Annotated in this window: 42 protein-coding genes and 1 tRNA gene (1 of these 43 running past the window's edge); 23 read left to right on the top strand and 20 right to left on the bottom strand. The window is 43.3% G+C overall.

Features of this window, described 5'->3' with window-relative positions:
- Positions 1 to 1,275, top strand: the 3' portion of a protein-coding gene (locus tag L2755_RS06165; RefSeq protein WP_248979861.1) for an SUMF1/EgtB/PvdO family nonheme iron enzyme. The gene continues 381 nt to the left of window position 1, outside the view; the window shows 1,275 of its 1,656 coding nt (coding positions 382-1,656); its start codon lies beyond the left edge, outside the window; its stop codon occupies positions 1,273 to 1,275.
- Positions 1,276 to 1,322: 47 nt separating this feature from the next.
- Here L2755_RS06165 and L2755_RS06160 read toward each other — a convergent pair whose 3' ends face one another.
- Positions 1,323 to 3,194, bottom strand: a complete 1,872-nt coding sequence (locus L2755_RS06160; RefSeq protein WP_248979860.1) for a winged helix-turn-helix domain-containing protein — start codon at positions 3,192 to 3,194, stop codon at positions 1,323 to 1,325.
- 858 nt (positions 3,195 to 4,052) lie between these two features.
- On the opposite strand from L2755_RS06160, the gene L2755_RS06155 reads away from it, so the two are divergent.
- From L2755_RS06155 to L2755_RS06120, 8 genes are all read left to right on the top strand, one after another.
- A complete protein-coding gene (locus L2755_RS06155) occupies positions 4,053 to 5,114 on the top strand; it encodes an efflux RND transporter periplasmic adaptor subunit (protein ID WP_248979859.1) in 1,062 nt (353 codons plus the stop codon).
- A 16-nt stretch (positions 5,115 to 5,130) separates the two neighbouring features.
- Positions 5,131 to 8,400 carry an efflux RND transporter permease subunit gene (locus L2755_RS06150; protein WP_248979858.1) on the top strand — a complete coding sequence of 1,090 codons (3,270 nt, stop codon included), beginning with the start codon at positions 5,131 to 5,133 and terminating at the stop codon, positions 8,398 to 8,400.
- Entirely contained in the window at positions 8,397 to 11,471 is a 3,075-nt protein-coding gene (locus L2755_RS06145) for an efflux RND transporter permease subunit (protein WP_248979857.1), read from the top strand. Before L2755_RS06150 ends, L2755_RS06145 begins: the two co-directional genes overlap by 4 nt.
- 203 nt (positions 11,472 to 11,674) lie before the next feature.
- Positions 11,675 to 12,547 carry an MBL fold metallo-hydrolase gene (locus L2755_RS06140; RefSeq protein WP_248979856.1) on the top strand — a complete coding sequence of 291 codons (873 nt, stop codon included), beginning with the start codon at positions 11,675 to 11,677 and terminating at the stop codon, positions 12,545 to 12,547.
- Between the two features lie 129 nt (positions 12,548 to 12,676).
- Entirely contained in the window at positions 12,677 to 14,128 is a 1,452-nt protein-coding gene (locus L2755_RS06135; protein ID WP_248979855.1) for a hypothetical protein, read from the top strand.
- A gap of 522 nt (positions 14,129 to 14,650) precedes the next feature.
- Positions 14,651 to 16,021 (top strand): sigma-54 dependent transcriptional regulator, encoded by a 1,371-nt coding sequence (locus L2755_RS06130; RefSeq protein ID WP_248979854.1) that lies wholly within the window; start codon positions 14,651 to 14,653, stop codon positions 16,019 to 16,021.
- Positions 16,022 to 16,064: 43 nt separating this feature from the next.
- Positions 16,065 to 16,856 carry a DsbA family protein gene (locus L2755_RS06125; RefSeq protein WP_248979853.1) on the top strand — a complete coding sequence of 264 codons (792 nt, stop codon included), beginning with the start codon at positions 16,065 to 16,067 and terminating at the stop codon, positions 16,854 to 16,856.
- Between the two features lie 655 nt (positions 16,857 to 17,511).
- Positions 17,512 to 19,878, top strand: coding sequence for a hypothetical protein (locus L2755_RS06120; protein ID WP_248979852.1), 2,367 nt, complete (start codon positions 17,512 to 17,514; stop codon positions 19,876 to 19,878).
- A gap of 127 nt (positions 19,879 to 20,005) precedes the next feature.
- Here L2755_RS06120 and L2755_RS06115 read toward each other — a convergent pair whose 3' ends face one another.
- The 5 genes from L2755_RS06115 to L2755_RS06095 form a co-directional block, all read right to left on the bottom strand.
- Positions 20,006 to 23,086, bottom strand: coding sequence for an Ig-like domain-containing protein (locus tag L2755_RS06115; protein WP_248979851.1), 3,081 nt, complete (start codon positions 23,084 to 23,086; stop codon positions 20,006 to 20,008).
- Between the two features lie 718 nt (positions 23,087 to 23,804).
- On the bottom strand, positions 23,805 to 23,981 hold the full coding sequence (locus L2755_RS06110; RefSeq protein WP_202289273.1) for a Trm112 family protein: 177 nt from the start codon (positions 23,979 to 23,981) through the stop codon (positions 23,805 to 23,807).
- 4 nt (positions 23,982 to 23,985) lie between these two features.
- The gene (lpxK, locus tag L2755_RS06105) at positions 23,986 to 24,984 is read right to left on the bottom strand and encodes a tetraacyldisaccharide 4'-kinase (protein WP_248979850.1); all 999 of its coding nucleotides are present in this window, start codon (positions 24,982 to 24,984) and stop codon (positions 23,986 to 23,988) included.
- Positions 24,985 to 26,799 (bottom strand): lipid A export permease/ATP-binding protein MsbA, encoded by a 1,815-nt coding sequence (gene msbA, locus L2755_RS06100; RefSeq protein WP_248979849.1) that lies wholly within the window; start codon positions 26,797 to 26,799, stop codon positions 24,985 to 24,987.
- A gap of 33 nt (positions 26,800 to 26,832) precedes the next feature.
- Positions 26,833 to 29,091, bottom strand: coding sequence for a DNA internalization-related competence protein ComEC/Rec2 (locus tag L2755_RS06095; RefSeq protein ID WP_248979848.1), 2,259 nt, complete (start codon positions 29,089 to 29,091; stop codon positions 26,833 to 26,835).
- 140 nt (positions 29,092 to 29,231) lie between these two features.
- Here L2755_RS06095 and L2755_RS06090 point away from each other — a divergent pair, with 140 nt between their 5' ends.
- Entirely contained in the window at positions 29,232 to 29,738 is a 507-nt protein-coding gene (locus L2755_RS06090) for a DUF2062 domain-containing protein (protein ID WP_248979847.1), read from the top strand.
- Between the two features lie 112 nt (positions 29,739 to 29,850).
- Here L2755_RS06090 and L2755_RS06085 read toward each other — a convergent pair whose 3' ends face one another.
- The 3 genes from L2755_RS06085 to yejK form a co-directional block, all read right to left on the bottom strand.
- Positions 29,851 to 30,651 (bottom strand): M23 family metallopeptidase, encoded by an 801-nt coding sequence (locus L2755_RS06085; RefSeq protein ID WP_248979909.1) that lies wholly within the window; start codon positions 30,649 to 30,651, stop codon positions 29,851 to 29,853.
- A 59-nt stretch (positions 30,652 to 30,710) separates the two neighbouring features.
- Entirely contained in the window at positions 30,711 to 31,592 is an 882-nt protein-coding gene (locus tag L2755_RS06080) for a 6-carboxytetrahydropterin synthase (RefSeq protein WP_248979846.1), read from the bottom strand.
- Between the two features lie 242 nt (positions 31,593 to 31,834).
- Positions 31,835 to 32,863, bottom strand: coding sequence for a nucleoid-associated protein YejK (gene yejK / locus L2755_RS06075; protein ID WP_248979845.1), 1,029 nt, complete (start codon positions 32,861 to 32,863; stop codon positions 31,835 to 31,837).
- Positions 32,864 to 33,285: 422 nt separating this feature from the next.
- Here yejK and L2755_RS06070 point away from each other — a divergent pair, with 422 nt between their 5' ends.
- From L2755_RS06070 to L2755_RS06060, 3 genes are all read left to right on the top strand, one after another.
- The gene (locus tag L2755_RS06070; protein WP_248979844.1) at positions 33,286 to 33,504 is read left to right on the top strand and encodes a YejL family protein; all 219 of its coding nucleotides are present in this window, start codon (positions 33,286 to 33,288) and stop codon (positions 33,502 to 33,504) included.
- An 84-nt stretch (positions 33,505 to 33,588) separates the two neighbouring features.
- Positions 33,589 to 35,373 (top strand): DUF3413 domain-containing protein, encoded by a 1,785-nt coding sequence (locus L2755_RS06065; RefSeq protein ID WP_248979843.1) that lies wholly within the window; start codon positions 33,589 to 33,591, stop codon positions 35,371 to 35,373.
- A 134-nt stretch (positions 35,374 to 35,507) separates the two neighbouring features.
- A tRNA-Pro gene (locus L2755_RS06060) sits at positions 35,508 to 35,584 on the top strand.
- A 66-nt stretch (positions 35,585 to 35,650) separates the two neighbouring features.
- Here the strand turns inward: L2755_RS06060 and L2755_RS06055 are convergent.
- Positions 35,651 to 35,875, bottom strand: a complete 225-nt coding sequence (locus tag L2755_RS06055; RefSeq protein ID WP_248979842.1) for a cytochrome c3 family protein — start codon at positions 35,873 to 35,875, stop codon at positions 35,651 to 35,653.
- Between the two features lie 453 nt (positions 35,876 to 36,328).
- On the opposite strand from L2755_RS06055, the gene L2755_RS06050 reads away from it, so the two are divergent.
- Positions 36,329 to 38,518 carry a diguanylate cyclase gene (locus L2755_RS06050; RefSeq protein ID WP_248979841.1) on the top strand — a complete coding sequence of 730 codons (2,190 nt, stop codon included), beginning with the start codon at positions 36,329 to 36,331 and terminating at the stop codon, positions 38,516 to 38,518.
- Here the strand turns inward: L2755_RS06050 and L2755_RS06045 are convergent.
- Positions 38,508 to 39,947 (bottom strand): alpha/beta hydrolase, encoded by a 1,440-nt coding sequence (locus L2755_RS06045; RefSeq protein ID WP_248979908.1) that lies wholly within the window; start codon positions 39,945 to 39,947, stop codon positions 38,508 to 38,510. The two genes, L2755_RS06050 and L2755_RS06045, sit on opposite strands and share 11 nt — an antisense overlap.
- A gap of 112 nt (positions 39,948 to 40,059) precedes the next feature.
- On the opposite strand from L2755_RS06045, the gene L2755_RS06040 reads away from it, so the two are divergent.
- Positions 40,060 to 40,524 (top strand): DUF6942 family protein, encoded by a 465-nt coding sequence (locus L2755_RS06040; protein WP_428847777.1) that lies wholly within the window; start codon positions 40,060 to 40,062, stop codon positions 40,522 to 40,524.
- A gap of 82 nt (positions 40,525 to 40,606) precedes the next feature.
- On the opposite strand, the gene nadE is transcribed toward L2755_RS06040, so the two are convergent.
- A complete protein-coding gene (gene nadE, locus L2755_RS06035; RefSeq protein ID WP_248979839.1) occupies positions 40,607 to 41,437 on the bottom strand; it encodes an NAD(+) synthase in 831 nt (276 codons plus the stop codon).
- A gap of 250 nt (positions 41,438 to 41,687) precedes the next feature.
- On the opposite strand from nadE, the gene L2755_RS06030 reads away from it, so the two are divergent.
- Entirely contained in the window at positions 41,688 to 42,326 is a 639-nt protein-coding gene (locus L2755_RS06030; RefSeq protein ID WP_248979838.1) for a LysE family translocator, read from the top strand.
- Positions 42,327 to 42,411: 85 nt separating this feature from the next.
- Here the strand turns inward: L2755_RS06030 and L2755_RS06025 are convergent, their stop codons facing one another.
- Entirely contained in the window at positions 42,412 to 43,764 is a 1,353-nt protein-coding gene (locus tag L2755_RS06025) for a sigma-54-dependent transcriptional regulator (protein WP_248979837.1), read from the bottom strand.
- A complete protein-coding gene (locus tag L2755_RS06020; RefSeq protein WP_248979836.1) occupies positions 43,764 to 45,335 on the bottom strand; it encodes a sensor histidine kinase in 1,572 nt (523 codons plus the stop codon). Before L2755_RS06020 ends, L2755_RS06025 begins: the two co-directional genes overlap by 1 nt.
- 408 nt (positions 45,336 to 45,743) lie before the next feature.
- On the opposite strand from L2755_RS06020, the gene L2755_RS06015 reads away from it, so the two are divergent.
- Both L2755_RS06015 and L2755_RS06010 read left to right on the top strand, forming a co-directional pair.
- Entirely contained in the window at positions 45,744 to 46,475 is a 732-nt protein-coding gene (locus tag L2755_RS06015) for a hypothetical protein (protein WP_248979835.1), read from the top strand.
- Positions 46,476 to 46,685: 210 nt separating this feature from the next.
- The gene (locus L2755_RS06010) at positions 46,686 to 47,030 is read left to right on the top strand and encodes a hypothetical protein (RefSeq protein WP_248979834.1); all 345 of its coding nucleotides are present in this window, start codon (positions 46,686 to 46,688) and stop codon (positions 47,028 to 47,030) included.
- 88 nt (positions 47,031 to 47,118) lie between these two features.
- Here L2755_RS06010 and L2755_RS06005 read toward each other — a convergent pair whose 3' ends face one another.
- From L2755_RS06005 to L2755_RS05995, 3 genes are read right to left on the bottom strand one after another with little or no spacing between them, the layout of a single operon-like run.
- Positions 47,119 to 48,624: a PhnE/PtxC family ABC transporter permease gene (locus L2755_RS06005; protein ID WP_248979907.1), complete on the bottom strand. Its 1,506-nt coding sequence runs from the start codon at positions 48,622 to 48,624 to the stop codon at positions 47,119 to 47,121.
- Positions 48,625 to 48,634: 10 nt separating this feature from the next.
- On the bottom strand, positions 48,635 to 49,330 hold the full coding sequence (locus L2755_RS06000; RefSeq protein WP_248979833.1) for an ATP-binding cassette domain-containing protein: 696 nt from the start codon (positions 49,328 to 49,330) through the stop codon (positions 48,635 to 48,637).
- Between the two features lie 3 nt (positions 49,331 to 49,333).
- Positions 49,334 to 50,188 carry a putative selenate ABC transporter substrate-binding protein gene (locus L2755_RS05995; protein ID WP_248979832.1) on the bottom strand — a complete coding sequence of 285 codons (855 nt, stop codon included), beginning with the start codon at positions 50,186 to 50,188 and terminating at the stop codon, positions 49,334 to 49,336.
- A 295-nt stretch (positions 50,189 to 50,483) separates the two neighbouring features.
- Between L2755_RS05995 and L2755_RS05990 the strand changes: the two genes are divergently transcribed.
- Both L2755_RS05990 and L2755_RS05985 read left to right on the top strand, forming a co-directional pair.
- The gene (locus L2755_RS05990) at positions 50,484 to 51,158 is read left to right on the top strand and encodes a response regulator (protein ID WP_248979831.1); all 675 of its coding nucleotides are present in this window, start codon (positions 50,484 to 50,486) and stop codon (positions 51,156 to 51,158) included.
- Positions 51,149 to 52,501 (top strand): ATP-binding protein, encoded by a 1,353-nt coding sequence (locus L2755_RS05985; protein ID WP_248979830.1) that lies wholly within the window; start codon positions 51,149 to 51,151, stop codon positions 52,499 to 52,501. Before L2755_RS05990 ends, L2755_RS05985 begins: the two co-directional genes overlap by 10 nt.
- Here the strand turns inward: L2755_RS05985 and L2755_RS05980 are convergent.
- Positions 52,498 to 53,187, bottom strand: coding sequence for a 2OG-Fe(II) oxygenase (locus L2755_RS05980; protein ID WP_248979829.1), 690 nt, complete (start codon positions 53,185 to 53,187; stop codon positions 52,498 to 52,500). The two genes, L2755_RS05985 and L2755_RS05980, sit on opposite strands and share 4 nt — an antisense overlap.
- 115 nt (positions 53,188 to 53,302) lie before the next feature.
- Here L2755_RS05980 and L2755_RS05975 point away from each other — a divergent pair, with 115 nt between their 5' ends.
- On the top strand, positions 53,303 to 54,562 hold the full coding sequence (locus L2755_RS05975; RefSeq protein ID WP_248979828.1) for an HD-GYP domain-containing protein: 1,260 nt from the start codon (positions 53,303 to 53,305) through the stop codon (positions 54,560 to 54,562).
- An 89-nt stretch (positions 54,563 to 54,651) separates the two neighbouring features.
- The gene (locus L2755_RS05970; RefSeq protein WP_248979827.1) at positions 54,652 to 54,990 is read left to right on the top strand and encodes a DUF3135 domain-containing protein; all 339 of its coding nucleotides are present in this window, start codon (positions 54,652 to 54,654) and stop codon (positions 54,988 to 54,990) included.
- Between the two features lie 101 nt (positions 54,991 to 55,091).
- On the opposite strand, the gene corA is transcribed toward L2755_RS05970, so the two are convergent.
- Positions 55,092 to 56,039 (bottom strand): magnesium/cobalt transporter CorA, encoded by a 948-nt coding sequence (gene corA / locus L2755_RS05965; RefSeq protein WP_248979826.1) that lies wholly within the window; start codon positions 56,037 to 56,039, stop codon positions 55,092 to 55,094.
- A gap of 108 nt (positions 56,040 to 56,147) precedes the next feature.
- Positions 56,148 to 56,513 (bottom strand): hypothetical protein, encoded by a 366-nt coding sequence (locus L2755_RS05960; RefSeq protein WP_248979825.1) that lies wholly within the window; start codon positions 56,511 to 56,513, stop codon positions 56,148 to 56,150.
- Positions 56,514 to 56,681: 168 nt separating this feature from the next.
- On the opposite strand from L2755_RS05960, the gene L2755_RS05955 reads away from it, so the two are divergent.
- Positions 56,682 to 57,335: a YccT family protein gene (locus L2755_RS05955; RefSeq protein WP_248979824.1), complete on the top strand. Its 654-nt coding sequence runs from the start codon at positions 56,682 to 56,684 to the stop codon at positions 57,333 to 57,335.
- Positions 57,336 to 57,671: the final 336 nt, after the last annotated feature.

Below are 57,671 nucleotides of genomic sequence, written 5' to 3'. Positions count from 1 at the left end.
GATTGGCTTTCAGCTAAAACGGGAAAGCATTACCGATTACCTTCAGAAGCTGAATGGGAATATGTTGCTAAAGCAGGGCAACATACCAAGTACCGTTACAGTGACTTACCCAATGACCCCCGTATTTGTGAATATGCCAACATTGCAGATAAAACAGCTGAACAAAAAGCACAACAAGATTTTGGTGCCAGTTATATTGGCACAATAGGCTTGACCCCGTGTGATGATTCCTCAGGTTACTCCAGTATCGTAGGAATGTATGAGCCTAACAGTTTAGGGATCTATGATTTAATTGGTAACGTACAAGAATATGTACTCGATTGTGATAACGCCAACTATAACGATGCTCCAACTGATGGTAGCGCCTGGTTGTCAGGAAGTTGTGATAAAAATGGCTTGCGTGGTGGCGCTTGGCACTGGTACGAGTTCTCGCCAACACAAAGATCTTCAATTCCTTCAGATTTTACTGGTGTGCTTGAGGGATTTAGATTGGCTCTAGATATCGAATCAAATCACGATAACGCAGAGATTATTTCAGCCGTCTCATTTGAAAAGTCATTAAAGCAAGCACAAAGAACTGAAAGAAAAGTTCGGCTAAATTTGCTTCCTTACCCTCGTAAACCAAAAGCACTCAGTCTAAAAATAAATGAGGTTAATGATGAGGTCAGTTTGTCTTGGGCAAATAACACTGATGGATATACTGAAAGCTATAACGTCTACAGTACACAAGCTTTTGGAGGGCAGTATAGAAAAATCGCTTCAGATATTAAAACTCCTCATTACATAGTATCAAAGCCATTCCCTCGTAAACATAGTTACACTGTTGCCGCTGCCAATAGCGATAGGTTCAGTGAATACAGCGAACCGGTAACAACTGAAGATACGATATGGCCCATTCCAGGTAAAATTCAAGCAGAAGATTACAACTCAATGTCAGGCATGCTTGTCGAGAAAACCAAAGATACGGCAGGCGGGCTACTTCTTACAGGATGGGGCTTCATTAGGCAGGGGAATTGGGCACTATACCAAGTAAATATTAAAGAAGACGGCCTTTATCGTTTAACCTATAGAGTAGCGAGTTCAGTCAATAGTGCTGGATTTGACATGTCTATAAATGGTCAAACTTCGGCAAGCTTTAAGGTGCCAGATACCGGAGGTTTAGGCCTGTGGCAATCAGTAAAAGGCAAAGAGATTTTTCTGCAAAAAGGTACCCATTCATTAAGAATTACCGCATTAGCAGATCAATGGAAGCTTAATTGGCTATCTTTTAATTAGCATACTTCCCGCAATTGAGCAGCATATCCACGCTGCTCCTATATTATTCAAAAGGTGATCCGATTAGAAAGTCCAGCTTGAGACAATGCGTCACGGTTTATTTCTGCCCACAATTTCGTTGATTTGTCGGAAATATATTTTCTATATCGAGCTTGCTCCAATTGGTTGCCCATCTCGCTATGAACTGTAAAGAGCAATAATGCAGCATTGAGAGATGCTAGTTGGTCCCCTGCCATGGTTGATTTTTCAAAGGATTGGGCAGCATAAATCGCGGCTTGAGACATCCGTTCTTGAGCTAGGAGGATCGTTGCGACTAAATAGCTTTCGGTAATGGTGAATGAATCATGATCAATAAAAAGGCTATTTGCTTCTTGCCAACGTTGTTGTTCGATTAGGAGTTCGACTAGCAGTGTTTGTGCAGAACTTACTAACCAATTTTCTTGTTTCGGGCTGTATAGCGCTAAAAGTTCACGAGAATATTGTTCTTTATCATTAACATTGTCTGCGCTTATAGCTTTATGTAGGTATATCTGAGAATAATGCACTTGAGGTAAACCTGAGCCGTACAATATCAACTCAGCCTCTTCTAGCAATGACAAGGCTTTGGTTTTATTCCCTAATTTGTAGTTGAATATATATAAATAATTTAATGCTGAGAGCTCTCGAACAGGATCTTCAGCCTTACGGGCAAAGTACATCGCACGTCGCAAATATTTTGATATCGCGTGATAGTTTTGTCGGTTACGGCCAACTAAAGATAGTGACTTCGCGATGTCACTTTGTAATTGGAAATGGCCGAGTTGTGCAGATAAACTTTGCGCTGCAGATAAGTGAAGCTCAGCGCTATCCGATAAGCCCTGTTCAACTAAAATATTGCCAAGAAGTAGCTCTGCTCTAGCATGATGCAAAAGGTCATTCCGGGTCAAACTTTTAAGCTTTTCTGCCAGTATTAGCGCCTTATTTAAATTCCCACTGTTTTGAAGTGAAACAATAAAACGTTCAAAGATAATCACATCGGCAGGGAATCGACGGTGTAACAACTCAAGTTCCAAATGATTTACATCATGGCGCTTATCATTAACCAATAGTGAAGGAGTACTAGCCACACGTTCCAGATGAATGGCCAATTGCTGTAAGACACCTTCAATACTAGGGGATTGAAACTCTCCCGACCATTTATCACTTATCCCATGCAACTCATAACGTAAGAAATAGGCCTCACCACGCTTACTTATATTGGAAGAGAGGACCAAAGTCGTATTACCCTTCCCCACTAATTGGCTGAAGTACTGATCAGGTGTATTGGTATAATCCATAAATAAAACATCAACAGCAGCTAACGTCACTTCAATGTACCGACTAGATGAAAGTATGCTTTTAAGCTGAAAAGCTAGTTCATCATTTATAACCACTGCTGATTGAGAATCACTTTCTAGCGAAAAAGGAAGTAACTTGATATCGACGCCTAACTGCTCATTATCAAGGTGCTCTACGTTGTTAATGATAAAGAGTGACACAAGCAATGAAATAAAAATACCACCGAGTACAGCTACCACAGCCTGTCTTTTGCGAAATGTAGTATTCACCTGACGCAAGTCACCACACTTCACATTTTTAGATGCAGTTTCAGTTTGTGCAGTTAATTGCCATTGATAACCTTTACCTGAAAATGTTTTGATTGCATGCTCACCAAAGATTACACGTAAGCTGCTAATGTTCTGAAATACAGCTTGTTCGGAGACAACCTTGCCTGACCATACTGTATCCAAAATCTTTGTCTTCGAAACTATTTCACCTGTAGAGCTGAGCAACAACGAGAGTAACCGAGCCTCATTACTCCGAATCTGGATAGATACTTTGTCTTTATATAAACAAAGATTAGTACTATTAAACTTATAATTACTAAAATAATAGTTCATTATGTTTTAACCTTCATAAGCGTGTTCAACAAGCGTACTCTCTTAGTGCAACTCTATTTACAAATTGCCATAAAGCTGTAAATAAAAGATACCTAGTTGCTGAATTAGTTAATGTTTTCACTAAAAACGTAACTATAACAAAAGATGAACAACAATTATTAAATGAGTAGGAGCCCGAGCAGAATTAAACCTTAGATCCCAAGGATAACCGACACACTTTGGCAGAGATAATAGTGGATAAAGGGGGGCGGAGCGAATAAGGTAAAACTACCTCAAGTTTCACTCGTAATTAACACGCTTTGGGCTAAATAAGTTACAGCATGCTAGCAATTAAGCTCAAATTGAAGAGACCCCACTCTTGTAGAACGGCCAGTGTAGATGCAGCTGCGAGCTTCCAAAACAGGGAAGTTTTGGTAGAGCCCACAGGGACTGTGCTTGCGGCGTTTCGCAGCAGTATCTGCACATGCCTCGCAGGCCAGACGAAAGATAACTATGAAGGAACGATCTTCAAACACACTCTCCAATATCAACTCAGCCAGAAGCTAAATCAGAAAATGTAATCAGTCTTCATTCGAAGGCTATCAAGGTTTGGGGCAAAAGAGAGTTGCTTTAAGCAAAAGAGGTTCCAATTACCTGAATCAAGCGTTTGTGTAAATACAGTTGAAACTCGCTAGAAGTAAATCTCGCCACTCATTGTTAAAAACCGCAACAATTAAACTATCCCGCTACATTGTTTATCAAAACCACCAACAAACCAAACCGCGCTCAACCTAAGTCATTGTATATAAACAGATACTACTATTGGCACACATAATGCTTATTAAGCGTTAATGAAATAACTTAAATGGGTTTATCGACATGGAAGCACTCAACAACAAGAAAATCATCCTACCTATACTACTTGTAGCGCTATTAAGCGCCTGTGGCGCAGAAGAAGAGGTTAAAGAGGAGGAGAAATATGCCGTCCCAGTGGAGACAACCACGGTGATCCAAGGTGATGTATCCTCATTTTATAGCACCACCGCTACTCTCGAAGCGCCAGAGGAAGCGAAAGTGGTTACCCGTGTTGCCGGACTTATCCAATCAATCAATGTTGAAGAGGGTGATCGCGTCACTAAAGGTCAGCTCCTTGCCATCATCGATTCAAAACGACAGAAATTTGATTTAGACCGTTCACAAGCTGAAGTCGAGATTATTCAGCAAGAGCTTAATCGTCTGAAAAAGATCAACAACAAGCAGTTTTTTAGTGCCGATTCAATGGCTAAACTCGAATATAACCTGCAAGCAGCAATGGCTAAGCGTGACTTAGCTGCACTATATGTACAAGAGAGCATGATCCGCTCACCGATTGAAGGCGTTGTCGCAACTCGTTTTGTTAAGTCAGGCAACATGGCGAAAGAGTTCGACGAACTGTTTTATATCGTTAATCAAGACGAACTCTACGGCATAGTCCACCTCCCAGAGCAGCAGCTACAACATCTTCGCTTAGGACAAGATGCGCAGATTTTTGCCAATAAGCATACTCAAAATACCACTCACGCGACGGTGTTACGGATAAGCCCTATTGTTGATGCTCAAAGCGGTACCTTTAAAGTGACACTGTCAGTGCCAAACCAAAAGGCCACCTTAAAAGCAGGTATGTTTACCCGAGTAGAGCTTAGATACGACACCCATAATGATGTCATCACTGTTCCTTATAACGCTCTGGTTAATCAAGATAATGAATTTGCCCTGTATGTCATTGATGGAACCAAGGCTAATCGCCGCACAGTAACACTGGGTTATCGCGAAGCAGACACGGTAGAAGTCGTTGCTGGTATCGAGTCTGGCGAGCAAATCGTTATTCGCGGTCATCAAAATCTAAAAGACCAATCACTCGTTGAAGTGATTAGCTCTTTAGATATTGCATCAGCCAAGTAGACCGGGAGCAAGCACTATGTCAATAATAAAAACCTCGGTAAACCGACCCGTTACAGTGTGGATGTTCATGTTTGCCGTCATCCTTTTCGGCATGGTTGGATTTTCACGCTTAGCAGTAAAACTACTGCCAGATTTAAGCTATCCAACCATTACCATACGCACCCAATATGTCGGCGCGGCACCAGTTGAAGTTGAGCAACTGGTATCAAAACCGATTGAAGAAGCCGCTGGTATTGTTAAGGGCTTACGTAAAATTAATTCGATTTCTCGTTCAGGAATGTCAGATGTGGTCCTCGAGTTTGAATGGGGTACCGATATGGATATGGCCAGCCTTGATGTACGAGAAAAACTCGACACCATTGAATTGCCATTGGATGTGAAAAAGCCCTTACTGCTGCGGTTTAATCCAAATTTAGACCCTATAGTTCGTCTCGCGTTATCGATTCCAAGTACCAGCGCTGATGTGGCGAGTTCTGCAAGCGAAAATGATCTCAAGCAGATGCGAACTTATGCAGAAGAGGAGTTGAAGCGCCAACTTGAATCATTGTCGGGCGTCGCGGCGGTTCGTCTTTCAGGCGGGCTACAGCAGGAGGTGCATATTGAACTCAATCAACAAATGCTCACTCAGCTGAATCTCAGCGCCGACCTTATTCGGGCACGTATAAGCGAAGAGAACATTAACCTCTCCGCCGGTAAAGTCATTCAGGGCGACAAAGAGTATTTAGTGAGAACGCTGAACCAGTTCAGCTCACTTGAAGAACTCGGCCAAATTGTTATCTACCGAGATGGACAAACTTTAGTCAGATTATTTGAAGTTGCTAATATTGTTGATGCCCATAAAGAGCGTAACGATATCACTCGTATCGGCGATAGAGAGTCTATTGAGCTCGCCATTTATAAAGAGGGTGATGCCAATACTGTCGCTGTGGCGCGTAAAGTCACAGCTGAGATTAATAATCTTAATAAAAACAGCCCAAAAGCTGAACTAAAAGTGATTTATGACCAGTCAGAGTTTATCGAAAGTGCGGTTAATGAAGTCACATCAGCCGCATTAATCGGTAGTTTATTGTCAATGTTGGTTATCTATCTCTTTCTAAGAGACATTATTCCAACACTAATTATCTCAATCTCAATCCCCTTCTCTGTTATCGCCACTTTCAACATGATGTATTTTGCCGGCATTAGCCTCAACATCATGTCACTGGGGGGTATAGCATTAGCCGTAGGCCTACTCGTTGATAACGCGATTGTGGTGCTGGAAAATATCGACCGCTGTAAATCACTCGGCATGAGTAAACTAGAGGCTGCAGTGACGGGAACTAAAGAGGTTTCAGGCGCAATTTTTGCTTCAACGCTAACGACACTCGCGGTATTTGTGCCGCTAGTATTTGTTGATGGTGTTGCAGGTGCGCTATTTTCGGACCAAGCACTTACCGTTGCTTTTGCACTGCTGGCATCGCTATTTGTGGCTCTTACCACCATTCCGATGTTGGCTTCACGTGAGGGTTTCAAAACACTGCCGCCACTATTAGCTAAGACTGAGAAAGCAAAACCAGCAACAAAACTCGGAAAACTTAAGCACTACAGCGCGACGGTATTTTCTTTTCCTTTCGTACTGTTATTCAACTACATACCCAGTGCGTTATTGGCATTTACGTTAATTTTAGGTCGCACACTTTCGTGGGTCGTTGGCCTGGTTATGCGCCCTTTAAGTGCTGCATTTAACTGGATATATAGTTTGCTTGAACGTGGCTACCATCGCCTATTGGCTGCCGCATTAAAATTTAAGGTATTAACGTTATCGATAGCAATTGCTATTACCGCGGGCGCTGCCCTGCTGGTGCCAAGCCTAGGAATGGAGCTTATTCCGCCAATGAACCAAGGTGAGTTCTACGTTGAAGTACTACTTCCGCCAGGAACGGAAGTCTCAGAAACTGACAGAGTACTGCGCACTCTCGCACTCTCGATTAAAGATAGAGCGGATGTTAAGCACGCTTACAGTCAGGCGGGTAGCGGCGGCTTAATGACGTCTGATACGTCCCGCGGTGGAGAAAATTGGGGACGCTTACAAGTGGTACTTAGCGACCATGATGCTTTTGCTGCCGTGACCCAAAAATTACGTACCACAGCAATGAGGATCCCAGAGCTTGAAGCCAAGATCCAGCACCCAGAACTGTTCAGTTTTAAAACACCGCTTGAAATTGAGTTAGTCGGTTATGATCTAGCCCAACTTAAAACCACTGCCGATAACTTAGTTGACGCATTATCTGATTCAGACCGCTTTGCCGACATCAATACTAGCCTCCGTGATGGCCAGCCAGAATTAAGCATTCGCTTTGATCATCAACGTCTTGCTGCCTTAGGTATGGATGCACCGTCGGTTGCCAACCGAATTGCTCAACGTATTGGCGGCACTGTTGCCAGCCAATATACGGTGCGCGATCGTAAGATTGATATTTTGGTTCGCAGCGAGCTTGATGAACGTAATCAAATTAGTGATATCGATTCGATGATCATCAATCCTAACAGTAGCCACCCAATATCCTTAAGCGCGGTAGCAGATGTCACACTCGAGCTTGGCCCTTCGGCAATTAACAGAATAAGCCAACAGCGGGTGGCTATCGTCTCGGCAAACTTAGCCTATGGTGACCTTAATGATGCCGTGTTAACCGCGCGAGAAATTTTAGCCAATCAAACACTACCTACCTCAATTCAGGCGCGTTTTGGCGGCCAAAATGAAGAGATGGAACACTCATTCCAGTCATTACAGATTGCATTGGTATTAGCGGTATTCTTGGTTTACCTGGTGATGGCAAGTCAGTTTGAGTCACTACTGCACCCTTTACTCATTCTTATCGCAGTGCCTATGGCAGTCGGTGGCAGTATTTTGGGGCTTTATGTCACCCAAACGCACTTAAGCGTGGTGGTGTTTATCGGTCTGATCATGCTTGCCGGCATTGTGGTCAATAACGCCATTGTACTGGTTGATCGAATTAACCAACTACGTCAATCAGGCCAAGATAAGATCACCGCCATAACCAATGCTGCGCAGTCGCGTCTTCGCCCTATCATCATGACAACCATGACAACGGCGCTAGGTCTATCCCCCATGGCCTTAGGCTTGGGTGATGGCAGCGAAGTCCGTGCGCCCATGGCGATTACCGTGATATTTGGTCTTTCACTTTCCACATTGCTGACACTCGTGGTCATCCCTGCCCTTTATGCACTCTTTGACCGCAAGGACTATACAAAAGATGCTTTGGTAACTGAAGGAGCTAAAGCATGAATATCACCCGCTTAGCGATTAAAAGACCGGTAACAACGGCGATGTTCTTTGTCGCCATTTTACTCTTCGGCCTCGCCTCGAGCAGATTACTACCACTGGAGATGTTTCCTGGCATTGATATTCCCCAGGTCATTGTTGAAGTGCCCTATAAGGGCTCGACACCGTCTGAAGTTGAGCGAGACATCACCAGTATCTTAGAGGAAACACTGGCGACTATGGGCGGCATAGAGGAGCTTCGCTCAAGTTCATCACAAAACGGGGCTGTAATTGAACTCAGAATGAAGTGGGGAGAAAACGTCGCCACTAAAAGCTTAGAAGCACGAGAAAAAGTAGACTCTGTACGTCATCTACTGCCAAAAGATGTAGAGCGTGTTTTTATCAGGCAGTTTAGTACCGCCGATATGCCGGTACTCAATTTACGAATATCCAGTGACAGAGAGCTGTCTGGCGCATTTGATCTGTTAGATAAACAACTCAAAAGACCGCTTGAACGGGTTGAAGGCGTTTCGCAAGTCACGCTATATGGCGTTGAGCAAAAGCAGATAGAAATTAGAATCAATGCAGATAAGCTTGCCGCCAGCAACATCTCCATTAAGGCACTAACCCGTCGCTTGCAGCAAGAGAACTTTGTGATTAGCGCTGGCGTACTAAAAACCGATTCACGGGTCTATCAAGTGTCTCCTAAGGGTGAATTTAGAAATCTTGATGAGATCAACTCACTCGTGCTGACCCCAGGGATCACTTTAGGTGATATCGCGGCGGTCAGATTTGCCCTGCCTGAGCGTTTAGACGGTCGTCATCTGGACAAAAATTATGCCGTCGGTTTAGATGTGTTTAAAGAATCGGGAGCGAACTTAGTCGACGTATCAGCCCGGGTGATGAAAGTCATCGAAAAAGCTAAGCAAGATCCGCAGTTTCAAGGGATTAAGCTCTTTGTAATGGAAGATCAAGCATATGGCGTGACATCATCACTAAAAGACTTATTAACTGCAGGCTCGATTGGTGCGCTACTCTCTTTTTTGGTGCTGTATCTGTTTTTACGTAACCTCAAAATGACCCTAGTGATTGTGTCGTCTGTGCCTATCGCTATTTGTATGACGCTGGCTGCAATGTATTTACTCGGTTACAGTCTCAATATCCTCTCGATGATGGGGCTACTACTCGCCGTTGGTATGCTCATTGATAACGCGGTGGTGGTAACAGAAAGCGTGTTACAAGAAAAACAGCTACAAAAGTCACAAGCTCAATCACATGAAAATACAGCAGTAAGCGACAATAACTCAGTACTCAATGGCGTCGATAAAGTATCGCTAGCTGTACTTGCCGGTACCCTAACCACCGCCATTGTATTTCTGCCTAATATTGTGGGTGTTAAAGTCGAGCTGACGATTTTTCTCGAACATGTGGCGATCGCTATCTGTATTTCGCTAGCGGCATCGCTTTTGGTTGCCAAGACCCTGTTGCCTTTGATGCTAAGTAAAATGGAGTTTAATCTCCCTGAAAAAGTACGGCAGAGTAAATTACAGCTAGGCTACCTAAAAAGCCTCAATTGGATCTTAGCTAGACCACGTATATCGGGCGTGATAGCACTGTTGTTATTGGCTTCAACAGCCTTGCCACTATCGATGGTAAAACAAGATCAATCCGATGGTGAAGGCAATAATCGACTCTATATTAACTATCAAGTTGAGGGACGTCATAGTCTAGCGGTTACCGAAGCCATGATAGATAAAATGGAAGACTACCTTTACGCCAATCAAGAAAAATTCAATATCGATTCTGTTTATAGCTACTTTTCAGCCGACAGAGGTCAGTCGACTTTACTGCTAAAAGAAGATATTGAAGTGGATATGAAAGCCCTTAAAAAGATGATCCGCGAAGGGTTTCCAAAGTTTTCCATTGCCACACCGCAATTTGGCTGGGGTGGAGAAAATAACGGCATAAGGGTGTCACTTACGGGCCGCTCAACCACTGAGCTTATCCACATCAGCGAACAGGTCATTCCGCTACTTAGCGCCATTGAAGGCTTAACCGATGTACGTTCAGAATTGAGTGGTGCTCAACAAGAGGTCGTGATCCGCATTGACCGTGAAATGGCCGCCAGGCTTGATCTTAAATTAAATGAAATCGCATCGAGTATCTCAATGGCCCTGCGCGGAACTCAGTTACGTTCATTCCGCCATGATCCAAACGGCGAGCTACGTATAGAGATGGCCTATGAGCAACAATGGCGTTTATCACTGGAAAAGCTTAAACAGCTGCCTATCATTCGTATCGACAACCGGGTGTATACCTTAGATAGCCTAGCAAAAATCGAAATTTTGCCCAGGTTCGACACCATTCGTCATTACGACAGACAAACGGCGCTCTCGATTGGTGCAAACTTAGACGAACTGACCACCGAAGAGGCCCAAGAAAAGATAACCCAAGTGATGGAAGCGATAAACTTCCCTGCGGGTTATGGCTACTCACTGCGTGGCGGTTTTCAAAAGCAGGATGAAGACGAAGCGATAATGGCAACCAATATGATCTTGGCCATCGCGATGATCTATATTGTCATGGCTGCCTTATTTGAATCCTTACTGCTACCTACCGCCATTATCACCTCCATCCTATTTTCGATTACTGGCGTATTCTGGGCACTGCTGTTTACAGGTACGCCGATGTCGATTATGGCGATGATCGGTATTTTGATTTTAATGGGGATTGTGGTCAACAATGGCATTGTATTGGTCGATCAGATTAACCAGCTCAAACCTGATCTCGATAAACTGTCGGATACTATCAGCCAAGTATGTCATACCCGCTTGCGTCCGGTGTTGATGACAGTAGGTACCACCGTATTAGGCTTAGTTCCTTTAGCAATGGGCGATACCCAGCTTGGCGGCGGCGGTCCATCATACTCACCGATGGCGATTGCAATTATTGGTGGACTGACTTTTTCTACCGTGACCAGTCTATATTTGGTGCCATTATGCTATCAGGCTCTCTATAGAATGCGTTATCAATCTGCCATTCGCCTTGGTCAAGCCGATCGTTTCTCACGAAAAATACTACCTTGGATGAGTTAACACCATGATGTATATCTAAGACACAGGCTGCTATTGCAGCCTTTCTTTTGGCCAATTTGCCATACTCATCGCGAAATAATCATGCTGCTGTCACTGATTGCTTTACATTGTGCCAGTTCGGCGACAGAGATAATTAGTGCAAACATATTAACTTATCGGTAACATCGAAATCACAAGCTGCCGCATCACTAAAGGTTTCTACCATGATAACACCAGCGCAAATAGTTAAATCAGCCCTCGTCGGTACTTTATTTGCCATGGCATTCGGCAGTATGGCGACCGCCGAGGATAGATTCAAAGATGTAGAAATAACACCGATAAAACTCAGTGAAACGACCTATATGTTTGTCGGTTCTGGCGGCAATATCGGTGTTTCAGCTGGTGAGGATGGTCTGCTTATTATCGATGACCAGTTTGCCCCCCTTGCCAACAAAATATCCTTGGCATTGAGCCAAATCCAACCTGGTACCCCCAAATTCATAATCAACACCCACTACCATGGTGATCATACGGGTGCCAATGCCCACTTCGGTAAAATGGGCACCATTATGGCTCACCATAATGTACTGAAACGCTTAGCATCAGACAATAAAACTGCACCGGAGGCATTACCCGTTATAACTTATGATCAAGGTATTACGGTGCATTTCAACGGAGATGCACTTAAGGTTCGTCATATGGGACCCGGTCATACAGATGGTGACAGCGTGGTGTTTTGGAGTAACGAAAAAATAGTCCATATGGGCGACCTATTCTTTAAAGACAAGTTCCCCTATATCGATTTGAAAGCCGGTGGCTCAGTTGAAGGCTATCGAAATAATGTCTCGGCGGTATTGCATGAGCTAGACGAGCAGGCAAAAGTCATTCCTGGCCATGGTGCTCTCGCCAATAAAAGTGATTTAACTCGCTTTAAGCACATGCTTGATGCATCGATTAATTGGATGAAAGATCAAAAACAGTCTGGTTTATCACTAGCAGAGTTGAAAGCGGCTGGCATGCCTGAAAAATGGAAAGCTTGGAGCTGGCAGTTTATTTCTGAAGAACAGTGGATAGAGACCTTATACAAGGGCCTCTAATTGGAATTCATCTATTTCGGTGCCGTTTGTGGCACCTCTATTAAAGTGACATCGATTTTAACGCCGTTACTCTTCAAACACATTATTGATTGAAAACCCAACTCTCTTAGTCACAAGGAACTGTGCAACATGCTAAGAATAAGCGCGATTAAAAAGCTAATTTCTGTTACTTGTCTAACATTCATCGTTAATGTTCAAGCAGCGGAACCAGAGGAGACCCGTATAGTTGATTATAAACCTAACTGTATCGTGGAAATCTTAGCGCCAATAACGCTCAATATGACGGCACTAGAATACCAATATTTAGGACATGTAGAAGAAAGTCCAGCTTTCGCATTAGCACTTCAACAATTGCGCCATGATGCAACAGCAATAGGTGCTGACGTCATGTTATTAACTCAGGTTAGAAACAATAAAGTATCCGTAGAAGGCAGGACTAGACGTAAGACTGGAGCTAAGGTTAGAACAGAGACTAGCTTAAATACACACTTCGAAGCACAGCCATACACTCTCTGTAAAGATGACCGATCTTTTAGTAATGAGCGGGCAGCTTATCGCGCTGATGGTTACAAAACACACACAGTAGAAATACAGTTTGAGTATATATTCGACCCAGATGTAATTAAGCGAACGACGCCGATAGCAATTGCCAAAAATATAGAGTTGCCTCCAGCCAATATCTCCCTTGCAACAGGTGTATACGGCATAATTGTGGGCGCAAGCACAGCACAAACAGCCAAAAAACTTGGCCCACCAAGCATCGTACTCACACTTGAAAATAACGAAAAAATATGGGGTTACGGACGTCATCTTTGGTTTACCTATGCAGCTGATAAACTCAAATCGGTTAGCTCAGAGCTCGCACTATTAAATGGTACAGGTCAAAATAGTATCGCCTTCAGAGATGGGTTTGATGACACTCGATGGCGAATAGAGGGAAAAGTGGCGCAAAAAAGTCCCATTGAACAAGTGAGACAATCGTTGTCTCTGCACGATATTAAAGAGACCTCTGAACAAATTATTATGACTCAAAAGCAACAACGTCTTATATTACAGTTTGATAAATTCCACCCTAGAGCAAAAGATAACCCTGTGACTCTGTTGACTAACTTCACCTATACCAGTGATATGAGTGAGCCAGAAAAGCAAACCCTGCCTCAATTAACCGCGGCACAAGAGCAATGGTTATATAAGCACTTACAGCCCGATAATGTTGAGTTACTTACCTTACCTAACTTACTTAAGCAGATCCCGCAAACTAACAAAATTAATATCGCCAATGATGAAAAGCAGTGGTGGCTTGTTGGTAATAATGTACTACTGCAATTTCATGATATAGAGCTTAATCAAGCTCATATTACCGAGTCCTTTTTTACAGACAATAACAGAGATGCTTTTTTTCAGTCAGTGAAGTCACTACAACTGCCACAAGATAAACAAGGCCTGCTAGCCTTTTATAAAGACGCCAACGACAACTATGATGAAGTTGATATAACACGAGAGCACTTTAATCTCATCGCAAAATTTGAATCAGAGGAAGATGATGCGGTAGTTTATGATTTAGTGTTCAGCTATTTTTAATCGCCAAAAAAACCTTATTGAAGATGACTCTATAACCTTTGCATACTGTTTTACATTGAAAGTTCGCCATCTGGGGCCTGGCCACACAGATGGAGACAGCGTTGTGATTTGGAGTAACGAAAAAGTAGTGATTTAACTCGCTTTAAGCACATGCTTGATGCTTCTATTAATTAGATGAAAGATCAAAAAAAGTCTGGTTTATCACTAACAGAATTGAAAGCCGCTGGCATACCTTAAAAATGGAAAGATTGGAGTTGGCAGTTTATTTCTGTAGAACAATGGCTAGAGACCTTTTACAGAGCTCTCTAGCCTCTAAATCCATAATGGCAATTTAACCTACAAAGAGAATGACAACACAATATAAGGGTGCCGACATGACTGGCAGCGTCAAAAAGCCGTCAAACGCCAATTATATGGCACAATATTTCGCTACCACCTTGCGATCCCTGCAATCCTTTCTAAAATTTAACCATTAATCATTCGCGACTACAGTACTGACTAAGCATCCCTCTAGGGAATATCGTGAACAAACTCCAGCATGAAATAGATATCATTTATCGAGATATTTTAATACTCGATCTCACAAGTGAAAGGATTTGCTGTGGAGAAGAACTCAAACAATTTCATTGGCGCTGTTTCCACGCCAATACGCTTTCGGCTGCCATAAAATTGTTGCAAAAATATAATTTTCATGTCGCTATTGCGCTGATCTCAACGACTCAGCTGCAGCGAGTATTGCATACCATCAACGCGCTTAATGAGGCTCAAGACAGCCTTATTTGGGTGGCTATATCGGTGGACAGCGCGCTTGATAACGATCAATTAGCATCGTGCCTACCCCGTTACTTCAGCGACTATCATCATCTACCTATCAACTGGAAACAGCTCAACCACACATTAGGTCATGCCTATGGTATGGCGCGGTTAAAGAAACGAAGTCAGCCGCCGGTTAATCACCCTAACCATGAAAACCAGCTATTGGGTAACTCAAACCTGATCAATACACTCAGATCAAATATCGCTAAAGTCGCTAAGGTCGATGAAGCTGTTTTAATCAGTGGAGAAACAGGCACGGGTAAAGGCCTGTGCGCACATTTAATTCATAGCCAATCAAAACGTGGTAATGGTCCATTCATTACCATTAATTGTGGGGCTTTACCTGCAAGCTTGATCCATTCAGAGCTGTTTGGCCACGAAAAAGGCGCCTTCACGGGTGCCGACAAACAATATATTGGTCATATAGAACGAGCTAACGATGGCACTCTGTTTCTCGATGAAATCGGTGATCTCTCATTAGAGTCACAGGTGAATCTGTTACAGTTTTTAGAAGACCACATCATCGAGCGTTTAGGCGGCAGTATAGATATAACGATTGATTGCCGGATTATATTCGCCTCACATATCAATTTAGAAACCGCTGTTGAAGAGGGACGATTCCGAGAAGATCTCTATTACCGGATCAATATACTACATCTTCATGCCCCTAGCCTTAGAGAGCATAAAGAGGATATTACACTACTCGTTGACGAATACCTCAAACAATATAGTCCAAGCGAACACTTGTATACGCTGACGCCTAAAGCACTAAAAACAATGTATGAATATCAGTGGCCTGGCAATATCAGAGAGCTCAAAAACCGTATCAACCGTGCCATTATTATGGCCAACAATAATCAATTAACTGCAACAGACTTAGGCATAAAAATCGTAAACCTTCAGTCCGATAGAGAGGATGTTATCAACCTCGCTCAACATAGAGTGGAGATAGATACTGAACTGCTACTCGATGCTATTAAACGCAATAATCACAACATCTCTGCAGCCGCAAGAGAGCTTAAAATCTCTCGGACAACCTTTTACCGTTTAATTAAAAAATGCAAGATCAAACTCTAGAGATACAAACCCCAAATCCACTTAAACACTGAGGATCGCGGCAATGTTAAGATATAAACAACAATCTATTGTGTTAATGCTGACATCGCTATTTATTGTGGCTTGTCAGCCACAAGGTGATGCAAACTTAAAAGAACAGATAACCTCACTCAAGCAAGACGTTAGCCTATTGAAAAAAGATATCAGTCGTATAGGCAGTCAGGTTAGCGATATTCATACCATCGCCATGAGCTCGCAAAAGCCCCAATACAAAACCTTACCCACGCAAACGAACTTCAATGCAAACGGCAGTCTTCCATTACTGGGCAGCGCAGCTTCACAACTGGCAATCATTGAATTTTCTGATTACCAATGCCCTTACTGCAAGCGCTTCATCGATCAAACATTCACTAAAATAAAGTCCAATTATATTGATACGGGCAAAGTCCAATACCTGACTCGTGATTTCCCGCTTAAGTTTCACCCAAAAGCCGAGGGTGCCGCCATTGCCGCTAAATGTGGCCTTAAACAAGATGCATATTGGCCAATGCGCGACTCACTATTCAAAAATATGCAACAGCTCAATGATGCACTATACCAACAGGCTGCCGCAGACTTATCTTTAGATCTCACTCAATTTACCGACTGCCTCGCAGATGAAGCTATTTCGAGTAAAGTACAACGAGATGTCGCCTACGGCTCCTCTCTGGGGATAAGAGGTACGCCCAGCTTTATCATTGGTAGAATCGAAGGCAATCAATTGATAAGTCCAAAGCTTGTCGTTGGCGCGCAAAGCTATGAGACTTTCGCTGTTCTACTCGATGAACTGCTCGCCAAACCGGTAAAAAGTGATTAATTGCCACAGGTATGAGGACACTAGCGATTAATCTGCTGCAATATTGAATCCCACAATGCCAGTACAGTTCATACAGTCTCTTACTGGCAATTTTCCTATCAATAACTCCACTTCAACGCTGTATCAGTTTGAGTCGGTCGCCAAGATGCGATACTGAAAATCATCAATATATCTCCAATTGAACTGTTAGTCATATTCTGCCAGAGACAACAGTTGAGCCAGTCTGTTTACTCTGCACTGCAACAGTAACTGTAACAGGCGTTACAGCGCCAATGTGAACAGTTTTACAATCAAATCACCTACAAACAACCACTTAAGATAAATCATCATTAGCCGCTGTTACATCAGTGATACAGAGCGGCACTAAAACCCCAACCTTAAAAGATGTTTAATCAACATATTCAACAACTTACTAAAGCGGCCTAACGCTTGCTTACTCTTCAAGCATAAGTTTGAAATTTACCTCACTGTAACCCAGTAACAAACGCTTGTTTCAGCCAGGTAATCAGTCTTATCGGCAATATGCCAACCATGGCGCACCATGCTTTTACGCCAAATATTGAAACACCTCAAGCAACAACTTATTGAAAGTTGTTAATAACTAACAAGTAATTAGCACGTTTTATCCGTATTCACTTACAGGATGGTAAATATTATGAAACGATTTAAATGCAAACGGCTTATCGGAGCGCTAGGTATTGCGCTGATAAGCACAACAGCCCTTTATGGAGTGACCAGTCTGACGCCGGTCAACGCTGGCACTTACGACTGGCTCAATCTGACGCCGCCGCAACAGGATGAAAAGTTCTGTATGGCAGATGCCTACTTGCTCAAATCGGGCAACAAGCTCGCTCAGGACAAACTCAATTGTACCGCTAATGACGTCGAAATCACCAGAGTGACACCGAACGACCCTAGCGCCGAGTGTAACCTCGGGCAAGTGTTTACTTTCGATGCCGATGTAACGGTGCGAACTAACGCTAACGCGCGCTGGGACACCACCTTCTATCTACCTTTGACAGAAGCGAGCCCCCAAGTCGTCCATGGCCCAGGTCTTCGCGACTGTAGTATGATCTTACCGATCCCTGGCGACAGCGGCGAGATCGCTGATGTTCAGTTAGACGGCGATCAGTGTGGTGACATTACCAAGGCTAATGGCCCAGATGAATACGTACTGCTGGGTGAGTCTATCACCATGCTGTGTGCGGATATAGATCAGGATAATCGTGCCGACTTCACCTACTGTGCCGCCTGGGATAACATAGAACGTAGCAACTGTACGACTGACGAAGATCCTTACGCCGGTCAGATCCCCAACAATAAATCCAAGTGTAATTGTGACACCTTTAATATTGATGTCTTTATCAAACCAGCCCCACCAACGGTGCTTAAAACGCTAACCAGCGCACTATCATCGAGAAGTGAACCGGGCGGAACATTTAGCTATTCGGTCAGCTTCACTAACCCTAATGCGCAGACTTCACTGTTTATCACATCATTAAGTGATGAGATTGATATTGGCGGCGAAGGAACCTTCGACAGATCAATTGATCTATGGAACGGCCTAGATACTGTCTTGCCTACGGTAGACGGCGTATATCTGACTGCGACTAACTGTTCACAGCCTGCTAACGGCGGGGAAATATTGCCTAGCGGTTCATACAGTTGTGCCTTCACGGTGCATATTGTTGACCGACTCTTGCCCAACGATCAGAGTCCGCAGTTCTATGACGACTTAGTGATACTGGCGTTGGAAGATAAGAACGGTGATCCCGTCACTGACGGTGATAGCTGTGCAGCCATTCCTAGTAGCATTGATGGCGATCATTGTAGTAACGAAATCACGGTGCAGATCACCAATCTACCACCGGCGATTACTGTCACTAAGACGGCCAACCCTACAGAAGTGTTGGAACCGGGTGCTGATGTTCTGTTTACCATTACGGTCGACAATGATGCGGCGTTCTGGGATTCTCCACTGACGCTAACCGTGCTAAATGACACCGATTTTGGTGATCTTCTCGCCGATGAGTGTTCAGCGGTGTCCACCAGTATCGCCTTAGGCGGTACTTACACTTGTACCTTCACTAAGTTCATTGGCGGCGATGCTGGCGAGCAACACTCCAATGTAGTGTCAGCTACCGCGGTAGATGATGAGCTTGATCAAGCAACGGGTAATGACTCAGCAATGGTTGATATCCGCGATGTGCCATCGTCTATCACCCTGGTTAAAACAGCGACACCAATCGAGGTACTAGAAACCGGTGACGATCCCGACAATTACAGCGATGTTAGCTATAACTTTACCTTTACCGTTAACGCTGCGGGTGTGGATGACGTGACCTTCAGCAGTCTTGTCGACGTGCCATTCGGTATTCTAACCGGTGACTGTATGGTCGACAGTGTGAATGGCATTCCTATCGCTGACACAGCCCTTAGTGGCTTTGTACTAGAACCTGGCGATTATGCAAGTTGTGATATCACCAAGAGTCTGCAAGGTAACGCCGGTGAAACCCATCACAATACGGCCACCATCAGAGGTGTCGATGAAGACGGCCAAGATGTGGACGCATCGGATGACGCTCTTGTGACCTTTACACCACTGGCTCCAGATACTGATATGGCGTTTGCCACCAGTATGCTAGTAGTGCTAGAGCTATCTAATGGCGGTTTCGAAAATGTGACCTTAACAGATCTTACTGTTATGGGCGTTGACGTTGTCGATGGTGCTGTCGGTGCTACCGCTCTAGGTGATGACTTTATTATCCGTAACGCAATAGGCGGTGAACATGCCTTAGTTTCCTATTCAGCTTGTGCCATAGGAACTGTGCTTGGTTACAGTGGCTCGGGTACGGATACCTATAGTTGTGCCTTTACCTTAGAATTAAGGCCTGGAATCGAGAATACTGGTGCTATCAGTTTCTTAGCAGGAGGTGTTAACGGCGTAGTTGCAATCGTAGCAGACGATGAAGGCACGGAAGTAATCAACGGCGTTTCCGTTGAAGTTAATACTATCGAGTAACAGATAGCACTCAAAAGTTAACTAAGCTACAAGCTTGATATAGCAAAGAGGGCGACGGTATATACCGCCGCCCTCTTTATATCGCAATCGATAAAAATTGCCTCAAGAGAAAAAATGATAGCACTAACTATTTTTTACCATTGCCATGACCATTGCCATTACCGTTGCCACCGCTCGAACCGCTCAGGCTAAGACTGACCGAAGCCGTTGCCGTCTTATCACCATCGCTGATGGTATAGCTAAAGCTATCGCTGCTCTTAAAGCTCTTTGCCGGTGTATATAACAGCTGACCACTGCTAGTGATTTGTACACTGCCCTTGGCGCCTTGGCTCACAGAGACAATAATAAGCTCATCACCTTCCGCATCAAAGTCATTGGCTAGCACATCGATGACAACCGATGATTTAGAGGCCATAGTCACACTGTCATTAACCGCGACAGGCGCGGTATTAGCAATCGATTTAACCGTATAACTGACACTATCACTGCCTAAGTAGCTTTTTTCATTGGTATTTTGTGCATTAACAGTAATAGTAAATGATCCTGCAGCCGTTGCCGCGTCAGAAGTGATGCTAATATTTACCACAGCACTGCCACCCGGTGCTAGGTTCACCTTGGTATTATTCGCGCTCCAGCCAGTAGGGGCATCGGCAAACACCTCAAAACTGGCCTCTAAACAGGCCTCGCTATCTCGACTGGTTACAGTCGCACTGTAACTGACCTGAGTCCCGGCGATGACTTCCGCTCCCTGAGGATTCGACACCACAATAGCAGGCGCTGCTAGCGTACACGTCGCTAGCGGCTTAGATACCGTATAACTGGCTATATCATTGCCAGTATAGCGATTGTCTAGGCGATTTTGAGCACTTAAATCGAAATCATAAGTGCCATCTTGCGCCACTGTGGATGACTCCACATTTAAGCTAATATTACGGCTCTCACCCGGCGCCAAACTCACACCTAGGGTATCAGCACTCCAGCCCGCAGGCACATTAGCGGCCACATCGAAATTACTGCTAGCGCAGCTGCTGCTATCTAGACTGGTTATAGTGCCGCGGTAGGTCGCAACTGCACCCGGCGCCAGCTCACCACTGTTGTCAACTGACAAGATAAATCTTGGGCTCGCCATGATGCAGGTCGCGACAGGAGACTCCACCACATAACTCACCATTCCAGTCTGAGCATAATCGCTATTACTGCGGTCTGCGGCACTGATTTCAATGTCGTAAAAACCATCGGCGGCGGTATCTAATGAGCTTACATTCAGCGTCACCGTGCCACTCATCCCGGGCGCTAAGCTGAGACTCTTCTCTGTCGCCGTCCAGCCACTGGGCACCAGCCCAGACACATCATAATCAGCGGGTGCACAGCCGACACTATCATTGTTAGTCACCGATGCGCTATAGGCCACAAGCGTTCCCGCCTCTACCCAAGCACTTTCATTGGGTAGCAATGACAAACTTGGATTAGCCTTAACACAGCTCAAACCCGAATAGCTTACATTAACACTGGCACCCGAGGCGTCGGCCCACTCAGTGGTAATGGTAACCCCTGCATCAAGGTCTTGGTAACTGGTACCAGCCAATAATGCAGCATCATCAAAATCATTAAGGCCGCTGTTGGGTGTCATATCGAGTAACAAGTTACTCTGCAGGTCGTTCTCAGTCGCCAGATGCAATACCACACCATCTGTTATACCGCTTTTGCCTTCGAGGAAACTATCGAAACCAATTGCCTGACGATACTCGAGGTAATACCACAGCGGCAGCCCGGTATCAGCATCAATGCCGCGTCGTACTCTAAGTCCCTTGGCTTTACCTGCTGGCGCCGTTTCATAGGGTTCAAGTTGATAGCTACCATCACTTTCGGCAGTGATAACTTCACTCGCTGAAGATGTGATCCAACCGAGCTGTTGCTTACTAAAAGCATTGAAATGGCCTGTTACTTCAGATTTGCCCATGATGTCCATGGTATCGCCATATTCAAATGACAAACAACGACCAGCCAATACCCCATCAGAACAATCAAGATCTTTAGCATGGTGCAATCCAAGGTTGTGACCCAATTCATGTCCAACAGTGCGCAGTGTCATTGAACCATTGATGAACGCACGTGAAGGGCTTCCACCAATTGTCCCCTGCCCCGTCCAGCCACAATCGCTGTTCTCGGGATAGATATACACCCAGCGATCGTAATTTTCAACATCGATACCACTTTCAACAACCGCTTGACGTCCGTAATTGTCGATTGCGTTAGTACTACAAGTCGCATCAATTGGCAGGGTGAAGTAGCCTTGTACATCGCCGCTTAACCAAGTCTGACCATAAGACGCTTCCTGGTAATAGTCGTTCACAGAACCAAAAACCAATTCCTGCGCCTGTTCAACAGTCCAGGGCTGGCTGGTATTATTTTGAAAGTTGACCAGAAGAACCAAGGTGCGTTGTTCGCCTAGTGTATTGGATAAACTTGACTCGGCAATTGTGGTCGTAGTCATCGCAGTGCCGCTATCAGCTAGAAGCGCCAAGCTATCCAGCTCATCATTGAGAACTAACGCACTTGAGTCCATCTCGTCCGAATTATTGCCGGTAAACATCCAGCCTTTAGCGTTAACTTGAGTACCGGATTTCAGTGCATCAGACTTGTTATTTTTAGACAGATACAACTCAATTGGTCCACTATCTGTCATTAACGAATGACGTAGGTGACTCTTACCGCTATCGTCATAATCGACGTATAACACTTGCAGCTCACCTTTAAGCTCACGCTTTTGCGTCAGCATAGCCAGCACGTCCTCCGGCATACCAGCTCTGGAAGATTCTGGCAACACGGCACGCACCGCCGCTGCGGGATCAATTTTGACTAAGTCGATTAGCAGTGCCTGACGAGCCTGAGCGTAGGCAATCAACTCTTGCTTGAGCTGCTTCTTATTTGATTTACTCGCCTGGCGATACTCAGCCATACGGTTAGCCAGTATCAAGGTCTGCTGTTCTGCTTGTTTTTTCTGAGCGTGTTTGTCTTTAGTTTGGGTCTTGCTTTGGGCTGAGGATCTCTCCTGAGCTGTTGCACTGGCATGTGCTTCTGCGTTTGCAGATACGGCAAACGAAGATGTGGAAAAAGTGATGGCTGAAAAAACCAGCAATGCCGTGGCTGGGAGCTTTAAAAAATTGGCAGCCGAGTTCGATGCCACTATGACATTTTCTTTGTTCAAAAATCATTTCCCCTAAGAGTCAAACTTACTTAATTAAACCGATCTAATGACAGATTTCTTATTTTGAATTTTCTGGTACAAAGATTATTAGATAATCGCCAGCAGAGAGTCGCAGCGCATACTAGCTCTGGGCTGACCAGTTAAACCAGCCGGCATATTAGCAAAGGGTGCGGTGAATTTACAAACAGTAATTGATCGTTTTTTGATCGATCGCTCATTTTTTAATCACGAGAGAAGCTAAGTAATTGAAAAGGAATGATGGCTAAATCCATTCTATTTTTGAGCTGTCATGGTGGACGTTGTTATCAGAAGGTAAGGCGAGCGACATCAGCAAGTATCAACTTATACTGACGGATTTTAACCAATGGAGATATTAACTCTAGAAATAAGGAGTTATGCAAACCAGCTATAAATAATGATCCACTACTCATACCATTTTATATAAGTATCTGATCAGTTCAGAGCCGAGAATAACGATTAGCTTCAAACATCGGCTAGCCACATGGATGTGGTGAATGTCTGTATTGCAGGAGCAAATACAGCCCTTGCCTACAGGACTTTGAACTCTTGTTGCATGTGCCGCTACAGACTAAGAATGGGACAGTCCCATTGGGCGAGAGGACAGTAAAAAAGCGCTCAAAAGCGCTTTTTTAAAGACATCAATTCAGAGGTTAATTCAATCTCTGCTTAGCGGGTCTAAACAACCCTTTCAACAGGGTTAACCTTCGATTAGCGGCTCTGCTTTATTCTCAAGTAACACCGGGATCCCTTCATTTATCGGGTAGGCAATCTTATCAAATTTGCAAATAAGCTTTTGATCTTCTTTGCTGTACTCTAGCTTTCCTTTGCAAACTGGACACGCCACAATCTCGAGTAATTTTTTATCAAATGCCATGCTGTTACCTTTGTTTCTCTATGGCCAGTTGTTTAATGCGGGCCAAAAGTTGTTGATCAAATGAAGGTGGTAGCTTCGCATCTACCGCTAAATACCACCAGTTATCTTTTGCAAATTCGCGACATTTCACCGCATCTTTTTCTGTCATCAGTAAGGGACGTTCGCCAGCAAGTGCTGTTAGTTCCGCTTCTGAATAAGCGCTGTGATCATCAAATGCATGTACTTTATCGAGCTGAAATCCCAGACCTGATAACGTATCAAAAAAGCGTGTTGGATTACCAATGCCTGCAATTGCCACAACAGCTTGCTCCGGTGTAGGTGCTGCATGCTCAGCGGCATTGGCTGATACTGGCAACCACTGCATCGGCTGCAGCTGCATCTGCTGTTCCGCTGCCTGCGCTGCCCCGCCATTAATGATGACATGGTCAACGTTCGCCATGCGCCACTTGCCCTCTCTTAATGGGCCAGCAGGTAATAGCATGCCGTTGCCGAGACGCCTTTCACCGTCGAGAATGATCAGTTCGATATCGCGTCCAAGGGCATAATGCTGCAGACCATCATCACTGATGATCACATCAACGTTAAAACGTTTGAGCAGCTCATTTGCGGCAGCTATTCTTTTAGCGCCAACGACCATAGGAACCGCTGTTCTTGCCACCAGCATTGCAGGTTCATCACCCACCTTTGCAGCTGTATCACCCGGTAAAACGGCGCGAACACCGTCAATGTCGACGCCATAACCACGACTTATTACACCGGGGTGGTAACCGTGCTTGCGCAATAGTTCAATCAGGTAAATAACCGTAGGCGTTTTACCGCTGCCACCCACAGTAATGTTGCCCACGATAATAACCGGCACTGGTAGTGCCGTTTGCTTAGCGATCCCTAAAGCAAATAAGGTTCGTCTAAGGCAGGTAATTACGCCAAATAATACCGATAACGGCCACAAAAAAAATCTAAGTGGGTGATCTTGATACCATAACTTGTTTATCCAAGACTGCATTTAGCTGCCAAACTGCATCTGATACAGGTTGTAGTATACGCCCTGCTTTGCGAGTAAAGAGGTATGGGTGCCGCGCTCAACAATCTGTCCTTGGTCAACCACAAGTATTTGATCTGCACTTTCAATGGTTGATAATCGGTGGGCAATCACAATCGAAGTACGGTTTTGTCTTAGGTTATCGAGGCCTTCCTGAATCGCTTTTTCCGATTCAGTATCTAACGCCGATGTTGCTTCATCCAAAATCAATACTGGCGAGTCACGTAATATCGCTCTCGCTATGGCGATACGCTGTCTTTGACCACCGGATAGCATGACACCGTTTTCACCAATTTGAGTATCAAGTCCCAGCGGCATCGGTTCGATAAACTCCATTGCATGCGCTAGTGTTGCAGCGTGAATAATCTGCTCGCGCGTGGCTTCACCTGGGTAGGCATAAGCAATGTTATTAGCAATTGAGTCATTAAATAGGGTGACCTGTTGCGAGACCAAGGCTATTTGGCTGCGTAGTGAGCTGAGTTTGTAATCATCTATATTGATGCCATCGAGGGTAATTTCGCCCGACTTGAGGCCAGTATAAAAACGGGTAATTAAACTCGCAATGGTCGATTTACCAGAACCTGAACGGCCAACTAACGCTAACGTTTGACCTTGTTCAACTTTAAAGTCGATACCATTTAGTGCGAGTTTTTCATGGCCAGAATAACTAAAATCGACATTACTAAATGCGAGTTCACCAAAAACACGGTCGACTTCAAGCTTGCCGCTATCACGTTCAGGTTCGGTATCTAGCAATTCAAATACGGTAGTACACGCTGCAATACCACGTTGGAACTCTGCATTAACGCGAGTCAGGTTTTTTATCGGTTGTAACATCGCTAGCATGGCACCCAATATGGTCGCAAAGGTACCCGCTGTTAGCTCAGCTTTCATGCTATCGATGCTTGCTGCATATAGGATAAACGCGATAGCAAACGAGCCAATAATCATCACCAGTGGTTGACTAATCGCTTGAGCTGTCGCGAGTTTCATTGTCTGATAGCGGTTTTGATCGTTTACTTTAGCAAAGCGCTGCGCTTCTGTTTTTTGGCCACCAAAAGACAGTACATTCTTATGGCCTTTGAGCATCTGCTCTGTTGCTGCGGTAACGCCGCCCATTGCGGCTTGTATATTCTTCGATACCTTTCTAAAACGGCGACTAACAACCGTAATGACCAATCCGATAATGGGACCGACTACCAAAATAACCAGTGATAATTTCCATGAAAAATAGAACATAATACTTATCATGCCGATGACGGTAATACTGTCACGCACTATGGTGATTAGCGCACTACCGGACGCACGGGCTATTTGTTCCGTATCGTAAGTCACGCGGGAGATAAGATTACCAGTGTTTTCATTATCCATATAACTCACAGGCAGAGTTAAATAATGTTCAAACACCTCTTGGCGCATATCCATTATGACTCGAGCACTCATATAAGAAATACAGTAAGTAGACAAAAAATTTGCTAGGCCGCGCAGACTAAAGAGCACTATCACCACAAAAGGTGCAATGAGTAATACGTCGCTGTTAGAGCTAAAACCATCACTGGTGCCAAGATCGAGGTTAGTTAAGCCGCCAGCAGCTGAAGCTGCTTGACCGCCAAAGCCTTCATCAATGAAAGGTTTTATGACCGCAATAAATGTCGCATCAACTAATGCGTACATCGTTAAGCCAATAACGGCAAAAAACAGTATTTTTTTAAGCGGTTTCAAATAGCCGAGAAGGCGCTTAAAGACTGTCCAGACTTCATTTTTAGGAGATGTTGTCATTGAGAGAATTTACGTATTGGCAAAAGAGATATTCTACTCTGAATTTTTGTTCTCACCAAACCTAAACACTTGGTTATACCAAAACGGCGCAAAATCTGAGCGATATGTATAAATATTAATACTATTTGACTGAAAAACAACACTGACTTGCCCCTGCTCTCCGCTGATCAAGGTATCGATCCCAAAATCATGGTAACGCCTCAAAATATCCTTTTTAGGAAAACCATAGCGATTATTAAACCCAGCAGGAAACAACACCAATTGCGGTGATACTGCATTAATAAAACCGTCACTAGAGGAGGTTCTGCTGCCGTGATGTGGCGCTGTCATCACATCACTCTCTATCCCTTTATGATGTATCAGCTTTTGCTCAGCTTCATGCTCAATATCTCCGGTTAACAACAGACTGTTATCGCCGTTAGCAAAACGAATCACACATGAACCATTATTACCTTTGGCGGGTATTAAAGGGCCAATGATCTCGAGGTTGATTGCTTGCCACAGCAGGTTTTTAGGTCGGCAATTAACCATACCCCATCTCTTATCATCGGATATGACAATAGCCTCAGGGAAAGCCTCCATAATGACTGATGCACCACCAGCATGGTCATTATCTGCATGGCTAATCACTAAGAAGTCTACTTTCGTAATACCTTTACTGTTTAAAAATGGCAAAATGATACGTTCGGCATAACTAAAGTTTGCACCAAAACTGGCTCCGGTATCATAAATAATGGCGCGGCCATTACGCTCAATAACGGCCGACAAACCTTGGCCTACATCCAATAGATGTACTTTCCACTGCTGCTGTTGAATACCAAATATCGCTTGAAAAGCCAATATCACCGCAGGAAGCGTCATGACACTAAATGCTAAGCGCCAACGCAGGGTGCGAAACTGACAACAGAGCCAAACACCTAGTACAGCGCAAATAACGACCGCTATCCACTGCATTGATAAACCAAGCCAAGCAAATGGAATACGACTGCCTATGTCTAATAACATGAGAACGGGCTCCATCGTTAATTGGCTCAACCAGAAAAAATTAACTAATTCAGCATCAACACCAACCAATATCGCCATGATAAAGATCAACAGGGACAACAGCGAAATCGGCAAAACAATAAAACTGAACCAAGGCACCAAAATAAGGTTTACTGCGATGCTAATTACTGAGGTGCCTGCAAAAAATATTGCTTGTACTCCGCCCAATACCAGTGCCAATCGCCACTGTATAGCCCAAAATGCTACGACCCATTGCAAAGTGGCTCTGAAGCCAATCATTGCTTGTTTAAGTAATACTTGGGGAATTGAAATCACCGCAGGCTGGCGTGATTCTACTTTGGTTGCAACTGCTTCAAACCGTTGCGGTTCAAACTTCCCTACGGTGACCAAGATCACTATTAGTGCTGTAAAGGACAACCAAAAACTTGCACTTAGCGGGCTCAACGGATCCAGTAATAGCACCATGAACAGCGCATATAGCAATCTTTCCCAGCTAGTTGAAAAACGGCTAAATAGCCATGACGAAATATAGGTTAACAGCATGATGAGGGCGCGCTGAGTCGACACCGAAAAGCCGGCTAGATAGGCGTAAGCAATGGCAGTAACGGCACAGAGCACCATAGCGACAACACTGTTTCGTCGCCCTTGAGTCGGTAAAAGGTTAAACAGTAATGTTTTACTAACCAGATATATCCACAAGCAAGCAACCGATAGATGTAACCCTGATATCGCGAACAAATGACCCGTACCCGTGTTTCGCAACTGCTGCCAACGATCTGATGTCATCAAGCTTCGCTCGCCGACCAGCAGTGCAAGCAACAAGTCTTGCGCGGCGTAGCCAGCCAATGCGGGTTTCAACTGTTCAATGAGTTTATCTCTAACGCCTTTGTTGTCACTTAACAGCCGCCCCGCTGTGACTTTACCTTTAGCAAAAATATGTTTACTCAGTAAGTATTTCTGCTGATTAAACCCTCCTTGGTTTAGCGGGCCTGTAATCGGCTTGGGCTTAATGGTGAATAACCACTGCTGGCCAACCCTTACCGTTGGCGGCTTTGACCACGATAATCTAAGCTTTCTTGTTAGCTTGTGGGGCAAAATTGAATCAACCAGCATAATATCCATACTAATCCAGTCGCCGTTTGCATGAACTAGTGATATGATTTCGCCCTTAATATGGATAGTATCGACATTTTCAGTCGTGTCCCAGTCCATTAATAACGCATAGAACATCGTTATCCAGCTGAGTGCGAATAAGCAACCAGCTAACATTGGGATACGCCGGATCAAGATCAGCGCCATTAAAATACACAGCGGCAATAGAGACAGCTGAGGGAGCGATGGCCAGACCATTGCTGATAATATAGTGGCGCAAAAGCCACACATGAATCCATTCATAATGAAGTAAGTTAAGACAGCAAATTCGAGTTATGCCAAAAAAATTTATAGAAAGATTTATGCCCAAGCCTGAAACACTGCGTAATCATAAGAATCTACGCATGTTCGGCGACCTGTTACTAAAGCCCAATTTATGGGCGCTCAATAGACGTTCTGCGCCGGGGGCATTCGCTGTAGGACTATTTGTAGCGTGGATGCCGATGCCATTTCAGATGGTGCTGGCTGCGGCGCTAGCTATTTTGTTTAACGTCAACTTACCGGTTGCTGTGGCACTTGTATGGATCACAAACCCGGTAACGATGCCGTTTATGTTCTATATGGCCTATATGCTAGGGGCAAAAATACTGGGGCATCAGCCGCAAGCGTTTGCTTTTGAAGCTAGCTGGCAGTGGGTTGAGTCGTCAATCGAAACCATTGGCCCCTCTTTTTTAATAGGTTGCTTGGTTTTTGGCTTACTGTTTTCTGTTACGTCCTTCTTCTTAATAAAAACCTTATGGAAGTATTCAGTCCTGTTTAAGTGGAGAAACCGCAACAAGTGATAGCACTATCACTTCAGCATGGTAGACAGCAGGCGTTGATAGCTTAAAAAGTCCTAATAACAAAAAAGCAGCTTAATTGCTGCTTTTTTTATTGGCTATGGAGATGCAGCCTTTAGTTCGCTGCTTGCTTTTCCAGTACGCTCTTCATCGAAGGGACTATGGTGGTTGGGTCGAGCCGCATCTGATACCAATTAACTCGCCAATCAAGATGTGGTCCTGTGGCGCGGCCTGTGGCGCCGACTTCAGCGACCTTATCGCCCTGCTTAACCTCTTGACCCTCTTTAACGTACAACTTACTCAAATGCAAAAAGCTTGAACTGACACCGTAGCCATGGTCAATAATCATCGTCCCGCCTGAGTAAAACATATCTGAAACAGAAAGCGATATAATACCATCAGCAGGCGCAACCACTATCGTCCCCGTTTTAGCGGCAACATCTACCCCATAATGTGGCGTACCAGGTTTACCGTTATACACACGTTGACTGCCATATACACCTGAAATACGACCAGTGAGTGGCCAGATAAACGTTTGGCTAAACGCGTTACTTTCAGTAAATTGTGTCCGCGCCGCCTTAACCTGCTTACTGTCTTGTGCCGAACGACTCAGGGCCGTGGGATCAGGCTTCATGATTTTCTTGCTGATCCCATTCACCTTTTGGATCTTGTACTCTCGCTTAGCTAAGTTAAGTGGCTTAAGCTCAGTTAAGCCGTCAGGATATACCAGTTTCAGCAACTGCTCGAGCTCGGCTTCTCTTGCAAAACCAAACGCAAATTGCCCCTCAGCATTAACATCAATCGGTGCATCGTTTAAATACACCAAAGTACCCGGTTGAACCTTGGCGCGAATTAACGAACCTTGGGTAAAGTTACCCTTTAATTCAACTTGAGCACTTGCCTGAAAAGACAACATACTGGCGATACTTGCTATGACAATGGGGATTACTTTACTCAAAGTGACTCCTAAAAATATTAGCTATTTGCGCTGCGGCTGGCTATTGCACCCTTGCCAACCCCTTCAAAGGCGATCACTTTAAAATCACTGCTAGGGACTTTTGCTGACAAGGTTTGCACCATATAGTCGGCTAACAACTCCACTGTTGTATCGTGTGGTAACACATCACAACACGCTTTTGGCATGGCAAGCTGGAAGTCGCCTTGGGGCGCTTGATAATGAAAACCTAAATGAGTGCTGTCGCTTACCTTTGTTTGTGGTGACAGCGTTAAGGTGTCCACCGATACACTATCTTCTTCGCTACCAAGGTAGATATCGTGCCAGCGTTTAGCCCAGTACTCCTCCCACTTAGGGGCAGCTATGCCGTTTTCGAATACGGTAACCGGGCTTCTGTGCCCATGAGCAATACGTTGGCAGTTGCCATCGTGCTTCTTCAAGCCATGGGTATAATGGTAAAATGGAGCGTCATGGATCTCATTTCTTAAGGTCAAAGAGATCCCTTCTACGTTCGCAGGCAAGACCTCTTTTAGCGCTTTTTGCAGAAAGCTATTAACGCTTTCAAAGTCGATAATTTCACTGGGTATTAAGGCGAATGCTTCTGCAGGACAGGCTAAATGCATGTCGCCTTGCTGACTGTTAAAATCCATCCATACTCTGTCGCCTTGCTGCTGCCAGCGAGCCTCACTACAAGCGGTTGGAACCAACAGACGATGATCAGCGATATCATCAATAGTACTCTTAATGGTGCGCTTCACTTTGGCAAAATCGAGCACCATGTTTTGCTCGTCTAATCCACCGTCGAGCAAAACATCGACAATCCAACTTTCACCCACCATGCCACGTATAGGGCATAGATAAGAAAAATCGATAACAGTTAAATCTTTAACGAACAGTTGCATTTAAGCTCCTAGGTAGAAAAACAGTCTACCTTGCACAGTCCAGGCAGCGATGGCTGCAGGATGTAAAAACAGGTAAAAAGCCGCTTTTTAGCGGCCCTTTTCATAATTTCTGTAGCTTACAATGATAAGCATTATTATTCGACCATTTTAAGCCTAATCATTGGTATTATTGAGCTGCAGAGATAAAAAAGCCGAGTGACAAAACACTCGGCTTAAACTCAATAGCGTTGGATGACTAGTTACTATTCGCTTTTTAAACGGCGATCCAGTTGATCTTTAAGGTTTGCAGGCACGCCTTTGATGATAATACTGTCTGACACCGGGTCATAAATCACCCTTTCACCAAGGTGTTGACCATCAAAACTTAAGGTTACGCCGCCGCCGGTACCAGAGAACTTCTTCAACTGACGCAGTGTTGGCTTGTCTCCAGGGAACTCCTCTTCAAGCTCATAGCTGCCACCTTGAGCAAAGTCATAGAATGAATCCATGCCTTGGTCTGCTAACTCGTCGGCGAGATCTTTAATGTGAATGTCGGCCCCTTCGTCACAACGTTCGGTACAGTAATCAAACACGCGTTCACGCGCTACTTGGCGCTCATCTTTGCTCAATTCACTGCCGCCAACAAAATCTTCAACAGCATTTAATAATGATTTATTTTGCGCCTTGGTATTGATCCCTTCTACGCAGCCCATGAAATCGAGGAAAAAATCAGCCACTTTACGGCCCGCTCGTCCACGTACGAAAGAGATGTATTTTTTTGAGTCGGGATCGGCTTGCCATTCCGTTAAATCAATACGTGCAGCAAGTTGCACATTGTTGAGATCAAGATGGGTATTTTGGGTTAACTCCATATCATCTAAAACTGTCATCGATGATTTAGCATTGAGCAGCGACACAAAAAGGTACTCACTGGTCATATAGGTATAACATGACAGTAATAGAAACCCGCCGGTACTAAAGTCATACTTGGCTAACTCTTCTTGCAATAATTTACCTGCTATACCCGAAAACTCAACAAAGCCCAGTTCGTTACTACGATACTGAGTTAGTGCATTTTCAAACTGGGTGTTAGCTTCACCATCTTCACCGTTTATGCCAAAGTGGCCAAAGCCTTTACCAGGCTTGCTTGTGTAGGTGTGATGGAGTTCATCTAGCATGGTCTCAACGGCTTGACTGTTTAGCAGCGGTTGTGGGCGTAAGCGACAGCTGAGCTGGCCTTCTCCATCTTGAGAAATGGCATGGATAATTGCTTGTTCGACGTTAATACTCATTGAGCCTCGATAGAAAGTTGCTTAAGAGCCATAGCCTAGTCGTCAGCTCTGAAGATAAATAGTTTGCCACCACAGCGATGATAAATCATCGAGTGTGCTGCAAACGTAATGGCAGATATCATAGCAGACAAAAACCATAAATTCATACGAAAAATGGTGGCTAAGACTGTAACCTTTCGCGATAAAACAGCAGGGTAATTAAAGACAATAAAAGAGGCTTACCGATGCGGTTGAGAACAATACTCTTTACCTATGACGCTGTTAACCGTTATGTTGAGAATAATCTGCAAGCACGACTTTACTCACGTCATCGATGTGATAAATGATAAAAGCACTCGCCCAACGCTAAAAAGTGCAGAGCTTATTGAAAAAATCCGTTATTATATGCCGTTAATCAGGATTTAAAGTGAACGGTTTCAATTATGGCTATCAAATCAAAATATTCAAACACACAAGTTGAATCTATCATTGCTGAACTTTTAGCAGTATTAGAGAAGCATCAATCACCAACAGACTTAAGTCTGATGGTGTTAGGCAATTGCGTTACACATTTGTTGCAAAACAAAGTACCCGCTGAATCGCGCACCGTTGTGACTGAGCAGTTTGCCAAAGCATTATCGCAGTCAGTGAAAAATAGCTAAGATAAGTGTAAGAACCACATTGAGTAAGGGTTTAACCATAGTGATTAAACCCATTAACCGCATGTAAGAGAATAATGGGTCAACATGGTTGAGCGACAAAAACAGATAGGACGAGATCGAGTTTCACGCTTAGTAAGTTGGGGGCATTGGTTTGCTTTCATTAATGGCTTACTCGCCATTATCGTTGGTTATCGGTATCTCGACACTGTCGGTTTTCCCGAATCGATTATTGGCTCCGTTTATCTAGCATTGAGTACCATTGGTCACTTTAGCTTTCTCGCTTTCATGGTCTACCTGGTGCTCATTTTCCCTGTCACCTTGTTGCTACCTTATTCTAAGATCCTCAGGGGCTATGCCGCTGTTGTCGCGACATTAAGCTTATGCGCTCTGCTTTACGACACCATTATTTATGACGATTACGGACTGCACCTCAGTCCTTTCGTATTTGACTTAGCCTGGACTGACCTCAACGGACTACTGCAAGGCACCTCCTATATTATTACCCCTATTGGTATTTTAGCGCTTGAGCTCACTCTCGCTAATTATTTATGGAAGCGAATCGAGAAAATTCGTAAACGTAACTACGGCAATAAAGTTGTCGTGGTCGTAGGCTTATGCTTTGTTGCCAGCCATCTTATCCATATTTGGGGAGATGCGAATGAGGTGACTGAAATAACGCAGTTTGATGATGCATATCCGTTATCCTACCCTGCTACAGCAAGAAGCTTTATGGAAAGTTATGGCATCGATAACACTCAAGTCCATCAAGCGCAAACTAGGCCTAAAGCCAGCCTTAAATATCCGCTATCGCCAATGCAGTGCTTGGCAGATGATAAGCCTAATATTTTAGTTATTGCCATTGACAGCTTGCAAGCCAAGCTAGTTGATAACTCAACCATGCCGGTGTTGACGGCCTATGCAGCTCAAAATCAATCTTTTCAGCAGCACTTCAGCGGCGGAAATCAGTTTAGCAGCGGTATGTTTAGCTTACTCTATGGCTTACAAGGCAGCTATATGAATGCGATAGACCTGCACTATGAAAGCCCGGTATTAACCCAAGAGCTCATCGCCGACGGTTATCAATTAGGTTTGTTTACCACTGTCGATACTATTGCTCGTCCTCAAGCCATTTTTAATGACTTTGAACGTATTAATGCCCCAGAACAAGATAGCTACGCCCGCTCAGACCTAAGCTCAATTGACCGTTGGCATCAATGGACTCAGGCATCAACAAAGCCTTGGTTTACGTTATTAAACCTAAAATCACCAGATAGCTACGACACCCCTATCGGTTTCTTAGGGATTAAAACGGTAAAAGCTGACAAGGCACTTAAGCCGGCTCAAAAAGTATTGTTCAATCAATACCGTCAATCTTTGAACTTTATCGATACCCAGCTAGGAAAAATATTAACCGACCTACCTGAAAATACCTTAGTTGTCATTACCGGGGTAAGCGGCAAAATGTTTACCAGTAATCCGACTGAAGCCAGAGTCAATATGTCGCCCGACAGTGTTCAAGTGCCCATGGTTATTCATTGGCCAAACCAGCGGGCTGCTAGGCGTATCAATTACCGAACGACTCACAATGCCCTTGTGCCGACGTTAATGACCCAAGCAATGGGTTGTACTAACCCTGCCGCTGATTTTAGTGCAGGTAGCAGTCTTATGCAGCCTAGCGATACATCATGGATCTATACTGGCGATCACCGTATTTTTGCCATTTACCAAGAATCTGAAATAACGACCATTGATCGTCACGGTAAATATCGAATTTACGATATTGAATATAATAAACGTCTTAGAAAGAAAATGAGCGCACCAGAGTTAATTGAAGTGATGCGCGAAGGAAGACGCTTTTATATTCATTAACAAAGCTAAAGAGAGCATAAACTAGCCAAACAAAACAATGACTCGGCGGAAGCGCTTGCACTCACTATTATGACTTGATACAGTGCTTGCTCTTCAGAACTCCCCCTGTTTACAATGGGTTCTGCAGAGTAATTCGGGATATGGCCTAGTTCGGTAGGGCGCTTGTCTGGGGGACAAGAGATCACAGGTTCAAATCCTGTTATCCCGACCAAATACTCATAAAAAAGCCAGCTGAAAAGCTGGCTTTTTTATTAGGTGCTCAACAGGTACTATGCCATTAGTCGTGACAATCAGCACACTCTTGAATTGTTAAATCGACAGTGTGGAGCTCAGTATCTAACTCATGCGCACTGGCCATATCATGACAATCGTTGCAAGTATTGATTGTCGCTTCCATTTCAGTGTGAGCAGCGACATCAATTGTTTCGTGGCAATCGCTGCAATCTACAGCCATAGCTGAAGCAGAAAAAGCCAGCACTGCGAACATCGATAAATATTTCATAACGGTTCCTTGATCACGGAGTTGTTGCACTTAAATTCTGTCTATTACACTCAATTTAAGATGCATGTAAAAAATCCCACCAGCTAAAGTCCATTGAAAGATAAAGACTAAAACTACCTAAATCTATAGTTAACATCATATGAATTAACATTAACTGAGTCTTAAAAAACACCTTTTTCATGAATAGATGAATGACTAGATATCGATGCTGTGAACTAGATCTTGTATACACAGGTCAAACATTAGGCAATGCTAAAGTCAACTGATTGACAATTCAAATATCCTAAATTTTAAAAGACCCATATTTATCGCACAACAAATACATCATAATCATGTTAAGTGAGTTCTTAATAGTTGCTATCCATGAGAAAAGTTAATAGATTGTAAATGTCAGCGCTAATAATAAAATAACCAGCTTGCAGCTCTCGTTTTGTTAAATCAAAGGTTTCGCTTTTGGACATAATCAAACAGAAAAAAATCCTCATCGCATCCATATTGGGATTAGTTGGCCTAATAATTAACCTCGATCCATCGCCTTTATTCGCCAATATACAACTTATTCTGGGTAACGCCTGTTACGTGATCTGTGCCATCTTATTTGGCCCATGGTATGCGCTCTATACAGCGATGATCACCGTGTCAGGGTTATTTATAGCGTGGGATAGTTCGCATGTTTATTTACTGTTTCCAATTGAAGCAATATTCCTAGGCTTAGCAAGACGAAAAGGTATTTACTCACTCTACGCAAGTATTGTTTTTTGGATCACTATTGGGATGCCACTGTTTTACCTGTATGTAATACTCAATACCAATTTACCCAGTAGTCACCTGCCGTTCATCATCCTGAAACAAGCCATTAATGGTGTCTTTTATGCTGGAATAGCGTCCTTACTGGTTATCTTAACCCCCTCATTTTGGAGTTTTCAACCAAAAGCAAAGAACAAGCAACGACGCACGTTTAGTGCGCAGCTAACCTACGCATTTACTCTGGTCATCTCCTTAGCGCTGCTTTTAGCTGCACTACTGTTTAATAATCAGTTTATTCATCGCTATCAAGCCTTATTAAGCGAAAATATAAAAGAATCGGCACAGCAGCTGGGCACATTGGCTCAAGCCTATATCGATACTCATGTTCAAGCCTTAAGCACTGCTGCGAGTGGCTTAAGTTTAAGAGAGGCTACTTTAGCTCAGCAGCAACTATCGCTGTCGAAATTGCACCAGATGTACCCGGGCTTTATCACTATGCTAATAGCCAACGAACAAGGTAATATCAAAGGAGCCAGCCCAGTTTCACGATTAAGTGGCCGTAGCGATAATGAGGCTACGCTCAGTATTATTGATAGGGATTACTTTATTGAAGCTTTTGTAAACCAACAAAATTTCATATCGCCGGTCTTTTTAGGTCGAGGTTTTGGTAACGATCCTATTGTTGCTATCAGTGCCCCTATTTATGCCGCTGATAATGCATACCATCCTGTCGGAATTATTGAAGGTTCACTTGATCTAAGTAAGTTCAAAGAGATAGACAAAACTAATAAAGTCTTTAAAAATCAATCTATCGTACTGGTTGACAGCAAAAATAGGGTTATATTTGCTTCACCAGAACTGAGTATCGCTCCACTGTCAGAATTTAGCTATTCACAAAACAGTCCTGATTATACGAGTCCGTTGCCGATGCTAAACATTCTTGATCAGGAGAACATGGCGCCTGAATATGTATTTGCATCCTTCAAGCTTGAGAACAATTGGAAACTGTACGTGCTAAACCCTTTTAGGCCTTTAGTGTTGTTAGTCGAAAACATGTATATCGCAACCTTTGCCATACTGATCATCTCGCTGCTAATTACCTTTCTTATTACTCGGGTTATCAGCGCCAGATTAACCCGGCCTCTAGAGGAAATAGCCAACAAATTCAGTACCTCAAATAAAAATAGCAATAATGACTATGGCATTGATGACGACTCGCCGAAAGAGATCTACTCTCTCTATATGCGTCTTAAGCAAAGTAAAAAGCAGCTCATAGGCTACCAATTAGCCTTAGAAGAAAAAGTAGCGTTAAGAACATTTGAATTAGAGCAAGCGAATATTCAGTTAAAGACACTTGCTGAAAAAGACTCACTCACCGGGCTTTATAACCGCCGTTATGCTGAAGATAAATTTTCAGTCATCCAAGAAAGCTGTCAAAGAACAGATGAAGTCATTGCGATTGCCATATTAGATCTCGACAGGTTTAAGCACATTAATGATACTTATGGACATTTGAGTGGCGATGCGACGCTTAAGACCGTTGCTAAACTACTAAAAGATGATTTTAAAAGGGATGGAGATATTATCGTCCGTTACGGTGGTGAGGAGTTCCTCGTCATTATGCCCCTGTGTAACGCATTAAAAATAGAATCTCATCTTGAGAATTTCAAACTAAGACTCGCCAACACCGTCATTGAAAGTACTGATAAAACAGCCCATTTCAATGTAACGACAAGTATTGGAGCCGTTATCGCTAATGGTACTTACAGTGATGCACTTGAAGACTGGATAAAGCAAGCTGATATCAATTTGTACAGCGCTAAACATGAAGGCCGAAACCAATTAGTGTTTACCACCTTGTTAGACAAGGCAACTAAGAACGAGTTTAATCAGTGATAACACCATCCATTTTATCCAACATATAACCAAAAAATGGATTCCACTTTTGTCGAAGAACTTCGCTTGGGGGAACGCTAAGCACGCCTCGCTCTCCCTTCGAAGCTCCGGCGCCTATTTGGACTCTATTGCCATTGTGTATTCTATGCGGACCATAGAGTTCATCGGCTTCAGGAAATGGCAGGGCAACATGAGACAATGAATAAACCTGTTTAGGCCAATGTTGTGCGATAGTTTCAATATCTGTTCCATTGGTAAGATTTCTTGCCTGTACCGCTCCCCTTTCCTCGCCGGTGTTTTCAATTAACGTAAAATCAAAGTTAAATTCAGTCGTGTCAACTAAATCGAAATAGGGTAACAAAGGGTCTGTTGGCATTAGGCTTAAATTGACTTGAGTGCGATTAATATCGAACATCACTAATTCATGATTATTATCAGGTAATTGTAGATATAAATCACACAGTACTGCCATCGTATCAACAGTGTCATCGGTCAAAGATTGAAAGGTTAACATTGGCGCTAATTGAGCTAATGACTGACTATCCAGTTGATTTAGTAACTCAACATTTCGACTAGCAAGCTGATAGACAACATCCCCTGCATTAACCGCAAATGAACTGTATTTAAAAGGATCGTATTCGGTTTGAATACTATTCCAGCTCAACTTATCTAGCCCTAAAAAATGGCCTAGCCGTGCCTGCCACTTTGCACCCGCAGCAACGGGCGGTAGCCCTATTGCTGGAGAGACAAACACCAATCCTGAAAAGTCACTAGCATCGCCTTGCATTAGGTTCTCTAACTCATGATTAAGTGCCAACGCGGCACCGGTTGAAAAGCCCACTACATAGAGTGGTTTATCCTGCATAACCTGTTGCATATGCCGTACAGCAATCGAAACTGCAGCGGCCATGTCTTGCCATTTTATATCGGTGAGCCCCGAGGGCAATGTGCCATGGCCTGGTAATCTAAGTCCTAACACATGAGCCGATGCTTTATAATGTTTTGCAAAATATTGCATCGCATAAGGTGAATCTGACATTCCATGCAGCAATAAAATGCCGTATTTTGCATGCTCATTTTTCCATTCGAAACTTCTATTCCAGTTTCGCTGCCACTTATTAGGATCGGAATAACTGCCAGATACGTAACGATTCACCACAGATAGAGAATCTGAAGTTGTCTTACTGCTGACCTTGCGCTCAACCTCTGCGAATAGTTTATCCTCCAAGCGTAAGTAGTCTTTAAAGCTGACGACACTCGGCTGTTGCCGATATTGCGCCTCAAGTTCGGTGGTATGCCAAAGATCCAATGCGGGTCGTGAGTTTAAATACCAAACGGCAGCCACGATTAAGGCGATACAGGTGCCGATTGAGGAATAAAACAGGGCAAATGCTAAATGCTTAGTTGAACCAATAATAATGGATTTCATCATCAAACAAACTCACGTATTTAAGTTATTGGTATTAGTAAATAAATCGACATAGAATACCCACTCGATAAAGCTAACTTACACTGTTTTTAACGCGAAACAAATAGATAACATGATGATTGGAACTGAACGGGCTGGTAGCTGCTTTTATCTCCCGAACCCTCCGAAGCTGCCCAATAATTGGGGCTGTCGGGATATAGATGCAATTCAATCACTCATTGAATTGAATGGTAACCATTGGCGAAAGATCCTGACTATCATGGCAAAGATAATGGTTAGTGACCAAGATTGGCGGCAGTATCGTGATATTCAGTTATTAAAGCATGAAGAGTCTATTGCTTTTGCAGCTTCATCTTTGCATGCTGAGTCAGAGGTTCACATTATATGTGGCCACGAAAGCGCACAGGGTTTGCAGTTAAATATAGAAGAGTTTATCGTTATCAGCGCAGAATGTGACACCTTATTAAAACACTCACAGCAAGCCATTTATCTTTGTCCGTATTTGGATTATCGACAATTTCCCAACAAACAGATAAACCAGTTAAGACAAGAGCTGGGGTTGCAGCGACTTAATTAACTGGAATAAAAGGAAAAGCGTTAATTTTAGCGAAGCAAAAACAAAAAGAGCACCATTGGCGCTCTTTTTATTTGATTAAATATCAATCGTAAATTGTAGGAATGGGCTCACGCTTATGCTGCGTGGCGCGGTAAATTCCAGTTAATTTGTTATTGACCAATTCGCTAACCTCTTTACCTTCGAGAAAGTCATCGATCTGATCATATGTCAGCCCTAAGGCAATTTCGTCTTCTAATTGAGGCTGTCCCTCTTCAAGATCAGCAGTAGGTGCCTTATGAACCAAGATGTCAGGAGCACCTAGAAAGTGTGCTACTTGTCGTATTTGACGTTTATTCAAGCCAAATAGTGGCGCTAAATCGCATGCACCATCACCCCACTTTGTATAGAAACCGGTAATATTTTCGGCACTGTGATCGGTTCCAACCACTAAACCAGCGACTAAACCTGCTATTTCGTATTGCGCAACCATACGCATTCGAGCCTTAACATTGCCTTTTACAAAATCAACTTTAGCAGGATCTGGCAGCATAATAGCCACAGATTCAATCGCATTCATAGTTTCACTATGAATACCGTCAACGCCTTGTTTAACATTCACTGTGACTTGTTTAGACGGGTTAATAAATTGACAAGCCAACTGAGCTTCATCTTCATCTTTTTGTATATCGTAAGGTAGGCGGACGGCGATGAATTGATAACGAGTTACAGCAGTGTCAGCATTCAGTTCTTCGATAGCCAGTTGGCACAAACGCCCAGCTAAAGAGGAGTCTACGCCGCCACTAATGCCTAATACCAATGATTGAGTATTAGATTGCTTAAGCTTAGCTTTAATAAATGCGACTCGTCTTTGTACTTCAAAAGCAGGATCAATGGCTTTAAGTACTTTCATTTCCCTTAAAATCTGTCCTTTCACGTAATAAACTCCAATGGCATCAGTTGTTAACTAAAAACCCAACCATTATGGTCCAATTGCAATCACAATACACGGCTATATCGTCCTCAATAGCCGTAATCGCAGCATATGCTTGCAATAATTAACTAGCTGTCATAATCACTGCTGCGTTAGACTAATTTTGAGAGCAATATTCAGTAAAGCTCAAGACACTCGATATATACATTTCAATATTAAGACTCACCTTTACGACAGAGATACTAACCCTCTTATGGACTTACAATTATTACTATCACTTGCAGTCATTCACACCATTGCCTTAGCAAGCCCAGGGCCCGATTTTGCCTTAGTGCTAAAGTTGTCTACCCAAGAAAATAGAACGGTAGCACTAGCATCGGCTCTAGGGATCTCCGTTGCCATCTTAGGCCACACTCTACTGAGCCTGACAGGCTTAAGTTTTATCATTCATAGCTCAGAGCAGTTGTTTATGTTGGTTCAGCTCGCTGGCGCCAGTTACTTAGCATGGATGGGAATAGGCGCTATGCGCGCTGCACTTGCTCATTGGCGTGACCCAGTAGCCTTAGATAAAATGCAAAAAAGTGAAGGGTTAAGCATTAAAAATGGGTTTTTACAGGGCCTTTATACCAATCTATTAAACCCCAAGGCTTTAGTGTTTTTTATTACCCTGTTTTCAACTCTTATCACCCCGCAAGTGTCCTTGATGACTAAGAGTACAGCTGCGGTGTTACTTTTTACTCTGTCGCTGATATGGTTTAGTTTTATTGCCATGGTACTGACCAAACCAAAGGTGCAGATTAAGTTAAAAAAGGCCAGTCCTGTCATTAACTTAATCACTGGACTGGTATTTATCAGTGTATCGCTAGTGATTATTTCTGGCGTGCTTTTATAGCAATGTAGCTAAAATAGAACAGTGCGTAAGCTTGTTTAGCTTACGCACTATTAAAAAGTACATTTCATTAGTATCTGAATATCAATCAGATAATTTGATGTTTTTCCAGACGGTACAAAAAAGCTTTATAAGAAAGACCTAACTGCTTAGCCGCCCGAGTACGGTTACCGTCATGGCGTTGCATTGCCTGCTGCAGACAGTCCTTTTCAAATACTTCCCACTCAAAGCCCGTTTCAGGTACGGTAAATAACGTGGTATCAACAGAGCCCGGGCGCAGTGCTAACTCTTCGACTAACTCATCTTCATCTCCGAGTAATACAAAACGTTCGATACGATTCGACAGCTCACGGACATTGCCTGGCCATGGATAATCTAACAAGGCTTTTATCGTTACAGCACTTAAATTCACGGTTTCAACACCGTATTGCCCCCCATGAATCTTCAAAAAATGTTCAATTAATCGACCGATATCCTCTTTACGCTCTCGCAGTGGTGGCATCTCGATTGGAACCACGTTTAAGCGGTAGAAAAGATCTTCTCTAAATCGCCCTTCGGCCACCTCGATGCGTAAGTCCCTATGAGTTGCCGCGATAACTCTGACATCAAGCTTGATCTCGCCATTTTGTCCTAGCCGAGAAATAACTCCTTCTTGTAAAAAGCGAAGTAATTTGGTTTGCTGTAACAAGGGTAAATCACCAATTTCATCCAAGAAAATGGTGCCGCCATTGGCAGCTTCAAGTTTACCGATTTTTTGACTAGTGGCTCCCGTAAACGCCCCTTTCTCTGCACCAAATAACTCAGACTCCGCTAAACTTTCCGGGATAGCACCGCAATTGATGGCAACGAAAGGTTTATGGTGTCTTTGCGACAGTTGATACAAGGCTCTTGCGGCAAGCTCTTTACCGGTGCCGCTTTCACCACCGATCAATACTGTGGCATCGGTTGCACTAACGCGTTGCACTCGCGTATAAACCTTTTGCATGCAAGGCGCTTTACCGACTAAGCCCACCAGCTCCTGTTGCTGTGAAAGCTCCGATGCTAAGCGTCTATTGTGCTGTTTTAGCTTAAGGGACTTAGCCACTTTCTCAATCGCCATGAACAATGATTGGCGTTGATAAGGTTTGGACAGGTAATCATCTGCACCAGCCTGCATAGCGTCTACTGCATGGGTGATGGTTCCGTAGGCTGTGGCGATGATAAATCCTAAATCTGCATGCTCTCGTCTTACATATGTTAGCAGATCCATCCCCGTCAACTGTCCAAGCTTCCAATCTGAAAATATCAGATCCGGTACGCTCTTTTTCAGTAACACAATGGCCTGCTCAACACTGTCGGCTTCACTAACAAGGTAGTTATTTGCTGTCAGCATTTGGCAGATGAGCGAGCGCTGATCGGGCTCATCTTCTACGACAAGAATATGTAAAGGTTGCTGACTCATCAATTATTTTCCTTCTGTTCACACTGCTCTTCGACAAAGGTAATGGTTGCTATGGTGCCGCCTTCCGGATTGTCTTCATAGTAGATGTCGCCATTGTAGTGACTCTCAATAAGACGTTTTGCGATGTAAATCCCCATGCCTGAGCCTGCTGATTTTGTGGTGATATGCGGTTTAAACATTTGGCTTTTAATCAAAGGATCTATTCCTTTGCCCCAATCTGTTATCACTACGGATTTTTCCTTCTTAGATTGGTTGAGTTCAATTTTAATCTTTTTACCATCAGCTTCAACGGCATTGACCAATACCGCATGCACAATACTTCTTAACTCCGATTCTGCACCGTAAACTGCTATTAGGTTATTTGCATCAAAAATCACTTCGGGCTTGAGGCCTGAGATAGACAGCTCTAACAGAATGTCTTGTACAATGGCATTGAGTGGCACCTGTTTGTCTCTTGATACCTCATGACTTGAAAGCGTCAGCAACGATTGAATACTCTTATCCATTAAAGCAATCTTCTTTTGCATCTTTTGGTTTATCGCTTCACGCTCGCTTTGAGAGTCGGTATAGATACTTTGCTCTGACAACAATCCAAGTGTATGCAGTGGGTTTCTTAAGCTGTGAGCGATACCTCGGGTAATTTGACCGAGATCAGCAAGATGTTGCTGCTGAGACATCTGTTGCTCTTTTTTATTCCAGCTTTCCAATGCTAGGCTCATGCGGTTAAAGCCATTCATTATCTGTTTAAGCTCTTTAACGCCTTGCTCTTTTAACTGAGTACCAAATTTACCTTCAGCCAATTTTTGATGACCCTGAGCTAATTCACTTAAAGGCTCGGTAACATGATGACTTAGCCAATATGCGAGGATAAGCGCCATCACACTCGTCAGCAATATCACAAATAATACTGACTCGCTAAAGCGCTCAAGCAGATGATTCGCGCCTTGACTCGGCAACTCAATGCTGCGCTCTTCGCGTATAAGCATGCCGTCTTCTTTGTCACCAGCAACGATCAAAACCCGACCGGCTTGTAGCCAATCATCAGTATGGATCTCAAAGCTTTCAAGACTCTGCTCTACTCTTAACTGATACTCTTTAGCCGCCTCTTGTTTGAGTTGCTGTAAGTTCTCTCGCTCGCCTTCCATATGACGGCGCTCTTTCTCCAGCAGCGCTTGAACCTTCTCTTGTAACGCCAATTGATGCTGTTGGTAGTCATCGCCTCCCAGTGCCAATGCCCCTTTATCTGCACTAATCTCTACTAGCGATTGGGCAAGGTTATCTATCTCTTGTTCTAGATCCGCGATATCCTCATCGAGCTCTAATACAAACTCTTCATTCTCTTCAATATTTGTCAGAAATTCATTTTCTTCCGGTAGCGCAAACTCCCACCGCTCAATATCAGACGCCCTTTGGATCACGACACTCACTAAGCTTTTAGACAATGATTTTGAGCTTTGCTCTAACTCTTGCTGAAGTTGAGTTTTAAAATACTGAGCCACAAAAAGTTGGCTTATCGCCAACATAAGAATGAGTGCTCCGAACAACAGAAAGACATAACGTTTAATAGACATAATCGACTCTTTTATGAAACCCAAAATATTTGAGATTGAGGCTTTTCTTATTCGTTTCACTAGCTATACAAGATTAATACCAGCTTGAAAGTATTGCTACCGCAGCAGTAACATACTCTGCAAGGTCGGTATTGACCTAGATAGTTGATTTAAACCCTAGCACGTTTAAACACAACATCCTCATTTGAGGAAGTCATATGCTCAAATAGGGTTACTTTGTTGTTCTTTAATGCGTTAACCGTTTATTCACGCCCTGAACCCCACTAAAAATGCATTGCTATGAGTTGGCACGATACTGGCAGCACCTAGTGAGAATTAGTGAGAATTACTGAGAATGAGCGAACGTGCAACTCAGTGGCTGCGTTAGCTCAAAATACATCAATGCCTGATGACAACAGAGAAGATATTATGAAAAATAACATATTAGTATGCGCACTATTAACCTGCGGTTTAGCCTTGCCAACTTGCTTAATTGCTGCACCGACGCAAATTGCAGTCGTCGACAGTAAGCACAAAGAATTTACCACCCAAATAGAAACCGATGAGAATGACATTACCCATATAACGGTTAACACAGACGGTAAGCAACATGACTTAGCTTTTACCGCCCAAGAGCTGCAAGATAAGGATGTGATTAGCGCTAAATTAACCGAGTTACCCAAAGAGACTCAAGTGCTGCTGACTCGTATGCTGTCGCGTATGCAACTGCACCCAAAGAACAATATGATTGTGATTGATGCTAAGCATGACAAGGCTATTAAAATTAAATTGGAGAAACTGTATAAAGCACTTGATGGTAAAGAAGCGCAAATAGAAGCTCATGTGATGAAAATCGAGTTAAAATCTGGTGAACTTGAGGCGAAAGCCCTAGAACTAGAAAAACTGTTTGAACGAAATGAAGGTGAGTTTGAAATTCACATTGAATCTCTTGCAGATGATATAGAGATTATTGCTGAACAGATCACCGAACTTGAAGTCATGCGATTCGGCGATAGTGATGAACATAGAGGTTTTGTTATCTTTGGTGATGACGATGAAGCAAGTGCTGAACATATTCTTAGCTTAATTAATCACGCAAAGCTCAGTGAAGAGGATAAACAAAAGCTTAAATCAGCGCTAGATAACATCAAAGAGCATTGATGAACGGGTTGGGAAAGTTGCAGAACCACCTGGGAAACTTACAATTGCCTGCCATCAACAAAGACAGAGTTGTGCCTTAGCGCACATAACCGCCCATGGATATCGATGCCGACGGGCATTAGTCTTATATTTGTGAAGCCACCTATAGAATACTAGTTTGATTTTACCGTATCCTTGCTCGGTATTTAAAGGTCAATAAGGTAAAACTCTATGTGGTGGCGTATTCTATTTATCAGTCTTGCGTATTTATTACTCGGCGCGCATTTCCTTCGTTTTGGTCAAAATGAAGCCTGCATCGCCTATGCTTTGGCACCAGCATTACTCTTTATTCGATCAACGTGGATGACTCGACTTTTACAGTTAGCCCTTATCGTATCTGCCTTTCTAGTTTGGGGAGTGAGCGGGTTTGATTATGTACAGGCACGCATTCTTGCTGAAGCACCTTGGTATCGTTTGAGCATCATCATGTCGAGCGTTGTCATGTTTACATTATTTGCAGCCTGGTGTGGCAACGGCATCATTTATAGAAGAAGCCAACGTAGATTATTTAGCTAACTCTTTATCGAGCACTGGCTTACATTCTCTCACTATCAACTTTCAACTTTCAACTTTCACCGTATATGAATTCGCTCTATACGGTGATTTAACAAGGCTTATGTGAGAGAGACGCATTTACCAGCAGCCTACGACTCGCAATATCGATTAATATATTGAGTAAAGCGGTCGCCCCTATCAGCACTAACGCGCCATTAAAGCGTATCTCAGAAAAGTTGCTATCGATATAAAAGCCTAACGTGGCAACGCCTAACATCCCCAAAATAGCCGTTTCTCGTAGAATAACTTCAAACCGATAAAACAGTAACGCCATCATATTGGGGTATATTCTCGGCAATATGTCATAGGCATAACCATCAATTTTGCCATTAAAATGACGGCTAAACGAGGTGGTAGTGCTTTGTCTACCGGTTAAATAGGCGACTAAAGCACCATTATGAATCGCTAACGCTATGATTGCAGGCAACATCGAGGGTCCCAACAACAGCATAAAGATATAGGCAAATATGTACTCAGGCACCGATCTTAAAATCAGTAAGATAAAATTGTTTATTCGAGCGATAAACGTACCCGTTAATGGCTTAAAACTGAATGTGGTCATCAGTAACGCTAGCAGGTAGCTAAAGCCCAAAGCCGCGACGGCGAGCAATACCGTCGCCAACATACCAGGAAGAGCCTGCTCAGTGACGATATTATAAAACCATTTTGCAAATAACTGCCATCGGTCATCGAGTAACAGATCCATGCTATGGCTTTGAAACATCGGCGGTAAAATATCGTCACTTAAAAAACGCCAAACAAGTGATCCATCAATGGTGGTGAGCTCTGGTAATAACCATAACGCGGCAATAAAATACAGGGGTAGCAATTTAGCTCTACACCAGAAAGGGATGCTGCCGATCATGATAATAAACAGGATGAGTAGCGCTGCGCCTTGATGATAATGCCCTTGTCTAAAAGCCGACTCTAAATAGAACCCGAGTGTAGGCATCCCTACAAAGCCAAGTATCGCACTACTTCTTAAGGCACACTCAAAACGGTAGCGCACGTAAGCTTTGATTTCATTCATCACATGAGCAAAACGGCCGTAAATATAGCGACTGACTTTATCGGTATTCGCCGGTATATTTTGCAAGGTGTAGATAGGGGCTTGCTGTAAAATATCACTAAAGACTCGAGCAAATGTCGCGCCATAGGGTAAGGCAATAGCAAGCACACCCGTTAAGGGTGATAAACCGAACACTTGCAGAAACAGTAGTGCCCAAAACAGTTCATGAATAGAGCGAATAAAGGCACAAGCTGCTGCAACAACAGGTTTATTATAAAAAAGTGCCACTGGCGCGCCAAATAACAATCCTGCAGCCACTCCCAATAAAGCAAAGCTGACGGTTTGCCACACCGCTTCCAATAAGTATTCTGTCGCTAAAAAATCTGGAGCAAGAAATCCCAAACCTATGCGTTGCAACTCACTCCACGGTTCCAATGCAATAATCTCTGTATCAGCCCAGTAAAAGCATGCCATCGTGACGCAAAGCAAAATCAGCGTGACTTTCTGCCAATAACCGAAAAAAGCCTGCCGTGGAGTTGAACTCATGTTGACAAGATCAGGCAATTTCTGCGGGCTCAATAGACGCACCAATAAAGTGTGTTGAGTCTTCATAGAATGCTTGCAACATCTCTGCACTTAGCGCAGCGGCATCGGTATCTATGCACTTTCTACCATCACGCAAACCAATGACTCTATCAAAATATTGCAGGGCCATATCCATATCATGCAATACCATAATGACGGTTTGGTGCTGCTGTAATACCAAATTAATCAGCCGCTTACCCATAACAGGATCTAATGCAGAAAAAGGCTCATCGCCAATAAACATCGGCATGTCTTGATATAACGCCCGACCAACTGCTGTTCGTTGACGTTGTCCACCAGATAACTGTGAAACGGCTTGGGATATTGGGCAGTCGAGCTCTAAGGAATTAGCGATTGCAGTCACTTCTAGAAGTGGCTTTTTAAAGGGAAATGCTAGATTAAAAAGATTATATACCGCAGAGTTTCTGCCCAGAGCACCCATATAGATATTATGAAATACACTTAAGCTCTCAACTAAGCCCTGCTGTTGGGAGCAATAGGCAGCGCTCCCCTGCAGCTGATCATAGATATAACTGATCAGCGTAGACTTTCCTGAACCAGAACTGCCAATGATAGCAATCTTTTCGCCTGACGTAATAGAAAGGCTAATGGAGTCCAGTGCTTGTTTATCACCAAAGCTTAAAGATAAATCACTAATATCTAACATTGATTAATCTATTAGCCCAATCGTTTTAGCCACATTCTCGATCGGTTGATAATCTTGATTTTCAGCTGCCACAAATGATTTCCGTGGAAAGCTCTTAAGCAGTTCGGCATCATTCATACTCAACAACGCAGCTTCCACCTGCGCTTTAAAGCCTGTCCCAAAGGTCTCATCAACACCCGCTCTTACCGTCCATTGGTAATCTGGATATGTTGGGCTTGCCCAAATAACGTCAACTTTGTTCAAGTCAACTTTACCCGCCGCAACGGCCGACTCCCACACTTTATAGTTGACGGCTCCAACTTGATAAACACCCGCTTGAACTTGCGCTATCGTTCGACTGTGATCGCCTGAAAACCCGATGCGTTTAAATATATCTTCTGGCCGTTTACCTAAATTACGTTCGATAAAAAACTGTGGCATTAAGCGGCCGGATGTAGAATCTTTTGAACCAAACGTAAAGGTGTAACCATTGAGATTAGGGAAGTTATCACTCGCCATTATCTCAGTTGAATGGTGGGCAATAAAATAGCTTTTAAAGAATTGATCTTCATACCCTTGTGCTATTGCGTCAGAACCTGGCACTAAACGCCTTGCTTGTACCCCCGAAAGACCACCAAACCATGCGAGTTGCACTTGGTTGTTTCTAAATGCTGTTACCGCTGCGGAATATGACTTAACCGGTACGTATTTAACCTCGACACCGAGCTTTTCTTCCAAATAAGCAGCGACTTTATCGAAACGTGTTCGAAGTTGGCTTTCATCCTCGTCAGGAATAGCAGTAAAAGTAAAAGTAGCCGCCAAGAGACTCGGTGTGAACAGCAGCACCAACATGCTAAGAAGTGGCTTGATTGCAAACATAATGAACTTAATCCGACAAGAAATTTACCAGATTTTAACTAAATTCCGCCAACAAACCCAGAATAAACACTATAAAGCACTAGATAATTACCGATTAAGCGATAACACTGTTAAAACTGATGTTAAAACTGATGTTAAAACATCCAATTAAATGCTTTGTTGATGCAGACCTCAACATAATTCAGCCAAGGTTAAGTAATCGAGGCGTAAACTCCTACGTCATTAGAAACACTTAGTTGGCAGTATGCATAAATCTGCGTAAACTAATCTTTATCGCATTCAAGGATATTTGACTATGAGAATATTGGTTGTTGAAGATGATCCTATTTTATCTCACCACCTTAAAGTGCAGCTTAGTGAGCTAGGAAATCAGCTTCAAGTTGCATTAACAGCGAAAGAGGGATTTTACCAAGCGACAAACTATCCTATCGATGTTGCCATTGTCGATCTGGGCTTGCCAGACCAAGATGGTATTAGCTTAATTAAAAGTATGCGCGATAACGGCGTTAAAGCTCCCATTTTAATTTTGACAGCCCGCGTTAACTGGCAAGACAAAGTGGAAGGTCTAAATGCCGGTGCAGATGACTACCTGGTTAAACCGTTCCAGAAAGAGGAACTCGTGGCTAGACTTGATGCATTGGTGCGGCGTAGTGCTGGTTTTGTAAAACCAATAATCACCAGCGGCGCATTGGAGATAGATTTGGCAGCCAAACAAGTCACGCTCAATGAAGTGCCAATGGATATCACCGCCTTTGAATATCTAATCCTTGAGTACTTAATGCGACATTGCCATGAAGTTGTTGCTAAACAACGCCTGCTCGATGTTATCTATGGTGACAAAGAGGGTGACCCTAATACGATTGAAGTCATGGTCAGTCGATTACGAAAAAAACTCACTAAAGATGGAATTGAAAACCCAATCGCGACGATCCGTGGTCAAGGTTATAAATTTAATCTGCCATGCAGTTAAGCTTTAAACCTAAGAAACGTCTGCTGACGCGGATGTTTCTGACCTCGCTATCAATCATAGCTTTAGTGGGCTTTGGTTTAGCGTGGATGGTTAATATTCTTCACGTTCAGAATCGCTATAACGAAGAAACTTCACAGCTAATAGCTGAAATCCCCAAAGTTGCCGCCGAGCTTAGAGAGCATGATCTACTACCCGATAAGAGTGATGAATGGCTAGCAGAAAATAGCACCTCACAGCGTTACATTATTGCCAGTTGTGATAGTGGCTTTAACCAGGTTTGGACATCCTCTTTAGCTGTTGATCGCGGGTTATTCGATACCTGTGAGCGTTTTAACGAGATCCGCAATAGCACTCCCCCCTATTATCTCTCCTTAGCCGATACTCGTGGCTACTTTGTGTATCTACTCTCATTAGATATTGCTGGCAGTGAATACAATCTGCTGGTATTAAAAGATGCCGAGAAATTAGAAGAGGAATACAGTAAATTCAGTCGACGCACTTATATGCGACTCGGATTTGTGTTGGCATTGGCATTGGTATTACTCATTAGTGCAGCATACTGGGGAATGCGGCCATTAGTGCAATTACGAAATGAACTCCAATCGGTGAATAGCGGAAAATCGACGACCCTTTCAGAAGGTTACCCTGTGGAGCTGGAAGGCGTAACACAAGCGCTAAACCAATTGTTAGTGCAATCAAGTGCACAACAGCAGCGTTACCAAAATGCAATGAACGACTTAGCCCATAGTTTAAAAACACGCTTAGCCGCCGTACACGCTATTACTGATGATGCCAGATTAAATAAAGAAGAATCCAGCGAAAAGATAATGGAGCAAGTAAGCCAGATGGATCAATTGGTCAAATACCAATTGAAGCGGGCAATGTTAGGCCGTAAAGGCTTGAAACAGGAACAAACTCAAATACTGCCACTCGTTGACCAGCTGGCGCAAATGTTATTTAAGGTATACCGCGACAAACAAGTACAATTTGAAGCCGTTATCGAGCAAGAACACGTTTTCCCCGGTGACAAAGGCGACTTAATGGAACTGTGTGGCAATTTAATGGAAAACGCCTTTAAGCTATGTATTACCACGGTAAGGGTCTCGTCCTATTACAATGATGCGGGAGAGTTTGAGCTTTTGGTAGAAGATGACGGCCCAGGCGTAGAAGAGAGTATCAGACAAAATATTATTCAACGTGGTGTTCGTGCTGACACTCAAAAAGCCGGCCAAGGTATTGGACTGGCCGTATGTAATGAGATCGTCATTAGTTATGGCGGACGTCTCAGCATTGAGACATCCGAGTTAGAAGGTGCATGTTTTAGAATATCCATTCCAATCTAACGCGCGTACAACTGCTCCGCTCTATTAAACATTATCCAAGAGGTCGCGATATATTTGTCGCTACTCTTGGGCGTGTTGCCTCTATGGGAGTGAGTAAAACCTGCTGGCGCGATCACCATGGTGCCTTTCTTGGGTTTAATGACCTTGTCTTGATAATAAAACTCTGTCTCTCCGCCCTCCTCGACATCATTTAGATAAAACATGTACAGCACCACTCGATGTAAGGCTTCGTTATGGCCTAGCTGTGGAAATTGCTCTGAATGCCAATGGGGGTAACCGCCTTTATTCTTATCATATTTTTGAATATTAATCGTGCCACTACGATATAGATATTTAACTAAGGCTTCTGCTCTTGGCTCCCCAAATACAGCGTAATTGTCTGGGGTTAACGTCATGGTTTCACCTTCGTGATTAGACACCCCAACCGATACCGCTCCCATCAGCGCCATCGAGTACTTATTAAAGTACACGGCAGTATGGGATAAGGTATATTGCAGCAAAGCATTTTTAAGCGATGCTAAATCATCAAAAGAATCCAACATCAAATCATGGCTCACTTTTTTTTCAGTGTCTACGCCGCCACCCGTGCTCCCCGCTAACACGCCAGGGTGTTGCTCAAAGGCATGTACCAGCTGATCACAAAGATCGTCGGGAAGTGCATTCGGGTATATTTCAATAAAATCCATTAGATACTCTCAACCTGCTTGCCTTCGCAAGAATTGTAAACATATGCGTTAAGCAATTGTAAATAATATAAGTTGCGTTAAAATAGCAAATTAAGGAAGACTCACACAAATACATATGCCAAATAGTTGTAAAGTTGCAGTAAAACAACTGCAGGTAGGTAATTTCATTCGATTACCTATTTCATGGAAAGATCACCCTTTTCTATTCAGTAGCTTTAAAATAAGACAACAAGCCCAAATTGAGTTAATCAAGAACCTGGGGATTGAGCATGTCTTTGTCATACTGGATCGTAGTGATACTGCGGTGCTGACACTTGAAGATGCCAGAACGAAAAAGCAGCCCATTGTTGATAGTAATTTAGGTCAACTACATGAGGAGCTCAGTCAGCAAAAAGCGGATAGCATAGAAGCCCATAAAAGCCTCAGGCGTCAGCTGCAGAAGACTGAACAGCACTTCGATCGTTCTATAGCGATGATCCGCAGCCTGATGGGTAAATTGCGTAATCGCCCTTTAAATGCTGTGAGTGATGCAAAGGAGCTTATCCATAATCTCTGCGAGCAGTTATTAACCTCAGATAAGTTAGTCTTGCACTTGATGACTGATACTAAAGATGATGCAGGGATCTATTTCCACTCTCTCAATGTCTCCATTTTATCGATGCTAATCGCAAAAGAGCTAAACTGGAGCCGCAATGAAATAGAATTAGTCGGCATTGGTGCACTGTTTCATGACATAGGTAAGCTTAAAGTACCCTCGCAGATATTGAGAAAGACGTCACCGCTATCGTCGGCTGAACAAAACTTTGTCAATCAACACCCAATGATGGGCGTTGATTTGCTAAAGCTTGCTGATAATTTCCCATCAGAAGCACTGCCAATTATCTTAAAGCATCATGAGTTCCTCGATGGAACCGGCACTCCAAAAGGCTTGAAAGAACCGCAAATCGATAAATTAAGCCAATTGGTTGCAGCGGTAAATACCTATGATAACCTCTGCCATTCAGACCGAAGTAGAAAAGCCCGCACCCCGTTTTCAGCGTTAGGTTACCTTTATAAGCATTATAAAACGCAGTTAAACCCGCAAATTGTCAGCAGAATGGTAAAGATGTTAGGGATCTATCCGCCCGGTAGCATTGTAGAGTTATCCTCTGGCCAATACGGTATGGTGATGTCGGTGAACATGAGTCAGCTACTGTTACCTAGGATCCTTGTTTACGATGCATTAGTGCCAAAAGAACAAGCGCCTATCGTTGAGCTGGCACAAGAAGAGATGACTATTGTTAGGTGTTTACCCCCAGCGGCTCTGCCAGAAAAGGTCTTTAAATATCTCAACCCGAGAGAAAGAGTTAGCTATTATTTTGGTACCGATAGCTAAAAAAACATGATAAAACGGTCTACTTCTTGCTCTATTTCGTTCCTGTTACTAAATTTAATCTATCAGAAAACGTTTTAGAGTGAGTTTTTATGACTAAGCTTCCCGGTTTTGACAGGTTACTTTGGCTAGCAGAAAACGAACCTAGCAAATTAAATGCTTTGCAAAAAAAGTTAAACAAAGAAGTTATTGATGAGAGTTCTGCAGCAAGTAAGCCAAAGTTGATATCACTGCTGAGCCACCTCAACAAGAAATTGTCTCTATGCAAAACACCCTACCAACGCTACCAAATAGTCAGCAGCATGATGTACCAAAAACTCTCGAGTCTTAACAATGTTCTTAATCATCCCGATGAGTTTTATCAACATAAAGCTAAGGTACTTTCTTTTGCAAACAACATCCCACAAACAGACGCAAAAAACACTCGCTAAATGCGAGCATGACACCTGAGCCAAGTGGAAAAATCAATAACGTAAAATACTGAAACGACCGTTTCAAAGTCGTTTCAGTATTTTAATTATATCTTACCGTTTTATAGCCAGCCTTTACGCTTGAAAAAGAAGTAGGTCCCCGCTGCGCTGCCGAACATCATCAAAATAGCCATCGGATAACCCAACTTCCAATCCAGTTCAGGCATATTGGTAAAGTTCATACCATAGCTACTAGCAATCACTGTCGGCGGTAAAAACACCACTGCCGCAACCGAAAATATTTTAATAATCTTGTTTTGCTGCAGTCCACTAAAGCCCATTGCAGCATCAAGTAAGAAATTCAATTTATCAAAGATAAACTGACTATGTGGCATCAGCGATTCAATATCCAATAGCATCTCTCTAAGATCTTTTATCTCACCATCTGAGAGTTGACCACGATAGTGCTTTTGCATGTAACGCAATGAACGCTGTGTATCAAGTAAACTTAACCGAATCTTACCGTTTGAGTCTTCTTGTCGGGTAATGAGCTTGAAGACATCATCGAGCTCTTCATTCTTAAAAACTTCCTCACTCACGTTATCAAGCACGCTGTAAACGTCTTCAATTAAATCTGACAGGTAATCTACTTTTAGATTGAACAATTCAAGTAGCAATGCTTGTGGTGACGTAGCTTCAATTCTACCTAGACGTAGATAGTTTCTAAGTAGTCTTATTAAACCAACGTCCTCTTCTCTAATCGTCAACAGAAAGTTTTGGCGGATATTGAATGAAACGTTTACACCCTTAACGTCTTGCCCTGCTCTTTGGGGAAACAAAGAGTTAATGTGCAAGCCGTCTTTATTCTGATAAAAACGTGCTGAAGCTTCAATCTCATTGATATCTTCCTCTTCAGGAACATTTTCAACTGAAAACTGACTTAACCACTCACGTTCCTGATCATCAGGCTTATAAAGATCTAACCAAGTCGTGCCGGGAGGGATAGTATCCTTGATGCTCAATTCGCTAATCGTTAGGTTACGATTCTCGTAGGCATAGGCTGTTATCATAGCTCCTCCTTCTTACATTTAATCAACTGATAGGGGTAAAAAAAACGAGGCTATTCTAACCCAAAAAGAGAGAGTACAAAGCGCTAACTAAACGAAAAACCACAAATATTACTCTTGAACTGCATTTGCGATGGTTATTCGCTCTTGATTAGACAATCTGACTCTTATTCCATCTATCGTTATTATTTCGTTGTTAGCAATATGCTTCTTTCTTACTTGATAAACAACAGTATCATTACTCACCGGCGACACTATCGTTACACTAACAACCTTATTACCATCCTGCCAATCCCAATACCAATAGCCTGCGCTTGCCAATAATGAAATACTTAAAGTGATATAAAGAGAGAAGCGAATAATCATCCCCTTACCCATATCTTGAGTTCGTTCTTTTGTTCGGCTTACTTTAGATTGACGAATATAAAAAATGGCACCCGCTATGACTAACAAAGTCACAAGAATTTTCGTTAACACCCGCTTTCTCCACAACCGTAATGAAACCACATTATAACTAACATCTTAAAGCTAAACTGTTAATAATATCCAAGCATTCGCATTGAATCGCTCAGTTACTTCAGATGAACCTGCAAAAAAATAATCGTTCTGCTATAAAGTAGGTATCAATTTTAATAGAGGTTTTCTATGAAAATATACCCGTGTATCTTGGCCACTGCATTACTTTGCGTTCACTCTATCGCAATTGCCAATGTAGAACTAACACTTCCATCCAACTCTGAACTTGTCCTTATCAATGGTAAAGAGGCTGATGGCAATAAAGAGCTTTCACTCAATAATGGTGAGAATCAAATAGCCCTGAGGTATATAGGCCGTTACCAACAACAGGGGTCACAAACCCAATTTAGCTCTGACGTAATTATTGTGACGTTTACAGCCAAAGACAAGCAATTAACGATCAGTTTTCCAAGAATACGGTCAAATAGAGACGCTGATGCATTCAACAGCAACCCTCAGATCACCGTCAAAGATTCATCAGGTACAAGTATCGATTTTAAACAGGGATTATTAATAAAAGAGGGTCTACAGCTAGGTCGTGATTACGAAGAGGAGATCAGTATTTACAATAGTAGCAATCAGGTTGCTGCAATCGCTGCATTAGCTGCGCCCGTCATTTTAGCTAGCCCGCCTATTAATGCTCAAGTCGTTGCGGCACTCCCTGCGCAGGGTTCCAACGCTAAATCAGACCAGATTAATGTGGGTCAAATGCTCGACTTTTGGTATGAGCAAGCCGATGAAGAAACCAAAAAAGCTTTTAAATTAAAGATTAACGCTAAATAGCTAATCTTGATGATCCATGACGCTACTGAGTTTGAGTGTCATGGAATATTTCGCTCATGTCATCTGCAAATTACCTTACTATTTTTACCCTCAGTCGGTTAACCTACTCTTTATTATCCTCGAAGCGGGCATATCGGCCACACCGCTAAGCACAACATGACTCAAAACCACAAATCGCAGACGTAAAAAAGCCCGTTGCGTTAGCAACGGGCTATTCACTCTCTTTCGTGAGCGTCCGACGAACTACGCCTTGCTTAGATTGACGTGCCAGGGTAAGAGCCTGCTGAGATCGCAGTGAGGTGAAGATAGCTGCTCTAAGCAGTGTTCGATGTAATC

Source organism: Shewanella abyssi (genome assembly GCF_023284025.1).
GTDB classification, from domain to species: Bacteria; Pseudomonadota; Gammaproteobacteria; order Enterobacterales; family Shewanellaceae; genus Shewanella; species Shewanella abyssi.
This window is presented reverse-complemented; position numbering and strand designations above follow the sequence as displayed.

Excerpts from the sequence above, each read along its gene's own strand:
- L2755_RS06040 (WP_428847777.1), top strand. The coding sequence starts at position 40,060 with ATGATGATTGGAACTGAACGGGCTGGTAGCTGCTTTTATCTCCCGAAC.
- L2755_RS06090 (WP_248979847.1), top strand. The coding sequence starts at position 29,232 with ATGCCAAAAAAATTTATAGAAAGATTTATGCCCAAGCCTGAAACACTG.
- L2755_RS06045 (WP_248979908.1), bottom strand. The coding sequence starts at position 39,947 with ATGAAATCCATTATTATTGGTTCAACTAAGCATTTAGCATTTGCCCTG.
- yejK (WP_248979845.1), bottom strand. The coding sequence starts at position 32,863 with ATGAGTATTAACGTCGAACAAGCAATTATCCATGCCATTTCTCAAGAT.
- L2755_RS05955 (WP_248979824.1), top strand. The coding sequence starts at position 56,682 with ATGAAAATATACCCGTGTATCTTGGCCACTGCATTACTTTGCGTTCAC.
- L2755_RS06065 (WP_248979843.1), top strand. The coding sequence starts at position 33,589 with ATGGTTGAGCGACAAAAACAGATAGGACGAGATCGAGTTTCACGCTTA.
- L2755_RS05980 (WP_248979829.1), bottom strand. The coding sequence starts at position 53,187 with ATGGATTTTATTGAAATATACCCGAATGCACTTCCCGACGATCTTTGT.
- L2755_RS05985 (WP_248979830.1), top strand. The coding sequence starts at position 51,149 with ATGCAGTTAAGCTTTAAACCTAAGAAACGTCTGCTGACGCGGATGTTT.
- L2755_RS06145 (WP_248979857.1), top strand. The coding sequence starts at position 8,397 with ATGAATATCACCCGCTTAGCGATTAAAAGACCGGTAACAACGGCGATG.
- L2755_RS06135 (WP_248979855.1), top strand. The coding sequence starts at position 12,677 with ATGCTAAGAATAAGCGCGATTAAAAAGCTAATTTCTGTTACTTGTCTA.
- L2755_RS05970 (WP_248979827.1), top strand. The coding sequence starts at position 54,652 with ATGACTAAGCTTCCCGGTTTTGACAGGTTACTTTGGCTAGCAGAAAAC.
- L2755_RS06055 (WP_248979842.1), bottom strand. The coding sequence starts at position 35,875 with ATGAAATATTTATCGATGTTCGCAGTGCTGGCTTTTTCTGCTTCAGCT.
- L2755_RS05990 (WP_248979831.1), top strand. The coding sequence starts at position 50,484 with ATGAGAATATTGGTTGTTGAAGATGATCCTATTTTATCTCACCACCTT.
- L2755_RS06155 (WP_248979859.1), top strand. The coding sequence starts at position 4,053 with ATGGAAGCACTCAACAACAAGAAAATCATCCTACCTATACTACTTGTA.
- L2755_RS06110 (WP_202289273.1), bottom strand. The coding sequence starts at position 23,981 with ATGGCATTTGATAAAAAATTACTCGAGATTGTGGCGTGTCCAGTTTGC.
- lpxK (WP_248979850.1), bottom strand. The coding sequence starts at position 24,984 with ATGCAGTCTTGGATAAACAAGTTATGGTATCAAGATCACCCACTTAGA.
- L2755_RS06150 (WP_248979858.1), top strand. The coding sequence starts at position 5,131 with ATGTCAATAATAAAAACCTCGGTAAACCGACCCGTTACAGTGTGGATG.
- L2755_RS06015 (WP_248979835.1), top strand. The coding sequence starts at position 45,744 with ATGAAAAATAACATATTAGTATGCGCACTATTAACCTGCGGTTTAGCC.
- L2755_RS05975 (WP_248979828.1), top strand. The coding sequence starts at position 53,303 with ATGCCAAATAGTTGTAAAGTTGCAGTAAAACAACTGCAGGTAGGTAAT.
- L2755_RS06030 (WP_248979838.1), top strand. The coding sequence starts at position 41,688 with ATGGACTTACAATTATTACTATCACTTGCAGTCATTCACACCATTGCC.
- L2755_RS06010 (WP_248979834.1), top strand. The coding sequence starts at position 46,686 with ATGTGGTGGCGTATTCTATTTATCAGTCTTGCGTATTTATTACTCGGC.
- L2755_RS06005 (WP_248979907.1), bottom strand. The coding sequence starts at position 48,624 with ATGAGTTCAACTCCACGGCAGGCTTTTTTCGGTTATTGGCAGAAAGTC.
- L2755_RS06080 (WP_248979846.1), bottom strand. The coding sequence starts at position 31,592 with ATGCAACTGTTCGTTAAAGATTTAACTGTTATCGATTTTTCTTATCTA.
- L2755_RS05995 (WP_248979832.1), bottom strand. The coding sequence starts at position 50,188 with ATGTTTGCAATCAAGCCACTTCTTAGCATGTTGGTGCTGCTGTTCACA.
- L2755_RS06125 (WP_248979853.1), top strand. The coding sequence starts at position 16,065 with ATGTTAAGATATAAACAACAATCTATTGTGTTAATGCTGACATCGCTA.
- L2755_RS06070 (WP_248979844.1), top strand. The coding sequence starts at position 33,286 with ATGGCTATCAAATCAAAATATTCAAACACACAAGTTGAATCTATCATT.
- L2755_RS06000 (WP_248979833.1), bottom strand. The coding sequence starts at position 49,330 with ATGTTAGATATTAGTGATTTATCTTTAAGCTTTGGTGATAAACAAGCA.
- L2755_RS06085 (WP_248979909.1), bottom strand. The coding sequence starts at position 30,651 with ATGTTGTCTTTTCAGGCAAGTGCTCAAGTTGAATTAAAGGGTAACTTT.
- L2755_RS06160 (WP_248979860.1), bottom strand. The coding sequence starts at position 3,194 with ATGAACTATTATTTTAGTAATTATAAGTTTAATAGTACTAATCTTTGT.
- L2755_RS06025 (WP_248979837.1), bottom strand. The coding sequence starts at position 43,764 with ATGAGTCAGCAACCTTTACATATTCTTGTCGTAGAAGATGAGCCCGAT.
- L2755_RS06140 (WP_248979856.1), top strand. The coding sequence starts at position 11,675 with ATGATAACACCAGCGCAAATAGTTAAATCAGCCCTCGTCGGTACTTTA.
- L2755_RS06120 (WP_248979852.1), top strand. The coding sequence starts at position 17,512 with ATGAAACGATTTAAATGCAAACGGCTTATCGGAGCGCTAGGTATTGCG.
- corA (WP_248979826.1), bottom strand. The coding sequence starts at position 56,039 with ATGATAACAGCCTATGCCTACGAGAATCGTAACCTAACGATTAGCGAA.
- msbA (WP_248979849.1), bottom strand. The coding sequence starts at position 26,799 with ATGACAACATCTCCTAAAAATGAAGTCTGGACAGTCTTTAAGCGCCTT.
- L2755_RS06020 (WP_248979836.1), bottom strand. The coding sequence starts at position 45,335 with ATGTCTATTAAACGTTATGTCTTTCTGTTGTTCGGAGCACTCATTCTT.